We start from the raw sequence: 57671 nt of genomic DNA on the forward strand, positions 1-57671 counted from the left end.
GCCCACGCAGGCGGCAACGCAACGCCGGCAAGCTGGGCCATGCCGCCAAGCGACAACGTAGTCCCGACTACAAACGTCTGCACGCAACCAATCAGAAGCGATGCCACCAGCGCGCCGCCCACCGACCCCAGGCCACCTACGACCACGACAACAAACACGATGGGTCCGATGTTTTCGGCCATCGAAGGTTCGATGACAAACAACGGCGCCCCGATCACGCCCGCCAGCGCAGCGAGCGCAGTGCCTGTAGCAAAGACAAGCGTAAACACACGCGGCACATTGTGCCCAAGCGTCTCGACGGTTGCGGCATGCGTGAGCGCAGCTCTTACCACGAGCCCTATCCGCGAGACCCGCAGCACGGCATACAAAGCCAGCAACATGAGCAGCGACACGAACATCATGAACGCGCGATAACGCGGGAATGCGGCGCCGTAAAGCGTGAACAACGGGCCATCGAGAGCGGAGGGAACAACGGCGTTAATGGGCGCAAGACCCCAGAGCAGCTTCACGGCCTCTGCCATCAGATAAGCCGCACCGAACGTCAGCAGAAGCTCGGCAAGCGCACCGCGCGCTTCAATCCGGCGCAATAGAAAACGCTCGAACAGTCCGCCGAGCGCGCCAACGAGTAGCGGTGAAACAACCAGCGCGAACCAGAAGCCCCCATGCGCCGCGAGCGCATAACCCACATACGCGCCGAGCATATAAAAGCTCGCGTGAGCGAAGTTGAGCACGCCCATCATGCTGAAGATCAGCGTCAGTCCCGCCGACAGCATGAACAGCAGCAACCCGACACTCACTCCATTCAGAAGGTTGATCGCGAACCACTGAACGAACGAGGTCACGTTGGGCGCTAACCGTTCACGAGCGGCTTGAGCGCCGCGACCAGCGCTTCCGGCAACGGCACCGGACGGCGCGTATCGCGATCGACATAGACGTGCACAAAATGACCCTGCGCCGCGGGTTGCTCGGAACCCGCGCTGAAGATACCCACTTCGTAACGCACGCTCGTGGATCCGAGCCGCGTCACACGCAAACCAGCATCGATACGTTCTGGAAACGCCAGCGAAGCGAAGTAGCTGCAATGCGTTTCCACCACGAGCCCAATCGTCTTGCCTGCTTCCAGATCGAGCGCACCGTGCCGGATCAGATACTCATTCACCACGGTATCGAAGTAGCTGTAATACACCACGTTGTTCACGTGGCCGTAGAGATCGTTATCGGACCAGCGCGTATTGATCGAAAGGAAATGCGGATAATCCGCGCGCGTCGTTGGAACAGGGCGGCACATGAATCAGAACGACTCCTGCAGCATCCGCCGATAATCGTCCGCACTCGCTTCACGCGGATTGGTCTTGTGACAATGATCGGCGAGCGCGCCCTTGACCACCTTGTCGAACATGTCTTGCTCAACGCCCATTTGCGACAGGCGTGTTGGCAGGCCGAGGCGCTCGGTCATGTCATGAACAGCTTGAGCGATATCGGCATTAGCGGCGAGATTCATCACGCGGCGCATCCGTGCAAAACGCTTGTCGGCCACCACGCTCGGCGCGCTTTCGTTGAAGCGCAGCACGGCCGGCAAAACGACCGCATTCAGCGTGCCGTGATGCAGCCCGGTCCGTCCGTTGACGACCAGTCCGCCCAGCGGATGCGAGAGCGAATGCACGCAGCCCAGACCCTTCTGGAACGCCATGGCGCCCTGCATCGACGCGCTCATCATGTTCAGACGCGCATCGCGATCCTGGCCGTCGTGCGTCGCCCGTTCGATGCATGCCCACGCGCGCTCCAGCCCATCCAGCGCGATGCCATCCGCAGGCGGATTGAACGCCGGCGCAAGAAATGTTTCGATGCAATGCGCGATCGCGTCCATGCCCGTTGCAGCGGTGAGCATGGGCGGCAAACCCAGCGTCAGCGAGGGATCGCAAACCGCCGACTTGGGCAGCAGATGCCACGAGTGAAAGCCGAGTTTGCGGCCGTCGTCGAGAATGACGATCGCCCCGCGCGCCACTTCGCTGCCGGTGCCCGAGGTGGTCGGAACAGCAATCAGCGGGGCCGCCTCAGCGGTGATCTTGTTGCTGCCGCCTTCTATGGTCGCGTATTCCGTCAGCGTGCCCGGATGAGTCGCCATAATCGCGACGCCCTTCGCCAGATCGATGGATGAACCACCGCCCACTGCGATCAGGCCATCACAGCCTTCGCTTTTGTACAGCGCGGCGGCTTTCATCACCATCGCTTCGGTGGGATTCGACGGGGTTTCATCGAAGATGGGAACAGCGCCCGCATCCAGGTTCAGCGCCTGGACGGTTTGCGACACCAGCCCCGCAGCCAGGACGCCTTTGTCCGTGATGATCAGCGGCCGCTTGATGCCGACGCGCGTGCATTCGCTGTCGAGCATAGCGAGCGCGTCGTAACCGAGGTGGATGTGGGTGACGTAGAAAATGAAGGCCATGACGTGTGTCCGCGGTTGAGTGAGGCGTCTGGCATGTTAGGAGTCCGGCGGGAGTCCGTCAATCCGCGCGGACGCCATGTAGTCCGGGTGTTGCGCGTGCTACTGCCCCGGGCGGTCCACATACTCCACGGCCAGGCCGCGCCGACGCATCCATTCCGCCACGGCATGGCCGGTTCCCGCGCGCCAGGGCCTGAGCTTCGCGGGCTCGACCAGACGGTATTCAAGCAATTCCGGCGACAGGTTGATTGTCCCGTTCGCCTTCACGTGGTACGCGATAATCAGTTCGTTCTTGCGGATGAATTCGTAGACGCCGACCAGTTCCACCGACTGCGCGACCAGCGACGTTTCCTCCAGCACTTCCCGCGCGATGCCCTCTTCGGGCGTCTCGCCGTTCTCGAGAAAGCCAGTGATCAGCGCGAACATGCCCTCGACCCACGCCGCGTTGCGCGCGAGCAGGATCTTGCCCTCGTACTCCACGATCGCCGCGACCACCGGCAGCGGATTATTCCAGTGCACGAAGCCGCATTCCGGGTCCGGACACGCGAGTCGCACGCGTCCGCCTTCGTGGCTTGCATCGGTGCGTTCGACCAGCTTGTTGGCATCGCGTGGACAGAAATGGTATTCGATCATGGTCTGAGGTCAGAGGATCTAAAAAGGTCGGTGGGGTCAGCGTGGAGCGCACAGTGCGCGGATCTCGGCGGCGAACTGCTCCACCGTTTCCGGCAGCGTGTCCCACGCACACATCAGCCGGCAGCCACCCGAGCCGATGAACTGATAAAACTTCCAGCCCTTGTTGCGCAGCGCTTGCGCAACAGCCGGCGGCAGCTCGGCGAACACCGCGTTCCCCTGCGGCTTGAACATCACCTTCACGCCTTCTATGCCTTCCAGCCGCTCGGCCATCAATTGCGCCATTGCGTTCGCATGGCGCGCGTTGCGTAGCCAGACATCGTTATTGAGCAGACCGAGCCAAGGCGCCGAGATAAACCGCATCTTCGACGCCAACTGCCCCGCCTGTTTCAACCGATACGCAAAATCGACGGCCAGCGCCTTATCGAAGAAAATCACTGCCTCGCCGACCGGCAGGCCGTTCTTCGTGCCGCCGAAACACAGCACGTCGACGCCTGCGCGCCAAGTGATCTCCGACGGATGCACGTCCAGCGAAGCGACCGCGTTCGCAAACCGCGCGCCGTCCATGTGCACCTTCAGATGGCGGCGCTTCGCGATCGCCGCGATTGCGCGGATTTCTTCCACGCTGTAGACGGTGCCCACTTCCGTGGACTGCGTCAGCGTGACGACCTTGGGCTTGGGATAGTGAATGTCGGCGCGACGTGTGACGATGGCTTCAATAGCATCCGGCGTAAGCTTGCCGTCCACGCCTGACGCCGTCAGCAATTTGGAGCCGCCCGAGAAGAATTCAGGGCCGCCGCATTCATCGGTTTCGATGTGAGCGAGCTCGTGGCAGATCACCGAGTGATACGACTGACAAAGCGATGCGAGCGCCAGTGAATTGGCCGCTGTGCCGTTGAACACGAAGAAGACTTCGCAGTCGGTCTGGAACAGGTCGCGAATGCGGTCGCACACGCCTTGGGTCCAGGAATCGTCCCCGTAGGCCGGCTCGTGGCCGCTGTTGTTAGCTTCGATGAGCGCGGCGAGCGCTTCGGGGCAGATGCCGGCGTAGTTGTCGGAGGCAAAATGTTGCATGCGGTCAGGGAGCGAGGGCGGTGGTGAGCGTGGCAATCATTTTAGCGTTTCGTACGTGAATACGCGGAGACGCCGATAACTACCATGCCTTTACGTTTTTCATCCTGCCCGCTGACCGCTTGCGGTTTTACTTTCCGGCGGGTTGGTTAGATGCCGCTGCCTGCTGTGCCTTCTTATCTTTCTTGTTCGCTTCGTGATGGCCGATCGCGCAGCCGCCTGCTGCGCCCACTGCTCCATGCTTGCCTGCCATGTGGCCCGCCACGCCGCCTACTGCCGCACCTTCCAGGCATCCTTTGGCATAGACGGCACCCGTGGCGAAAAACATCGAGGAAGCGGCGACGAGTGTGACGAGTGTTCGATTCATGAGACGAGTTCCTTTTAAAGTCCAGACGCAGAGCTTCGTGCCTGCGCTAACCATACAAGGGCAAGCCGCGTACCTGTCAGTTTGCTTGCTATTTTGACGGGTGATGTCAGGTTGACATGAGCCGGTTCCTGCAGATCATGAGGACCTTACCGACAAGGCAACCGCGCCGGAACGGCCACGGCCTTTGTGATGACATTTTTCCTCTTCAGCGCGAAGATAAGACATCCTTCGCAGACGCAAAAAAGCCCGTTCTGTCGTAACTTCAGAACGGGCTTTTTCAAACGGCTGAAGCGGCTGAAAGCCGAACGCTTAGATTTTTCCCTTCACCCAGTCATTCACGCCGGCCAGTGCTGCAGCCAGGTTTTCCGGCTCGGTGCCGCCCGCTTGCGCCATATCCGGCCGTCCGCCGCCCTTGCCGCCAACTTGCTGCGCGACGAAGTTCACCAGATCACCCGCTTTGACCTTCTTCGATGCTTCCGTCGTCACGCCCGCAATCAGGCTGACCTTGTCGCCATCGACGGCAGCCAGAACGATAGCTGCGTTCTTCAGCTTGTCCTTCAATTTATCGACGGTTTCGCGCAGTGTCTTGCTATCAGCGCCCGGCAATTGCGCCGCCAGCACAAACACGCCGCCGATCTCAACCGCCTGCGATACGAGTTCGTCTCCCTGACTGGAAGCCAACTTCGACTTCAGCGCGCCGAGTTCCTTTTCCAGCGCCTTCACGTGCTCCTGAACCTGCGTGATGCGCTGCGTGAGCTCGGACGGCTGCGCCTTCAGCGCGGCTGACGCCGCATTGATCCGTGCATCGAGTTCCTGAACGAAGCGCACGGCGTTATCGCCGGTGATTGCTTCCACGCGACGAATCCCGGCAGCCACGCCGCCTTCCATCACGATCTTGAACAAGCCGATGTCGCCCGTGCGATGCACGTGCGTGCCGCCGCAAAGTTCGCGCGAGAAACCGAGGTCGAGCACGCGCACTTCGTCGCCGTATTTTTCGCCGAACAGCGCCATTGCGCCGCCCTTCACGGCTTCGTCGTACGGCATGACGCGCACGATGCCCGGCGCGTTTGCCAGCACTTCCGCATTGACGATTTCTTCCACGCGACGAATCTGCTCGTCGGTCATGGGTGTGTTGTGCGCGAAGTCGAAGCGGGTCTTGTCAGGGTCGACGAGCGAACCCTTTTGCTGCACGTGGCTGCCGAGCACTTCGCGCAGCGCCTTGTGCATCAAGTGCGTGGCCGAGTGATTGCGGGCGGTGCGAACACGGCGAACGGTATCAATTTCCGCCTTCACCACGTCGCCTACCTTCAGCGTGCCCTGCTCGACCGTGCCGTGATGACCAACAACGTCGGACTGGACCTTGAGGGTATCGGCGACCGCGAAGCGCACCGCGGCGTTCGCGAGCACACCCTGATCGCCCGCCTGACCACCCGATTCTGCATAGAACGGCGTGTGATCGAGCACGACGACCGCCTGCTGGCCGACCTGCGCCTCTTTCGCCGATGCACCATCAACGTACACGGCGATGATTTTGGCGTCGTCGAAAATTTCGTTTTCGTAGCCGTGGAACGTGGTTTTGGCGCCAGCGTAGTCAAGCCCTTGCGCCGACTTGAACTTGCCGGCCGAGCGAGCCTGTTCGCGTTGACGTGCCATGGCTTCGTCGAACGCGGCTTCGTCGACCGTGATGCCGCGCTCGCGGCAAACGTCGGCGGTCAGGTCCAGCGGGAAGCCGAATGTGTCGTGGAGTTTGAACGCGAGTTCGCCGTCCAGTTGCTTCGAGCCCTTGGCGTCGAGCGCGGCGAGTTCGGTTTCAAGCATCGACATGCCGTGTTCGATTGTCTCGAAGAAACGTTCTTCTTCCTGCCGCAGGACGTCCGTTACGCGGGTTTGCGCGTCCTTGAGTTCCGGGTAGGCCGAGCCCATTTCCTCGACCAGATCGGCCACGAGCTTATGGAAAAACGCGCCCTTGCGGCCAAGTTTGTAGCCGTGACGGATGGCGCGGCGCACGATCCGGCGCAGCACATAACCGCGGCCTTCGTTGCCGGGAATCACACCGTCGACGATCAGGAACGAGCATGCGCGAATATGGTCCGCGATCACCTTCAGCGAATTATTGGTGAGGTCCGCCGTGTTCGTTTCACGGGCGGCAGCCTTGATCAGCGTCTGGAACAGGTCGATTTCGTAGTTGCTGTGCACATGCTGGAGCACGGCGGCGAGGCGCTCGAGGCCCATGCCAGTGTCCACGCTCTGCTTGGGCAGCTTCGTCATGTTGCCCTGGACGTCGCGATTGAACTGCATGAACACGAGATTCCAGATCTCGATGAAGCGGTCGCCGTCCTCTTCCGGGGATCCCGGCGGGCCGCCCCACACGTCCGGGCCGTGATCGTAGAACACTTCCGAGCACGGGCCGCACGGGCCGGTGTCGCCCATGGTCCAGAAGTTATCCGATGCGTAGCGTGCGCCCTTGTTGTCGCCGATGCGGATGATCCGTTCCTTCGGCACGCCGATTTCGTTTTCCCAGATGGCGAACGCTTCGTCGTCTTCCTGGTAGACCGTAACCGTGAGTTTGTCGGCGGGCAGGCCGTAGACCTTGGTGAGCAGTTCCCAGCAGTAGTGGATTGCGTCGCGCTTGAAATAGTCGCCGAACGAGAAGTTGCCCAGCATTTCGAAGAACGTGTGATGGCGGGCCGTGTAGCCGACGTTTTCTAGGTCGTTGTGCTTGCCGCCTGCGCGCACGCTGCGCTGCGAGGTCGTGGCGCGCGAATACGGGCGGCTCTCGGTTCCAAGGAAGACGTCCTTGAACTGGACCATGCCGGAGTTCACGAAGAGCAGCGTGGGATCGTTGCCCGGCACGAGGCTGGACGAGCGCACGATCGTGTGGCCCTTCGATTCAAAGAACTTGAGGAATTTCTCGCGGATGTCGGCGGCTTTCATGGCGTGCGGGTCTGCTGTTTTGTACGGCGGGGGCGCGAATTGATACGCTGCGCGCGCCGCCGGGAGCCAGATTGAGGATCAACGATTATACGGGAACGTATAACGTCCGGCGCCCAGCCACGAAGAAGGCCAGCGACGCTAGAGCTCTCTCTACCAAAGTCCTTTTCTCAAATTAAAAAAATCGAGCAACCGAATCACAATTTGTTGGGGGGTCTGGATCCGTTTTCCACGAAAGTTAGAGATGAAGAAATTACAGCGCAAGTTGAGAGTCTTGAGAATTGTTTGGCTCGGAGGAAACGTTGCCGTACAAAAAGGCTGGAGCGACCGACCAGCAGCTACGTGAGACCATTCAGCTTATCTCGGCTAATACGAGGAAATCAGAGGTTGTGTCGGAATACGCGTCATACTTTCGCGAGCAACTGCAAAAGCTGGCGACGATCCCCTGGCCTTCGTATTCCCGCTCCGATTGACAAGGTCTGCACATATTTGGGCGCTCTATCGCACCCCCGCGCCGATCAGCCCGCCCGCCGCCGCACCCGCCACCGTCCCGAGCGGACCGCCGGTCAGCACATAACCCAAGGCCCCGCCGGCAGCCGCCCCAATACCCGCGTGCGCCTGCGTACGGTTCATCGCGCAGGCCGAAAGCGACGCGATAAACACACCCATTGCCGCGAACCGTGCAACTTGATAAGAAACCTGTGTGATCTTGTTCATGATGAGATTGTCCTTTTTGTCCTCAATACCGCTCACACCCCGAACCTTTCAATTTCATTATTTCGGAACGCGAGGCTATCTTAAAATCCTCCCATCAATGCCGACAATTCGATTTACGTCCCGTTACGCTCGATACATCCAGTATTGAAAACGCCATGGCCTGGTAACAAGCAAGCGCGCAACAACCGCGCGCGGCTCGCGGTGTCGCAGCCACGCTGCACATCGCGGCAAAATCCTGGCCTGCGCTGTCCTGACCCTCTCGCTAAGGTAGAATCGAAAGACCAGATACGTCTTACCGAACGCAAGCCGCAGGTCTTCAACGCTAGCGCCCTCGTCCGCTCTCTCTTTCTCGCATGAACACCGATCGCAACGACGCCCCGGCGGTAAACAATTTCATCCGCAATATCATTGACGAAGACAATCGCAACGACAAATGGTCGCAGCGGGTCGAAACACGTTTTCCGCCCGAGCCGAACGGCTATCTGCACATTGGCCATGCGAAGAGCATTTGCGTCAATTTCGGCATCGCGCGTGATTACGGCGGCGTCTGCCACCTTCGTTTCGACGATACGAACCCGGAAAAGGAAAGCGTCGAATACGTCGACTCCATCATTGACGCGGTCAAGTGGCTCGGCTTCGACTGGAATAAAGACGGCACCGAACACCTGTACTTCGCCAGCGACTACTACGACAAGCTCTACGAATTCGCCGAGTTGCTGATCGAACGCGGCCAGGCTTATGTCGACAGCCAATCGGCCGAAGAGATGCGCGCGACGCGTGGCTCAGCCCAGGAGCCAGGCAAGAATTCACCGTTCCGCGACCGCAAGCCGGAAGAGAACCTGGACCTGTTCCGCCGCATGAAAGCGGGCGAGTTCAAGGAAGGCGAGCACGTGTTGCGCGCGAAGATAGACATGGCGTCGCCGAATTTCAACATGCGCGACCCGGTCATCTACCGGATTCGCTTTGCGCATCATTACCGTACCGGCGACACATGGTGCATCTACCCCATGTACGACTACACGCACTGTGTATCGGACGCGCTCGAAAACATCACGCATTCGCTGTGTACCCTCGAGTTTGAAGATCACCGTCCGCTGTATGACTGGTTCCTGAATCAACTCGCCGATGACGGCAAGTTCACCCGTCCGCTGCCGCAGCAAATCGAGTTCTCCCGCCTGAACCTCACGTACGCGATCACCAGCAAACGCAAGCTGCTTCAACTCGTGACGGAAAATCACGTCGACGGCTGGGACGACCCGCGCATGCCGACTATTGTTGGCGTGCGGCGTCGGGGCTTCACGCCGGAAAGCATCCGGCTCATGTGCGACCGCGTGGCGGTGACGAAGGTGGATTCGTGGATCGACATGAGCGTGCTGGAAGGCGCATTGCGCGACGATCTCGACGAAAAGGCGCCCCGTGCAATCGCGGTGCTCGACCCGCTGAAACTGATCATCGACAACTATCCGGAAGGCACGAGCGAAGCTTGCAGCGCGCCCGTTCATCCGCATCATCCTGAGCGCGGCACGCGCGAATTTCCGTTTTCCAGGGAATTGTGGATCGAGCGCGAGGACTTCCAGGAAGTACCGAAGAAAGGCTATTTCCGTTTGTTCCCGGGCAACAAGGTGCGGCTGAAGTACGGCTTCGTCGTGGAATGCACCGGGGCAGATAAGGATGAGCACGGCAACATCACAGCCGTGCATTGCACGTATTTCCCCGACAGCAAGTCCGGCACGGAAGGCGCAAACGGCTACAAGGTCAAGGGCACCATTCACTGGGTCAGCGCAGAAGGCGCGTACGAAGCCGAAGTACGGATCTACGACCGCCTCTTCAAAGAGCCGCAACCAGGAGCCGGCGGCGCGGAATTTCTTGACGCGCTGAACCCGGACTCGAAGCGCATCGTGCGCGCTTATCTCGAACCGGGCGCACGTCAGGCAGACGCCGAAGATCGCTATCAGTTCGAACGCCACGGCTATTTCGTCGCCGACCGTAATGATTCGAAACCCGGCATGCCGGTGTTCAATCGCATCGTCAGCCTGCGCGATAGCTGGACCAAGCCGGCTTAAAGTCATAGGCGCGTCCCGCCGGACGCTCGCACATTGTTGTGGGGGATGCTTTGCAACGCACCTTGCCAACGTCGTTCGTCCGCGCGTTGCACCTGTCACGCACGTCACCTGTGTCGTGCGCGTTTGCGCTGCTGATTGCGGCGCAAACTGCTTTCGCGGGCACAGTTGACCTGTCCTCGCCAACGTTACGCAAGATCGCCGAAAACAACACCATAGTCCTCGGCGTGCGTGAGTCGTCGGTCCCGTTCTCCTATCTCGACGCGAATGGGCATCCGATGGGCTATTCACAAGCCATTGCGCTCAAGATCGTCGACGAAGTCCGGCTCCGCTTACAAACACCCCGGCTCGCCGTGAGCACGGTCGTCGTCACGTCGGCGAGCCGATTGTCGTATGTGGTGAATCACCAGATCGACCTGGAGTGCGGGTCGACCGCGCATATTCGCGATCGCGACCAATTCGTCACGTTCTCGAACAGCTTCTTCAGCTACGGCATCCGGATGGTGGTGAAGCGCAAATCCGGCATCCGTAACTACGCCGATCTCGCCGGCAAAACGGTATCGACCACGGCGGGTACGTCCGATGAACAGCTGCTGCGGGAGCTGTCGCTAAACCGGAAACTTGATCTGCGAATCGTCAGCGCGAAAGACCATGCGGAAGGTTTCGATGCTTTGAAAACCGGCCGCGCCGTGGCGTTCGTGATGGATGATCCGTTGCTGTACGGAAAGATAGCGCAGGAAGGTCCGGCCCAAAACGAGTACATGGTCACCGGCGACCCACTTGCGCACGAATCCTACGCGTGCATGATGCGCAAGGGCGATCCGGTCTTCAAGAAACTGGTCGATGACGTGATTGCCGGCATGGAGCGCTCAGGCGAAGCCGAAAGACTCTACGACCAGTGGTTCATGCAGGCCATTCCCCCCGACAACATCAACTTGCGGTTCCCCCTGTCGCCAGAAATGAGAGCGCTGTTCGCCAATCCGAACGACCACGCCTCCGAAAACTAGCAGCGACCAGCGCAGATCACCGGTGCCCCACGGCGCAGGCCAAAGCCTTTCGGCTCAGGCGAGCGTGTGATGCAGTTCAGTCAGCGACAGCGTGGTCTGGAACAGGCGGGCGAGGCTACGGCTTGCGTACTGATCGACCTCAGCCGGCGTGACCCATCTGTACGCGTCCATTTCGGGGATCATCGTGCCGTCCCGGCGACGCGGGAAATACGATTCGCAGACGCACTCTTCAAGCTTCACTTCGTCGTCGCTCACTCGCACAGCGAACAGATGCAGGTCCTTGTCGCGGCGATAAACAAAGCGCCCCAGATCCTTCAACCGCTCCGCCTTCAGCACGATCCCCGTCTCTTCCACGAGTTCCCGCAACGCCGCTTCCACGGGTCGTTCGTCCGCCTCGCCCTGGCCTTTCGGGATATCCCAGTGCGACGTCTCGGTCGCGTGACACAACAACACGTCCCCTTGCGTGTTAAAAATCACGACGCCACACGAAACCGTCCGGTCGACCATTTAAGCGGCCGTCCGGATTCGCGATACCGCGTGACGGGAACCTTCGGGCTGGTTAAAGCAGGTCACTGTTTCAACAACGCCCATTTACCGCCGTCCGCCTTGCAGACGGTGGGAGCCCAGGTCTGCGTCTGGCCCTTGGCGTGAGCCACCATGGTGAGCTTGCGACACGTACGGTCACCGTCCTTCTTCGTATCCGACGGCGTGATCGTGCCGTTGATGGCAACCGAATTACCCGCACCTTCGTTGTTCCAGTCGAGCGACTCGCCGTCTTGCTTGGTGTCGAGCGCCGAATGCGCCGCGTTGTTCAGCGCCTGCAAGTCGCGCTGCTTCATGTAGGTAATCGGCGTGTTGTTGAGAAATCCGAGATTGGCCGCGTGCGCCGCGCCGCTGCCAAGCACAACACAGCTTGCGATCAATTGCACGCCGAGTCGCACGGAGACGCGCTTGAGCGCGCGAGATGGGTATGACATGAAACACACTCCCTCGTTGGTATTGATATTGAATTGATACCGAATCTCGGTGATACAAGAAAGATCGCAGCAAGATCGGCATGACTGCATTATTCACGACCATTGCCGTAATCGCGTTTCAAAAAAGTCAGAAATGTTCTGGATCGACTGATAAATCACGATCATCTGACGTCGAGGATAGCATGAGGGCATAAGGACTTTGCAAGCGTCCAACGTCAGCCGAACGGTCATGTGCTTTGCTTTTCGGAGCAAACCAGGACTATCTCAGAAGCGTCTGATAGAAGCATAGGAGGCGGAAAACTAAGATCGAAAGCTTGTGGACTACGCTTCAACTCCGATCATGGACACCCTTCTCGCGACCGCCCAAACGCCCACGCTCTACGAGTGGCTGTGCATCGCCATTGTCGCGTGCGCGATAGCGATGCCCAAAGGCTTGATAGCAATGGACCGGATGCTGGCCAGACGGCCAGAACGGTCCGAGTGGTCAGGCTGCTCCCATGTTCCCGACCCGCGTGGCGCTACGCCGCCGTCAATCTGGCCGCGTGTCATGACCGCCATAGGCGGTGCGTTCTGGATCGCAGCGTTACTCACACTGGTGTTTTTATGCCGGCAGCTCGCTCCATAGTACCACTGTGTTACAAAATAAGGCATGATTCGCTTATCTTCAAGCACATTGTGAGGAGAGCGATGGAAACTACTTCGAAGAGATTCGAGGAGTATGTGTCCCTGATGGCTCAGTCGCTTGGGCACGCTGATCGTGTCGAGCCTTTTCGTGGCTACTGTACGGGCTTGATGTTGCCGGTCAAACGCAAAAGCGTTGAGCCCATGGCTGCGCATCTGTCACCGGACCGGGTGCGCTCGGAACATCAGCGTCTGCATCACTTTGTAGCCGATGCACCGTGGTCGGATCAGGCGGTGCTTGATACGGTGCGTAGTTACGTACTTGAGCGAGTAAGCCGGCGCGCGGGTTCGCCTGAGGCGCTGATTATTGACGATACCGGCGTTCCGAAGAAGGGTAAGCACTCGGTCGGGGTCGCTCGGCAATATTGTGGCCAGCTCGGGAAACAGGACAACTGCCAGGTCGCAGTCAGCGTGTCGCTCGCAAATGAACGCTTCAGTCTTCCGGTGCGCTATCAACTGTATTTGCCGCAAAGCTGGGCCGATGACGCAGACCGTCGTAAGGCTGCCAAAGTGCCCGAGGCGCTTGAGTTCGTCACCAAGCCGATGCTCGCGCTGCAACTGCTCGAAAATCTCGCAGAGGTGGAATCGCTGCCCGAACTGGTTATCGCCGACGCCGGGTACGGGGCAGGCACCGAGTTCCGCGAGCAGCTCACAGCGATGGGCTTCACGTATGTGGTCGGGGTTACAGGCGCGGTCAGTCTGCAGATGCAAGCTCAGGCGCCATTACAGGCGAAAGAGCTGGCCATGCAATTGCCGTCGCGGCGCTTTCGCACGCTCACATGGCGTGAAGGCACCAACGCCGCCCTGTCGTCGCGCTTTGCGGCAATACGGGTGCACTGCGCCTCCCGCGCAGCCCAGCCAGCTGACACCCACGAGGAGCAATGGCTGCTCGTCGAGTGGCCCAGGGAAGAAGCCGAGCCGACCAGGTACTTCCTCAGTACGTTGCCGGCTGATACACCAATCAAGGAGCTTTTGCGACTCGCAAAACTGCGCTGGCGTATTGAGCGTGATTACCAGGAGCTCAAGCAGGAGCTTGGCCTGGGGCATTTCGAGGGACGCAGCTGGCGCGGCTTTCATCATCACGCGACGCTGTGCATAGCGGCATACAGCTTTCTCGTCACCGAGCGCCTGGTGGCACAAAAAAAAACTCCAACTCATCGGTTACCCGGCGAAGTGTCTTCCTTACCCGAAGGCTTCCGGCCCCGAGGCTCCCCTGCGTAAGCAGCGCCATGTGCCGGACTCCATTACAACGCTGCGAATAGAGCTTGCTGCCGCACTGCTTGCCCGCCTCCAACGGTGCCCGTGCTGCGGCCGGAAAATCGAGTAATTTGTTAACACAGTGGTAATAGTGGAGTTGCAACCCGACATGAATCAAGGGCAGCTTCGGCTGCCCTTTTTTATCGTCGAACGCTTTGGCGTTTCCGTTTTTCGTATTCCGTCATTAGCTTCGAAGCATCGCTTATTCGACGCGCAAACCCATCGCCGCTATGGTCGGCACTATCTCTTCTCTCACGGAAATCTCCATGAAAAAACTGGGCTTGTCGTTGTCGTTATCAGGGTTGTTGTTTGCTGCTTTCGCGTTGTTGCCGCTGTCTGCGTCGGCACAAGATCCGGCGAGTGCGCCGGCGAAGCAGTTGCGGATCGGTTTTCAGAAGGCCGGCCTGCTTGCCGTGCTCAAGGCACAGGGTTCGCTCGAACAAAAGCTCAAGCCGCTTGGCTACACCGTCAGTTGGTATGAGTTTCCCGCCGGGCCGCAATTGCTTGAGGCGCTCAATACGAACAACATCGATTTCGGCTATACGGGCGCACCGCCCCCTATTTTTGCGCAGGCTGCGGGCGTGAATTTCGTTTATGTCGGCGCTGAGCCGGGTGGAGAAACCAATGAAGCGCTGTTTGTCAAAGCCGATTCCCCTATTCATTCGCCGGCCGAGCTAAAAGGCCGGCGTATCGCATTGCAAAAGGGATCAAGTTCTAACTTCCTGCTGCTTGCGGTCTTGCAGAAGGCAGGCTTGAAACTCGACGATATCCATCCGGTTTATCTCGCGCCCGCGGACGCCCGCGCGGCCTTCGAAAACGGCGATGTCGATGCATGGATTGTCTGGGACCCATATTACGCGGCCGCGCAGAAATCGTTGAGCGTGCGCACGCTCGCGAACTACGCCGGGTTGCCGAAGCCGTTCAATTTCTACGAGGCCACGCGCAGTTTCGCCACCCAAAATCCACAGGCGGTGCGTGCAGTGATCGATCAGCTGCGGGCAACCGGCGCATGGGTCACGCAGCATCCCGCAGACACGGCGGCGTTGCTCGCGCCGAAAGTCGGGCTTGATGCGGGGCTTGTGGAAACATGGGTACGACGGGTGCCGTATGGCGCTACACCGATCGACGGAAAAATTGTCGCGACCCAGCAAAGCGTTGCCGATACGTTCTATCGCGCGAAGCTGATTCCGAAGGCGGTGACGGTGAAGGATAATGTGTGGCGGGACCAGGACGCGCTGACAGCGCGGTAGGCGAATGTCTGTTGAAGAGATGTCGGGTTCAGTAGATGAACCCGAGGTCCTGGTACGGCAGGAGGGACTCGAACCCCCGCCCCTCGGCTTAGAAGGCCGATGCTCTATCCAGCTGAGCTACTGCCGCGTTGCAGATGATCCGGGATTTTACCTCATCGAAAGGATGCGAGGCCTCATTCCGAGTCCTCGCCCGATTCAATGCGCTTAAAACCCCTTTGAATCCTTTTAAACCGGTTGCGGATGCAACATGAACCAGCCGAGACAGAACGCTCCCGCGACCACGCAATACACGCCGAAATTCGCCAACCGGCCGCGGCCTTCGAAATAACGCATCAGGAAACGCACGCTCAGGTACGCCGCGATTCCCGTCAGCACGCCACCAAGGACCGCATCGAAAAGTTGATCCGGTGCATGGAACAGCTTCGGCAATTCAAGCACCCCAGCAGCGAAGATGATCGGCGTGCCCAGCAGGAACGAGAACTCCGCCGCTTTCTCGGAACTCATTCCGGCGCCGACGCCCGCGATAATCGTCAGCCCGCTGCGCGAAAAGCCCGGAATCAGCGCGCCAATCTGCGCGAGACCAACCAGGAACGCCTGCCTGAACGTGAGGTCTTCAGGCGCACGCTCGGCGCGCGCACGCGTCAGCCGGTCGCCGACCCACAACAGCACACCATTCACCATCAACGCCGCCGCGACGATCCGCAGATCGTGGAACAGCGCCTCAAGCCGCTTTTCAAGCACCAGCCCGACGATACCCGTCGGAATCGTGCCAATGATCAGCGCCCACATCATGTGGCCATCAGGATTCTTGCGGCCGCTCAGCGATCCTATAAACCCCTTGATCAGCGCAATCCAGCGCTTGCGGAAGTACCACAGCAGCGCGAGCGCCGTACCCAGATGCAACGCGACCAGGAACGGCAACAGCTGCGGTGCGTGTTTATCGATGTGCATCCCGATCAGGCCGGGCACCAGAAGCGTATGTCCAAGACTGCTGACCGGGAACAATTCAGTCACACCCTGGAGTACGCTCAGAAAAATCAGAAACCACAAAGTCACGCGTCGATCCTCTTTCGTTATTGGCGACAGGCACATACCCGCGGCGGCGCAGCATGCGGCCCAAGCAAACCGGGCCGATTATGCCGTTCACTAAAAGGAGCGCCAAGCCTTTGCGTAATACCTTTCGTTATCGAAAGCAAATCGTTTGGTTAATTGAATATTTTTGTAATAAATAAAAAAGCCCGTTGTAAGAACGGGCTTTTAAATTGATTGCGTCACACCTGCGTCACGGTCGCAGCTTGTATAAAAACAGCAGCGTGCCAGCGCCGAACGTGCCAAAAATGAACACTCCAAACATCATCGCCAGATCCATATCATCCTCGTCGTTCGGCAGGACCAGTTGATCTGTGTGAGATCTTCAAGGTCGAAAGATGTTTCATCCGCGTTACATCGTGCTTGCATTATCGAGGCAACGAAAGCGGCTGTGTCAGTCGCAATTTCCCCAAAAGGGTTTCCCCGTAGAATTGAGCCGCCCGCTGCGTCACACCGTCTGCTCGTTGCACGTTCGAACACGCCGTTTCGTCCACTTACTCAAGGAGACCACCGACATGTCATCCCAGCCTGACCATATCCTGGAAATCACGTTCGATGACGCCGCTCTCGAACTCGCGCCGCGCGCTGGCGGGCGGCTAATGACGTGGCGCGTCGGCGGTGAGCCCGTTATTTTCTGGCCGGCTGCGCCGGATTGGTCCAATTTCGTGAAGATTCGCGGCGGCAATCCGTTGTTGTTTCCGTTTCTCGGCCGCCATTTCGTTGACGGCGAAATCGGCAAATGGCGCGATCAGGAAGGCGTCGTGCACGAACTCCCCATGCACGGCTTCGCGCGCGATCTGCCGTTCGAACACCGCAAAGACGCGGATGGCCACGGCGTGCGAATGACGCTCGTGGACAATGATTTCACGCGCCGGGGTTATCCGTTCGCGTTTCGTTTCGAGGCGGCATACAGGCTGGTCGATGCCGTGACGCTCGATGTGGAACTCACCACGTCGAACCCCGGCGAAGTGCCGCTGCCCTACTACGCGGGCCATCACTTCTACTTCGTCCTGCCGCACGACCAGCGCGGCATCAGCAGCCTGGAATTGCCTCGCACGGAAAGCCGCCGGCAACTCAGCAATGGCGCCATCAGTGACCCGCAAGCGGGAGCCGCGCGCTACACACTGGACGACGCGAATATTCTGGACCGTTTTCATTGTTTTACCGGTCCTTCCGACAATCCGGTGCGCCTGGTCACGCCGGGTTTGAAACGCGCGGTGAATTTCGATCTGCAACGCCCCGACTCGGTACCCTGGTACTCCGTGACAACCTGGACCGAAGCGCCCACATCGGATTTCTACTGCGTCGAGCCATGGGTCGGACTTCCCGATGCCATTCACAACGGCCACGGACTACGCTGGCTCGCCCCGGGAAAGACCGAAACGGCAGCGCTGCGGCTGACCGTTTCGCCGGCGGCTTGAAAGAGACGAGATGCGGGACAAAAGCGGGACGAAAAACGGGGCAAGGAGCGGCTACTAGCGGACCATCCGGGCCGCTTCTGAGGACAGTGTCGCCGGGACGGTAAAATCAGACATTTCGCCGATGCGCGTTCTGGTTTGTATGCCGCAGCGTTTTCGGTTGTGCGGCGCTTTGCGAGGTTTGGGTTTGGTAAAAATAATTCGACGGCTGACCTGCTTGTCGTTGGTCGCAGTGCTTGCCGCGTGTGGCTCCGCGCCGGTCGGGCCAGGGTTTTATCGCGTTGAACGGGGCGACACGGTGTCGAAGGTAGCGCGGGCGAACCGGACATCGGTCCAGAACATCACGCGCTGGAACAATCTCACCGACCCGAATGCTATCGAGGTCGGCCAGGTGCTGCGCGTGGCGCCGCCAGCGGGCAGCGTGACACCGGCCGGGCCATCAGCACCACCGGCCCGCACAAGCAGCGCGGATACCTCGGACTCGGCGCCATCGGCGGCCGCATTGACCAAGCCGGCGACCAGCATTTCGCTTATCTGGCCGGCGCAAGGCAGCGTGATTCGCGGTTTCGACGGCAAGAGTTCGAAGGGCATCGACATTGCGGGCGCGTCCGGCACGCAGATCGTGTCGGCTGCCGCCGGCACGGTAGTCTATGCGGGGAACGGGCTGCGTGGTTACGGCAACCTGCTGATCGTGAAGCACAGCGCCGACTACCTGACCGCGTACGCGCATAACCGCGCGCTGCTCGTGAAGGAGGGCCAGAGCATCGCGCAGGGTCAACCCATCGCGGAAATGGGCGATACCGACACAAATCGCGTGATGCTGCATTTCGAATTGCGCTACAAAGGTAGTTCGATCGATCCATCGCGCTATCTGCCGGCACGGTGATGCGGGACACGCTCAATCAAACACAGGGAAGAATCGATGAAATTGCAAGTTTGCGTCAAGACGCTTGGAAAGGTAGCCGCGACGGCTGCGGTAATGGCGGCTGCGCTGACGCTCGCTGGCTGCGCCGACACGTCGAAGATGACCTATTTGCCGTCCGGTGACACCGGTTTTGCGATCAATTGCAGCGGTGGCGACGCAAGTACCAGCTGGGCGGAATGCTACAAGAAGGCGGGCGAGATGTGCGGCTCGTACGGCTACGACGTGGTGTCGAAGGATGTGGACAACGGAGCGACGTCGGGCGGAACTGTGGCCGGGATTTTCGGCGCGAACGTCAAGAACCGATCGATGGTGATTCGCTGCAAGCAATAGCGCTCGGATCTTTCTTGATCGAGCGTCCCAGACGTGCAACGTGTTGACCCACCGTCAGGTTGATTCGCGGACCCAGTGAACCCAGCAATTGCTCGCCGCGCCAGCGACCGGACAACGGGTCGATATGCGAGGCAAACACGAGCAGCGAACCCAGTGCGAGCGGACAAATAGCGAGGAAAATCCACAACGAGGTCATGATCGGGAATCGATTTCAGGAAATGCGATCATACCTTTGCGGCAAGAAATTCGCCTAACACGCCGGTAAAACGGCCTCTCGATCGTAGTAATTACGTGTCACGGCCTTCGTTGACCCGGCAGGATTAACCTCTGGAAACGCCCGTGCAGATTGGATTACGCGTTGATACAAGTGATCACAATCATCCGGATTGATGCGCTCTAGAATAATTTCAGCCCGCGTTTTCTCTGCGCGAACAGTCCTCGCGGGTCAGAAGCCCCGATGTGCCCGCATCGGGGCTTCGCTTCATTTAAGCCGTTAGTTTGGGCGTCAGCGCCCTGCCCCGGTTTTCTGCTCATGTCATCACGTTCTGAACCAGCCGAACTCGCAGAAACGGCGTGTTTTGGCAACATCGGCTTCGGAGCCGTCCTGTCCAGGGAATACAAAAAGCCGTTTCCGACTGACGTCGGAAACGGCTTTTTGCGTGCGCTGCACTTTATGTGATGCGTGGAGATCAATGCGACGCGTGGTCGTGATCGTGGTCGTGCTGATGTGCACTGGGGTCTTCGGCGGCCTGACATGCCGGACAAATGCCCTTTAATTCGATGTCGTCGCCGGCCAGCCGATACCCGCTCGCCTCGACCTGCGACATCAGGCTCTGGCGCAACTGTTTTTGCTGCTGCAACTCGGTCACGCGGCCACATTGCTGGCACACGATCAGCACGCCATGCTGGCAATGCGTGAGATCGTGGCAAACGGTGAACGCGTTGATCGACTCGATCCGATGAATCAGCCCCGCCGACAGCAGGAAATCCAGCGCCCGATATACCGTGGGAGGCGACGCGTTCGGATGCATCGCGCGCATTTCGTCGAGCAGCGTATAGGCTTTTGTCGCGCGGCCAGAGGCCAGCAGCAACTCGAGCACGGTGCGGCGAATAGGCGTGAGTTTCTGACCACGCTCGCGACAATAGTCGTCGGCCATCGTGACCGCCGCCTGGAGCGCGTCGGCGGACGAGTGGGCGTGAGACTGGGCGTCGTTGGCGGGCGTGTTCATAGGCGGATTATACGCTGCGGCATGAGGGCAAACTTCGGGCGCACGCCGTCATGGTTGTCATTGCGGCTGCTCGGCCTTGGCCGGCGCAATGATCATTGTCGGCGGCGTGGTATCAGTGGGCACGCCCTTGTAGTCAGGCGGATCTTGCGGCGGCGTGTGATGAGGCACAGTGGTGTCGGCACAGGCGGACAGGAACAGGGAGCAGATAAACAAGGCAGCGAAACGCGGCATGGACGGCCCGGGAATGAAGTTCAGGAAGTTCAGATACGAATACGAAGGGTGAACGCAGAAGATTAAACGATATCGGGGATTTGCGAGAGAACGGAAACGCTGGGCGGGCTGTGGTCGCGGGGCCCTAACGCGGGGCCCTAACGATCAACCGCGCCAGAAATAGCGAAGGGGTCACGAGTTAAACTCGTGACCCCTTCATTTAAAACGTGGTCGGAGCGAAAGGATTCGAACCTTCGACCCTCTGATCCCAAATCAGATGCGCTACCAGGCTGCGCTACGCTCCGACAAGAACGAGATGATAGCGTCTTACTGATACCCGCGCAATCGAAACTATCCGGATCGTGGAATCGAGCCCGAAATCGCAGCACGTTCGCGGCCTTGATCGGTCCAAATTCACAAGCGCGGTCCAAATTCACAAGCGCGGTCCAAATTCACAAGCGCGGTCCAAATTCACAAGCGCGGTCCAAACTGATAACCGGGGACAAACCTCAAGCCCCCAAAGGAGACATTCGATGAACCTCATTCTCTGGCGCCACGCCGAAGCGGAAGACCAGGCTGCGAGCGATCTCGTGCGCCAACTGACGCCGCGCGGCGTAAAACAGGCGCAAGCGGCGGCGAAGTGGCTGAAGAGCCGGTTAGACGACGACGCGGTGTTTCTCGTCAGTCCGGCCACCCGCACGATCCAGACGATGGAAGCGTTGGGCGACCAGTATCGCGTGGTGAAGGAACTGGCGCCGGGCGCCAGCGCCCAAGCCGTGCTGGATGCCGCGGAGTGGCCGCGCGGTGTCGCGGAGACGGTCGTTGTAGTCGGACATCAGCCGACACTCGGACGCGTCGCGGCCTCGCTGATGACTGGACACGAAGCCGAGTGGACCCTGAAGAAAAGCGGCATATGGTGGTTCCAGCAACGCTCCCGCGCAGGCGACGATCAAGTCGTGCTGCGCGCGGTGACAAGTCCTGATTTACTGTAGCCAAAAACTGTAGCAATAGCCAAAACAGCCCCCCAAGGCGGCAAAACCGTGGCTTAGCGGTGACGCTTCATTGAATCGTCATAGTCACGCCATGCGAGCGTCATTCGGAATACTTACATTGGCTAACGTTAATACGTCAGCCAAATCCACTTGGGGGTTGCCAATGCAGAAACCGACGACGCTCGCTTTATTGAGCACATCGAATGGACTGAGCGGGTCTGGTGGCTCGAATGTTACCGAACTCCGCCGGCGTTTGCCGAGCGCAGCGGAGACCGTGACGGGGCAACATCGGCTGCGGGTATCGTGGGCGCATTCCGAAGCTGAATTGCGTGAAGCGCAGCGCCTGCGGTATCGCGTGTTCGCCGACGAGATGGGCGCGCAATTGAAGGGTCCGGCGGGCCTGGACGTAGACGCATTCGATGCCTTTTGCGACCACTTGCTGGTCCGCGACCTGAACACGTTGAAGGTGGTGGGAACGTATCGCGTGCTGCCCCCGCATCAGGCAGCACGTGCCGGACGCCTGTATGCCGAGAGTGAATTCGATGTTTCCCGCCTCGCGCATCTACGCCCGAAGCTGGTGGAACTCGGCCGCTCGTGCGTGCATGCGGATTACCGCAGCGGCGGAGTAATCATGTCGTTGTGGGGCGGTCTGGCCGCCTACATGAAGCAGAACGGCTATGAGACCATGCTGGGCTGCGCAAGCGTCGCAATGGTGGACGGTGGCCACTACGCCGCCGACCTGTACGAGGGCTTGGAGAAGGAAGCGCTGACATCGCCGGAATACAGGGCGTTTGCGCATACGCCGTTGCCGGTGCAGGAACTCCGGACCGGCGCCAAGGTAGCGCCGCCGCCTTTGCTGAAGGGTTATTTGCGCCTGGGTGCGAAAATCTGCGGCGCGCCGGCGTGGGATCCCGATTTCAATACGGCGGACTTTTTGACCTTGCTGCGTATATCGGAGATAGGGGACCGCTACGCCCGTCACTTCATGGCCGACTGACAGCGCCAACGAGCCACCAGAAAAGCGGAAGAGACAAAGCGCCAGCGAAAACAATCAAACCAACACCGCTGGCGCGGCATACTACGATGCGCCGCGATTCCGCACTAACCGTGCGCGGCGGCCATTCTATTTAAGCATCATAATAAGTTCGAAGTCCATACTACTTTTTGGCCAAGAGATATTCGAGGAGGCACCGAGGCCCGCAAGCAGCCCCCGCCCGCCTCCTCAAACACCCGTGTAAACCACCCGATACGGCTTGCCAATCTTCTCCCACTCAGCCGCTTCCTGAACGAGGCTGTAGTCGGTAAGCGGATTGAGCGCGACCCAATCGTTGGGCAAACGCACATCGAACCCGCCGTTGACTAACGAGACCTGAATGGCCGGAAACCCGACATCCGCCCGCCGCCGGCAAAGCAGCGCCGCAAGCCGCAGACAAAACAGCAAGGTCCAGTCGACATCCCGAGCCTGCGAAAGCTTGCCCAACTTCCCGACATGCCCAAGCACCAGGCCGGCCAACCGCGCCTGATCGGTTCTCGAGAAGCCGGGCATATCCGCGTGACTCGCGATATACGCAGAATGCTTGTGATAAGCGCTATGCGAGATAGAAAGTCCGATCTCGTGCAATGCCGCCGCCCATCCCAGGAACATCTGATTTTCGAGCCGCCGTTCGGCATCAACATCACGAGGCTCGAGCTGCTCATAGAAACTGATTGCCAGTTCGGCAATACGGTCCGATTGGTCGCTATCCGCCGCATAGCGCCGCTTGAACCCCTCCACCGTCACCGTTCGCATGTCCTGGTGCTGCGTGCGTCCCAACAGGTCGTACAGCACGCCGAGTCGCAACGCGCCGTCGGTGGTATCGACGTATTCAATCCCCAGCTCCTCGAACACGCCTAGCATGATCGACAAACCGCCGGCGAGCACCGGAATCCGGTCAGCCTTCAGCGCGATCAACTTCAGCCGGTTCACATTCTCAGCCTTGATCAGCGCCTTCTTTAGCCGCTCCAGCCCGCCGCGTGAAATGCCGTGGGTGATGCCGGGATCGTTGAAACCGTTCGCTTCGATCAACTCGGCCAGCGCCCGCGCCGTGCCCGACGATCCAATTGCCTGATCCCAGCCCGTCTGTTTGTATTCGCTTGAGATAATCTCGATTTCGCGCTTGGCGGCGAGTTCGGCTTGCCGCATTGAGTATTCATCGACATTACCGGCCGCGAAAAACTGCCGGCTATGACTCACGCAGCCTATATACAGGCTTTCCATATGAATGGGCGTATAGTGCGAGCCGATAATAAATTCTGTCGATCCACCGCCGATATCCACTACCAGCCGTTTTCCCGCGCTGGCCGGCACCGAATGCGCCGCGCCCGCATAAATGAGGCGCGCTTCTTCGCGCCCGGCAATCACTTCAATGGGAAAGCCGAGTGCGTTCTGCGCTTCCGCAAGGAATTCGTCGGCGTTCTTGGCGACACGCAGCGTATTTGTCGCGACCGCGCGCACATGGTCAGGATGGAAGTCCCGCAGCCGTTCGCCGAACCGCTTCAGCGCATCCCAGCCGCGCAGTTGCGAGGCGCGGTCGAGGAATTTGTCCCGCGACAGCCCCGCCGCGAGCCGCACGGGTTCACGTAACGCGTCGACCTGATAGATCGGACTGCCGGAAGGCGTCTCCTCGACGCGACCGACAATCAGCCTGAAGCTGTTCGATCCAAGATCTACGGCTGCCAAAAGATGAGGGGGGTTGACCATCGATTTTCCAGGTTCCGTAGGGTTGTGCCCGCGAGCGTCTTGACGCGCCAACGGTGCGGGCAGCATTTGAACACGCCGAGCTGCCGCAGCGCGGCAATTTTAAGTCCAAGCGGACGACTGTGCTGGTCTGGCGAATAATCCAATGCAGCAAAATGCGCCAGTGAATCGATTTCCATTGTTAGCAGAAACAGGGCGAATCTTGCCAGAATCAACCTTACCGGAGGCCTGCGTTAGATTTATGACACTATGATTTCACAAAAACGTCATCATACTGTGGTGCATTCCGAGCGATCCTTGCACATTCCGATTTTTCGACTGCCAAATACTATCGATGTCCTTACGCTATCCCCTTCTTAATCGCGAACTGGGCATTCTGGGTTTTAACGAACGTGTATTGTCGCAAGCCGCCGATACTGCCGTTCCGCTGCTCGAACGACTCCGCTTTATTTGTATTACCAGCAGCAACCTGGACGAATTTTTTGAAGTCCGCATGGCCGGCATGCAGGAGCAGATGCGTGACAACCCCGGCTCGCTCTCACCCGACGGCATGTCGCTGCAGCATGTGTACGACCTAGTGGTCGAACGCGCGCATCGCCTGGTCCACCAGCAATACGTGATGCTTCAGAGCACCGTGTTTCCCGCGCTGGAAAGCGAGGGAATCTACTTTCACGGCGTGGAATCGTGGAGCGAGACGCAGACCGACTGGGCCCGCGATTATTTTCAGAACGAGTTGCTGCCGGTGCTGACACCGATCGGACTGGACCCCGCGCATCCGTTCCCGCGCGTGCTGAACAAAAGCCTGAACTTCGTCGTCGAGCTTGAGGGCAAGGACGCGTTCGGCCGCCAGGCAATGATGGGAATCGTGCAGGCGCCGCGCGCACTGCCGCGCCTCGTGCGCATGCCCGAGGCGCTGTCCGGTTATCCGCACGGCTTTGTGCTGCTGAGCTCGCTGATGCAGCGGTTTGTCGAGGCGCTGTTTCCGCATCTGATGGTGCGCAGTTGCAACCAGTTCCGCATCACGCGCAACAGTGAATTGTTCGTCGATGAAGACGAAATCACCAACCTGCGCGTGGCGCTGCAGGGCGAACTTCCGGCGCGGCATCTGGGCAATGCGGTACGTCTGGAAGTGTCGGCAGAGACGCCGCCGCACATGATCCGGCGCCTGCTCGACGAGAGCGAACTGAACGACCGCGATTGTTATCGCGTGAACGGGCCCGTCAATCTCGTGCGCCTGATGCAGTTGCCCGAGATGGTCGACCGGCCCGACCTGAAGTTCGTGCCGCATATTCCGTCCGTGCCGAAGGCCATTGCGGCGGCATCGAATATGTTCGATGCCATCGATCAGGGCGATATCCTCCTGCACCATCCCTACGAGAGTTTTCAGCCCGTGCTCGAGTTGCTGCTGCAGGCGGCGAAGGACCCGCAGGTGGTCGCGATCAAGCAAACAATTTATCGGACCGGCACGGACTCGCCGCTGATGGACGCGCTGATGCAAGCCGCGCGCAACGGCAAGGAAGTCACCGTGGTGGTGGAGCTGCTCGCGCGCTTCGACGAAGAGACGAATATCAACTGGGCGTCGCAACTCGAAGCCGTGGGCGCGCACGTGGTGTACGGAGTGGTCGGTCACAAATGCCACGCGAAAATGATGCTGATCGTGCGGCGCGTATCGAAGAACGGCAAGATGGTGCTCAGGCGATATGTGCATCTGGGTACGGGTAACTATCACCCGCGTACCGCGCGGCTTTATACCGACTTCGCTGTGATGACTTCGGATCAGCAAGTCTGCGAAGACGTCCATCATGTCTTCCAGCAACTCACCGGCATTGGCGGCGAACTACGCTTGCATCAGCTCTGGCAAGCGCCTTTTACGCTGTGCCCGAATCTCATCGAAGCCATTCGCGCTGAAGCCGACAACGCGCGCGCAGGAAAGAAAGCGCGGATCGTCGCGAAGATGAATGCGCTGCTCGAACCGACTGTGATCGTCGCGTTGTATGAGGCGTCTCAGGCAGGCGTGAAAATCGACCTGATCGTGCGGGGTGTCTGCGCGTTGAAACCCGGCGTGGAGGACCTGTCCGAGAATATTACGGTGCGCTCCATCGTTGGACGTTTTCTCGAACATCACCGCATCTTTTATTTTTACGCGGGAGGAGAAGAGAAGGTGTATTTGTCGAGCGCAGACTGGATGGACCGCAACCTCTTCCGGCGCGTGGAAGTGGCATTTCCCGTAAACGACCGGCGCCTGAAACGGCGCGTGATTGCCGAAGGCCTGTCAGTGTTTCTCGGCGATAACCAGTCAGCATGGCTCATGCAAAGTGACGGGCACTATAAGCGGCGGCGTCCGGGCAAGTCCATGCGCAGTGCGCAACTCGGCCTGCTCGCGAAATTCTGCCCTTGATTTACTGACTGGCGGCTTGAAAGCGGCCTGAAGGCGCGCTGCTTCAAGCCGCTTTACACCCTTTCCTCACCTCCTTTCAAGCGGCGATCGATTTTCTCAACGCCGTGCGCGCGGCCGAAAACTTCACCGAGAAGGTGCTTCCCCGCCCTTCCTCGCTCTTGATTTCGAGGTCGGCCAGATGGCGTTGCAACACATGCTTTACGATCGCCAGCCCAAGGCCCGTGCCGCCGGTATCGCGCGAGCGGCTTCTATCCACACGATAAAACCGCTCGGTCAAACGCGGAATATGTTCAGCCGGAATACCGAGCCCGCTATCGCGCACTGTAAACACCGCGCGATCACGAATGCGCTGCCACGAAACGTCAATTGTTCCGCCATCCGGCGTATAGCGAATCGCATTCGTCACCAGATTCGCGAGCGCGCTGACAATCTCCGTTTCCGAGCCGGACACCGTCAACGCTTCATCAACATCGAATGTAATTCTATGTCGGCCATTCGAAAGATTATCGGCGTCTTCTTCAAGGTGGCGCAGGACCGCGCGCATATCGAGAACATCGTCGCCGGGCGGTTTGACATCGCCCTCCAGATTCGCGAGCACGAGCAGATCGCGCACAATATTTTGCATCCGCGAAGACTGCTGCTCCATCATCTCCAGATAACGCGCCCGGTCTGCTTCATTCAGCGGCAACTCGCGCATGGTTTCAAGAAAGCCGGACAGCACGGTCAACGGTGTCTTCAACTCGTGCGATACGTTCGCGACAAAATCGCGGCGCATGGAATCCGTTCTTTCCAGTTCCGTTATGTCCTGAGTCAAAATCAGTTTCCGGTTTTCACCGTAGGGGAATATTTGCACCGACAACACATGTTGCCGGTTCAGCCCCATCCCGCGCATTACCAGCACCGTCTCAAAGTGCTGCGAGGCGAGATAACGGACGAAGTCCGGTTGACGCACGAGATGCGTGATGTGCTGGCGCAGATCGCGTTTGGCGTCCAGTCCGAAATGGGTTTCAGCGATAGCGTTGCACCACTCTATCTGATCGCTGTCGTCGAGCATGGCCACGCCATTGGGCGACGCCTGGATACCCTGGATAAACCGTGAATGCTGCTGCTCAACCTGGCGCACCTGCGCGTGCCAGCGCTTCGCAAGCTTATGCAGCCGATAATAAATCTCGCCCCACACGCCCGGCGCGCTCGGCACTTCGCCATACACGGGCGCGTCGAGCAAACGCCACAAGCGCTGCGTATGAAAGGTGGTAAAGAGGGTTTGCAGAACCAGCATGACGATCGCGAAACAGAGCGCGACGCGCACTCCGAACAGCACGCCAACAATCCCGCCCAATACCGCGAGCAACGCGAGGGACACGAGGGAACGCGTCCAGATGATATTCATGAATTAGCGGATCGAGATTATTGCCACGCGACCACGATTGGCCGCGGGCTCCATTCACTCTTCTCATTTACCCCATCAAGCACTCTTGGCTAGTCTGTAACCACTGCCACGAACCGTTTCAATCATAGCATCGCAACCAGCGGGCTTTAAGGCTGCACGCAGTCGCTTGATATGCACGTCCACCGTCCGCTCTTCCACGAATACGTGATCGCCCCACACCTGATCCAGCAATTGCGTGCGGCTATGCACGCGCTCAGGGTGCGTCATGAAGAAATGCAGCAAGCGGAACTCGGTCGGTCCGAGATCGAGCTTGATATCGTCGGCATGATCGTTCGTCGCCGCCGCCACCCTGTGGGTAGCCGGATCGAGACGCAAGCCGTTGATTGCGACCACGTCTTCCGTCAATTGCGGCGCGCGCCGGCGCAATACCGCCTTGATCCGCGCCATCAATTCTTTCGGCGAAAATGGCTTCGTCACATAATCGTCCGCACCAATTTCAAGTCCGAGCACCTTGTCCTGCTCATCGCCACGGGCGGTGAGCATGATGATCGGAATATGTTTCGTGCGTTCATTGCCACGCAATTCCCGCGCAAAGGCGATGCCGGATTTACCCGGCAGCATCCAGTCGAGAAGCACCAGGTCGGGCAAGACGTCGCTGATCAGGTTTTGCGCCTGTTCCGCGTTATAAGCACGAATGGGGCAATGGCCCGCGTGTTGCAGATTCACCGAAATCAATTCGGAAATCGCGGGTTCGTCTTCTATAACGAGAATGCTGCTGGGCATCGGCACCTCTGTAACCTTCTTCGCGTAAATTAAACAGCCAACATTGGGATCAGAAAGGAATCAGCTCAGTGCTTCGCGCTCGAGTTGATCGCGCGACACATGGCGGACATCCGTCCCCTTCACAATGTAAATAATGAATTCCGCAATGTTTTTCGCGTGATCGCCAATCCGTTCGACCGCTTTAGCGATGAACAGATAATCGAGGCCCGCCGAAATCATGCGCGGATCTTCCATCATGTACGTCACCAGCTTGCGCACGAACGCGCGAAATTCTTCGTCGATGGCTTTGTCGTCCCGGACGATTTGAGCGGCGGCGACCGTATCCAGACGCGCGAATGCATCTAGCGCACGGCGCAGGATGGAGACCGCCATTTCGCCGGACAACTTGATCTCCGCGATATTGACGTTACGCCCCATGCCGTCTTCGTTGATGCGCCTTACGCGTTTGGCGATCTTTTCAGCTTCGTCGCCGGCGCGCTCAAGATTCGTAATCGTTTTCGAAATGGCCATCAACAAACGCAAGTCACGCGCGGCCGGTTGCCGACGCGCGATGATGTTGCTGCATTCCTCGTCGATCTCGACTTCCATGGTGTTCAGACGCGTCTCGGCGAGCACCACCGCTTCGACAATATCCATGTCGAACGTATTGAGCGCCTGCATGGCGTTGATGATCTGAGACTCGACCAGACCGCCCATTTCCAGCACCTTCGATGACACCGCATTCAGATCGGCGTCGAACTGGCTCGACAAATGTTTATCGGACATATGTGCTCCTGAAGTCCTTTTTTAGCCCGTATGACTTAGCGACAACTTGGCGACAAACTCAGCCGTGCCACTCAACCAAACCGGCCGGTAATGTAGTCTTCCGTTTCCTTGCGGGACGGCTTGATGAAGATCTTTTCTGTATCGCCGAATTCAATCAATTCGCCCAGATACATATAAGCAGTGTAGTCCGAACAACGCGCCGCCTGCTGCATGTTGTGCGTGACGATCACCACCGTGTAATCATCCTTGAGTTCGGCGATCAATTCTTCAATGCGGCCCGTCGAAATCGGGTCGAGCGCGGAACACGGTTCGTCGAGTAACAGCACTTCCGGGCGGATTGCAATGCCGCGTGCAATGCACAGGCGCTGCTGTTGTCCACCCGACAGGCCATAGCCGCTTTGTTGCAGCTTGTCCTTCACTTCGTTCCAGAGCGCCGCTTTCGTGAGCGCCCATTCCACGCGGTCGTCCATCTCCGAGCGTGACAGTTGCTCGAACATCTTTACGCCGAACGCAATATTGTCGTAGATCGACATGGGAAACGGAGTCGGCTTCTGGAACACCATGCCCACTCGCGCACGCAGCAGCGAGATGTCGCGGCTGGTATCGAGCAGGTTGTTGCCGTCCATCAGGATCTCGCCTTCCGCCCGCTGCTCCGGATAAAGCGCGTACATCTTGTTGAACGTACGCAGCAGCGTGGACTTGCCGCACCCCGACGGGCCGATGAACGCCGTCACCTTATGCTCAGGAATCCGCAGGTTAATGTTCTTCAGTGCATGAAACTTGTTGTAGAAGAAATTGAGGTTGTTCACCTCGATCTTCGGTTTCATCGATCCGGCCGGTGACGCATGATGGGCCGGCTTGAAGCTGCCGGGCACGGCGCCGCGCTCAACCGTGCTGGAGTTGTCACCGCTGCCGGCCGGATTAGCGCCCCGGGCGCTCACATCGCTTGCGACTGTGTTCATGGAATGATTTCCGCCTTATTTTTTCGAGAAGATCGTGCGTGCCAGGATGTTCAGACCGAGCACGCCTAGCGTGATCAGGAACACGCCGGCCCACGCGAGCGCTTGCCATTGGGGGAACGGGCTCATCGCGAACTTGTAGATCGTGACGGGCAGGTTGGCCACTGGTTGATTCATGTCCCACGAGAAGAACTGGTTGGACAGCGCCGTGAAGAGCAGCGGTGCGGTTTCGCCAGTGATACGTGCAACGGCAAGCAAGACGCCCGTCACGATGCCGCTCACCGACGCCTTCAGCGTGATCGAACAAATCATCTTCCACTTCGGCGTGCCGAGTGCGAAGGCCGCTTCACGCAGCGCGTTTGGCACGAGTCTCAGCATGTTTTCCGTCGTGCGGATCACGATAGGGATCTGCAGCAAAGCGAGCGCGATCACGCCGGCCCAGCCGCTGAAGCGCCCCATTTGCGCGACCACCAGCGCATACACGAACAAGCCGATCACAATCGACGGTGCCGACAGCAGGATGTCGTTGATGAAACGCGTCACGCTTGCGAGCCAGCGCTTGTCGCCATATTCGGCGAGATACACGCCCGCGAGAATCCCAAGCGGCGTGCCGACGAACGTGGCGAGCAGCACAAGCATCAAGCTGCCGACAATCGCGTTCAGCAAGCCACCGCCATCGGTATTAGGCGGAGGCGTGTTCTGCGTGAACAGATCGATCGACAAACCGCCGATGCCAAGCTTGACCGTGGTGAACAAAATCCACACGAGCCACAACAAGCCGAACGCCATGGCGGCCAGCGACAACACCAACGCGACCACATTCTTGCCGCGGCGGCGCCGCTGCAACTTCATGCGCGTGGCTTCTTCCCGTTCCGGATTGCCGGAGCCGGGGAATTGAGTAGTGGTCCGGTTCACTTGCCACCCTCCCCTTTTTCGAGGCGAAGCAGCATGATTTTGGACAGCGAGAGCACGATGAATGTAATCAGGAACAGGATCAAGCCGAGCTCCATCAATGCCGACGTGTGCAGGCCCGGACTCGCTTCCGCGAATTCGTTGGCGAGCGCCGAGGTAATGCTGTTGCCCGGAGAAAACAGCGAGACGTTGTCGAGCAGATTGGTATTGCCGATCACGAACGTCACCGCCATCGTTTCACCGAGCGCGCGGCCGAGGCCGAGCATCACGCCGCCAATCACACCGGTTCTCGTGAACGGCAGCACGATCTTCCACATCACTTCCCACGTGGTGCAGCCAATGCCGTACGCCGATTCCTTCAGCAGCACCGGCGTGACCTCGAACACGTCGCGCATCACGGCCGCGATGTACGGAATGATCATGATCGCCAGGATGACACCGGCACACAGGATACCGATACCGATAGGCGGCCCCTGGAAAAAGCGGCCGATAAACCAGACATCGCCGAGCAGCTTGCCCAGTGGTTTTTCGAAATACGTCGCAAAAATGGGCGAGAACACCAGCAGGCCCCACATGCCGTAGACAATCGACGGGATCGCTGCGAGCAGTTCAATTGCCACGCCGAGCGGCCGGCGCAGCCACGCGGGCGCGAGCTCGGTCAGGAACAGCGCAATGCCGAAGCTCACCGGCACGGCGATGATCAGCGCGATGATCGACGTGGCGATGGTGCCGTAGATAGGCACGAGCGCGCCGAAACTATCGGTCTGTGGATCCCAATCGGAACGCCAGAGAAAACTGAGACCAAATTTTTGAAGCGTAGGCAGCGAGGCCACCACCAGCGACACAATTATGCCGCCTAGCAGCAGCAGCGTGACGACGGCGGAAAGCCGCGCCAGCCCACCGAAAACGATATCACCGAGTCGGCTCGGAGCGCGTTGAGCGCGGCTGGCGGGCGGAGTCGATGCGAGGTTGATGTCCGACATGGGAACCTTCGGAAGGGCCGCGCGGCGGATGCCGCGCGGCAATACGGACCAAGAAGCCAGATGCTTGTTGCTAAACCTGCTGCTTACTGCGCGACGGCCTTGCCCGATGCGTCCTTAACCTTCGCTTTCCACTGCGTTTCGATTTCGGCGACTACCGAATCAGGCAACGGAATGTAGTCGAGGTCGTTGGCTGCTTGCGTACCGTTCTTGAACGCCCAGCCAAAGAACTTCAGCGTTTCCTCGCCTTGCGGTGCCTTGTCCTGCGTCGTGTGGAGCAGCACGAACGTCGCGCCTACGATCGGCCAAGCGTCCTTACCCGGCTCGTTCGTCAGGATCTGGTAGAACGACTTCGACCAGTCCGCGCCTGCTGCCGCAGCCTTGAACGTTTCCGTCTTCGGCTCGACCACTGCGCCCGACGAATTCTTCATGTCGACGTAGGTCATCTTGTTTTGCTTGGCGTACGCCCATTCCACGTAGCCGATAGCACCCGGCAAACGCTGAACGAACGCGGCGACGCCGTCGTTGCCCTTGCCGCCCGTGCCCGTCGGCCAGTTGACCGTCGAACCTTCACCCACCTTGCTCTTCCATTCGGCGTTCACCTTGGACAGATAGTTCGTCCAGATGAAGCTCGTGCCCGATCCGTCAGCGCGGCGTACGACAGCAATGTCGTCATCCGGCAGCTTCAGCTTCGGATTCAGCGCGACGATAGCCGGGTCATTCCACTTCTTGATCTTGCCAAGGTAGATGTCGCCGAGAACTTCACCCGACAGCACCATCTCGCCCGCCTTGACACCCGGCACGTTGATCGCCGGAACTACGCCGCCAACCACTGTCGGAAACTGGAAAAGCCCCTGCTTTGCCAGTTCGTCGTCCTTCAGCGGTGCGTCCGAGCCAGCGAAATCCACCGTCTTTGCGATGATTTGCTTGATGCCGCCCGAGGAACCGATACCTTGGTAGTTAACCTTGCCGCCGCCCGACTTCTGGTACGTATCGGCCCATTTCGTGTAAATCGGTGCAGCGAAGGTGCTGCCCGCGCCGGTGATGTCCGCAGCTTGAGCCGACATCGCAAACATTGCGCCGACGATGCCTGCGAGCGCGGTGTGCATCAATTTCATGTGATCTCCAGGGTTGTGAGCAAGTGGCTCGACACCGCGAAGGATAGGGGCTCAATGTGACAGTCCGATGACTAATGATGAAGCCAGCGTGACAACAGGCTTACGATCGCGAAAGTTTATAGTGCGGCGGTTTGCCGGCCGAGGCTTGAGGGGCGGCTGTTGAGGCGGTCCGGAGAGGTTTCTTTCAATTACTTTTTGGCCGAACAATGCCGTGTAATGTCGTAAGCCGAGGGATTCAATTTTTTGAGAGCGATCGTTCTTTTTAAATGCTCCGATACTTGGAATTGACAGCGGCAGTGGCGCACAAGCAAAAACGCCACGGCGCAAACCGTGGCGTTTTCAGTATCGAAGCTTTCGCTACGCTCAGGTTGTTGCGTCCCTTACGACCTTCGCAATGCTTTCGGCGTGCGCGACCGCATCCGCTTCCGACGCGGCTTCCACCATCACTCGCAGCACTGGCTCCGTTCCCGACGCGCGGATCAGCACCCGGCCATGCGATTCCAGCGCGCGCTCGGCGCCCGCAATCGCCTGCTTGATGGCGCTGCTGCTCTTCCAGTCGGCGTCCGGACCCATGCGCACGTTGATCAGCTTCTGCGGGAACAACGTCACGCCGTCGAGCAGGTCGGCTAACGGCTTGCCGCCGCGTTTTATTGCCGCAAGCACGAGCAGCGCCGAAACAATGCCGTCGCCCGTGGAGTGCCGGTCAAGTGACAGGATATGTCCCGACCCTTCCGCGCCCAGCATCCAGTTGTTCTCTCGCAGCTTTTCGAGCACGTAGCGGTCGCCTACGGCCGCGCGTACGAACTGCACGCCGGCCTGCTTCAGCGCAACCTCTACCGCCATGTTCGTCATCAGCGTGCCGACAGCGCCATCCACGTGCCCATCCGTCGCAATGCGATCCTTGACCAGCACATACAGCAACTCGTCGCCGTTGTAGAGCCGTCCCGAGGCATCAACGACCTGCAGGCGATCCGCATCGCCATCAAGCGCAATGCCGATATCCGCACGATGCTCCTTCACCGCGCGCACCAAAGCGTCGGGCGCTGTGGCACCCACGCCGTCGTTGATATTGAAGCCATTCGGCGACACGCCGATCGTCACCACTTCCGCGCCCAGCTCGTGGAAAACCTGCGGCGCGACGTCGTACGCGGCGCCGTGTGCGCAGTCGACCACCAGCTTGAGACCGTGCAAATCGAAGCTGGCCGGGAACGTACTCTTGCAGAATTCGATGTAGCGGCCACGAGCGTCGTCCAGCCGGCGCGCCTTGCCCAATAGTTCGGACGGTGCACAGGACATGGGTTCGTCAAGTTGCGCTTCAATCTGCAACTCGACTTCGTCCGGGAGCTTATTGCCATCGGCGGAGAAAAACTTGATGCCGTTATCGTAGTACGGGTTATGCGATGCGCTGATCACCACGCCCGCCGCCAGGCGCAAGGCCCGCGTCAGGTAGGCGACGCCCGGCGTGGGCATCGGGCCGGCCAGCATGACATCGACGCCCGCCGCCGAAAAACCCGACTCCAGCGCCGCTTCCAGCATGTACCCCGACACCCGCGTGTCCTTGCCGATCAGCACCGTCGGACGGCTGCCCCGCTGAGCCCATTGATCGGCTCCCGCCAGCACTTTTCCGGCCGCATAACCGAGCCGCAACACGAAATCAGGCGTGATCGGAGCGTCACCGACCTTGCCGCGAATACCATCTGTTCCAAAATATCGACGTGCCATCGTTTCGTTCTTATCCTTGCGCAAAAATTAAACGCGAACTGTGAATTCCAATATTTTCAAGGTAGCGCAATGCGTGTGCCGTCAAAATGCCGCTCATTGAGTCGGGTTGTGCGCGGCACGCACCGCGTGCCATACCTTCAATGCATCGGCAGTCGCCGCGACGTCGTGCACGCGCACAATAGCCGCGCCTCGCTCGGCCGCGCACACCGCCGCCGCCACGCTCGCCGCTATGCGCTCGACCGGTTGCGTTCGTCCGGTCACCGCGCCAAGCATCGACTTGCGCGACATTCCAGCCAGTAACGGGGCTCGCGAATTCGCAGGCCGGGTTTCGGTGAAATGCGCCAGCAAAGCGTAATTATGATCGATTACGGACTTGCCGAACCCAAACCCGGGATCGAGGCAGATCCGCTCCGCGCTGACTCCCTCCGCCGTCAAGGTACGCAGCCGTTCCTCGAAAAATTCCCGTACCTCCTCCACGACATCGCGGTACACAGGCTCATGCATCTGCATGGTTTGCGGCTCGCCAAGCATGTGCATGACGCAGATCCCGCACGTGCTATCCCTGACCGCATCGAGCGCGCCTTCACGACGCAAACCCCAGATGTCGTTGACCATATCCGCGCCGGCGGTCAGTGCAGCTCGCATGACCGCAGGTTTGTAGGTGTCGATGGAGAGCGGCACACCCGCTGACCGCAACGCTTCGATTACCGGGATCACTCGTTCAAGTTCTTCGTCCAGCGGGACGGGCGGCGCGCCTGGGCGGGTCGACTCACCGCCAATATCGATCATGTCGGCACCGTCGCGAATCATGTCGGCGGCCTGTGCCAGCGCCGCGTCGCGCGCAACGAAACGACCGCCATCTGAAAACGAATCCGGTGTGACATTGAGAATGCCCATGATCAACGGGCGCTCGAAGCTCAGCGTGAACCGGCCGCATTGAAGCGGTTGAGCAGCGGTATGAAACCTGTTCGGAAGAGGTGAAGACAGCATGGTGGCCCAGCCAGACGATGATGAAGCTACGTTTGTAGATTTGTAGACGCCGATCGATCCGCTATTTCAAAGCCCGTACGGCCGGAGGCTCAAACAATCGCGAGTCCAAACCGATGAACCTGCGCCAGGCGGTCCTAAAAGCGAGCCTCAACGGAAAAGGGCTGGTGTGACAAACACACCAGCCCCTTCTAAATTGCCTCAGGATCGCGTCAGGCTGAAGCAGGAGCCGTGGCGTTACCCGGTTTGACTTCCGCGCCAGTGTTTCCACCACCCGACGACGGATCACCCGACGGCGGCGGCAGATTCTTCGGCGGACGCGGCGGACGACCGCCCATGATGTCGCTGATCTGGTCTGCGTCAATGGTTTCCCATTCCAGCAGCGCCTTCGTCATGGCTTCGACCTTGTCGCGGTTATCTTCCAGCAGCTTGCGGGCAAGACCGTATTGTTCGTCGAGAATCCGGCGAATTTCGGCATCGACCTTTTGCTGCGTGGCTTCGGACACCGTCTTCGACGCCATCTTGCCAAACATGCCGTCCTGTTCCGTGTCGACATACACCATTGTGCCGAGCACATCCGACATGCCGTAACGCGTCACCATGTCACGAGCCATTTTCGTTGCGCGCTCGAAGTCGTTCGATGCACCCGTGGACATGGAGTTCAGAAACACTTCTTCCGATGCCCGGCCACCAAACAGAATGGCAATTTCCTCAAGCATCTTGTCGCGATACAAGTTCACGCGATCATGTTCCGGCAACTGCCACGTGACGCCCAATGCCCAGCCACGCGGCATGATGGTGACCTTGTGAACCGGATCAGCGTGAGGCAACAGTTTTGCCACCACCGCGTGACCCGACTCGTGATAAGCCGTGTTACGACGCTCTTCTTCACGCATCACGGCAGACTTGCGTTCCGGACCCATGAAGATCTTGTCTTTCGCGTCTTCGAAGTCCGCCATTTCGACGATCCGCTTGCCGCGACGGGCTGCGAACAGCGCAGCTTCGTTCACAAGGTTCGCCAGATCAGCACCCGAGAAGCCCGGCGTACCACGTGCGATCACCGAAGCGTCAACGTCGTTCGAAATAGGCACCTTGCGCAGGTGGACCTTCATGATGTGTTCGCGACCGCGGATATCCGGCAAGCCCACGTACACCTGACGGTCGAAACGGCCCGGACGCAGCAGCGCTTTGTCCAGCACGTCGGAACGGTTGGTCGCGGCGATCACGATCACGCCGGAGTTCGCCTCGAAGCCGTCCATTTCCACGAGCATCTGATTCAGCGTCTGCTCGCGTTCGTCGTTACCGCCACCCATGCCGGCGCCGCGATGACGGCCCACAGCATCGATTTCATCGATAAACACGATACACGGCGCGTGCTTCTTGGCCTGCTCGAACATGTCGCGCACCCGAGCCGCACCCACACCTACGAACATTTCAACGAAGTCCGAACCCGAGATGCTGAAGAACGGTACTTTCGCTTCGCCAGCAATGGCGCGCGCCAGCAACGTCTTACCCGTACCCGGAGGCCCGACCAGCAAGACGCCGCGAGGAATACGCCCACCCAGCTTCTGGAATTTTTGCGGATCACGCAGGAAGTCAACTAGCTCGGAGACCTCCTCCTTCGCTTCGTCACACCCTGCGACATCGGTAAAATTGATCGCGTTGTTGTTCTCGTCGATCAGCCGCGCTCGCGACTTGCCGAACGAAAATGCTCCGCCTTTCCCGCCGCCCTGCATTTGCCGCATCATGAAGAACCAGAAACCGATGATCAGGATCGTCGGTCCGAGGTAATACAGCGCGGAAACAAGCGCGTTCGGTTCGTCGTCGGCCTTGCCGCTGACCTGGACGCCGTACTTCATCAAGTCGCCGACCATCCAGATATCGCCAGGCGACACGATTTGATATTTCTGACCGTCTGCGGGAGTAACGGTGAGATTACGACCCTGAACGGTAACTGTCTTGACCTTACCGGACTTCGCGTCGTCCATGAATTGCGAATACGAAACACCTTCCTGGACGCGGGGCTTGTCGAACTGCTTGAACACCGTGAACAGCACCAGTGCGATAACCAGCCACACCGCTGCCTTAGAGAACATATTGTTGTTCAAAGCACCACTCCTTCACTCATAGACGGGCGCCTACATTCGCCTTGCGGCACCACCAAAGCATTCTAATCCAGACTGCAAACCCCTGCTATAGCCTTTAACTAGCACGAAGATAGCGGTCGAGACCCGATTGTTTGGACATATTCGGCAAAACGGCTGCCAGGACACCCGGACCCCGGCGGCGTTTCCACCCGCAACTCTCAATCCCGACGCTTCAGTTGCCTGCCCAAAATAAACGTTTCGGACGATTTATCGCGCGACGCCTTCGGCTTGCGCGGCGCGACGATTTTGAATTGATGCTTGAACTTCTCCACTATCTGACTATAGCCGCTGCCGTGAAAACATTTGACCAATAAGGCGCCTTCCGGCTTCAGATGGTTCTGCGAGAAGTCGAGCGCCAGATCGCACAGATGTTCCATTCGCGCTGCATCCGCGCTGGCAACCCCTGAGAGGTTGGGGGCCATGTCGGAAATTACAAGGTCAACTTGATGGTCCCCGACAATTTCCTTCAGTTGGTCCAGTACCGAGTCTTCACGGAAGTCGCCCTGGATGAAGATCACGTCGGCGATCGGCTCCATGGGCAGCAGGTCGAGCGCGATGATCTTGCCGTCAATGCCGCCTTCGCGCGTTTCACCGCGCTTGGACCCCTTAGCCAATTGGTTGCGCGCGTACTGGCTCCAGCTCCCCGGGGTCGAGCCTAAGTCGACAATGATCTGGCCCGGTTTGATCAACTTGTCCTGCTCGTCGATCTCCTTCAGCTTGTATGCCGCGCGCGCCCGATAGCCCTCGCGCTGCGCGAGCTTTACGTACGGGTCATTGATGTGGTCGTGCAGCCACGAGTAATTGAAGCGGTTTTTTGCCATTAAGAATGAACTCTTGCTGCGTGAAGCTGTGCTTTTAGCGGATAATACGCGTCTAATTCGGGCTGCTGCTCATTTATGAGGCAGCCTTCGTCGATTTGGACAGCCGATACCGGCGCCGTTGCGCCCTGTGTTTGCCAGCGATGTTAGCCGGACGCCCGAGGCTGATTATGTGCTTCGGGCTTATCTGGCAAGGGGCGGCGTCCGAGCTCCGGCGATTAAAGATTCGTTAAAATCAAGTCCGTTTGCTCGCCGCACCGCCTCGCGCCGTCCGTCGTTTTCTTGAGCAAGGCGTCCCGCCCTGCCCGTCTTTGTTTTGCAATCGCGACCGTTTAGCCGCTTTTACGCTACGGCGCCTCTCATTTTAGTCGAGTCCGTTACTTCTCATGCCAGCTCTCAAACTTTCTCCCGCCGAACGCGCCGACCTGCGCTCCCAGGCTCACGCGCTCAAGCCCGTCGTACTCGTTGGCGGCGAAGGGCTGACCGAGGCCGTACTGGCCGAGATCGAGGTGCACCTTGCGGCACACCAGCTCATCAAGATCCGCGTGTTCGGTGACGACCGCGAAGCCCGCGTCGCAGCCTACGCCGAAATCTGCGACCGGCTGAACGCCGCGCCGATCCAGCAAATAGGCAAGTTGCTCGTTGTATGGCGGCCGGAAAGCGACGAAGCTGCCAAGCCTTCACGTGCTGCCGGTGTTCGTGGCGCCAATCGCATCGCCCCTCCGAGCGCGGGCGAAGCCGCTGCGGAAACCTCGTCGAAGGGACGTGCGCCGCGTGTGGTCAAGGTCGTCAAGATCACGCGTGACGCGCCTGTGGTCCGTAAGCCGAAGAAGCAAAAGCTGTTGGTTCGCGGCAACGAACGCGTAACGGCTGGCGGTAACGTCAAACGCGCAAAGAAACGTCTGCCGAGCGCCAAACGTCACCATCAATCGTCGAAATAAACTCGTCGAAGTCAGTTCGTCGGAATAAATTCCGCGCTCGCCCGGAAAGCAGAAAGCCGGCCATGCCCGATACCCTCGGGCATGGCCGGCTTTTTTAACCCCGCGCGCGGCGTGCCGCGACGCTGGCCGTCTTTCCCTTCGGAATGACCGATTGCGTGGGAAACCGTTCCGGCGGCAAGCGCCAGAACAGCACCAATCCCAGAACGCTCTCCACCAGGTAGAACGCGCTGGATACGCCGTGCAGCATGCCAAAGCGGCTTGCATACGGCGATTGCGCGAGTTCCATCCCGCCTTCCTGAGCCGCCACCCGCAGCGCGTTCATGAACGGTTGCAGCGCGAAATAGCCAATCAGCACGCACAGCAGCATGCCCGCGATGACCCAGCGCGTCCGCTTGTATTCGGCGAAACCCGTTCGAACGAGGCGGTTGGCCAATACCAGCAGCAGCAGCGCGCAGATCACGCCGAGGAATCCCTCAATGCGAAACAGTTGCGCCGCCACCGATCCCGCCGACGTCCGGTCAAGCATGCTGAACAATACCGGCGCCGCCACGTATCCGAGCGCCAGCACGCTGCCGACCCAGATCATGGCGATGATTCGAAAGAATCGATGGGCCATCAGACGTACTTGACCGCGATGATTTCGTACTCGCGCGCGCCGCTCGGAGCCTGCACGGACGCTACGTCGCCCTCGGTCTTGCCAATCAGCGCACGGGCGATGGGCGAGCTGATGGAGATCAGTCCGTGATCAATGTCAGCTTCGTCGTCGCCGACGATCTGGTACGTGACCATGTCGCCCGTGGCCGTCTCTTCCAGCTCGACCGTCGCACCGAAGATCACGCGCCCGTCGGCTTCCACGGCGGTGGGGTCGATAACTTGCGCGCCGGCCAGCTTCGACTCGATCTCGGCAATACGGCCCTCGATAAAGCCCTGCTTCTCCTTGGCCGCGTCGTATTCGGCGTTTTCCGACAGATCGCCCTGCGCGCGGGCTTCGGCGATCGAATTCACGACAGCCGGACGCTCCACGGATTTGAGGCGTTGCAATTCGTCGCGCAGCAACGCTGCGCCGCGTTTAGTCAAAGGAACTGTGCTCATAAACAACTCATTACGCAAAAATGCAGACGTAAAAAAATTACCGCGGTTAAGTGCATCTCCCGGTAAAAAAGGAAGACGCCGCTTAACCGCGGCCCTTGAAACTTAGACTTCGTTTGGAGACTGCTGATACTGCTGAGACTCGAATCAGAAGCCTTAGTTTAGGCGAGCATGGAGTCCTTGTAAATCATAGACTTCCAGGTCCTTCAGATATCGCAGCCCTTCGACCGCTGCGCGCGCCCCGGACATGGTCGTGTAGTACGTGACCTTGTTGGCTTGTGCGCTCATGCGGATCGAGCGGGAATCGGCAATCGCGGCACGGGTTTCGTCGACGGTGGTGAAGACCAGCGCAATCTCGCCGTTCTTGATCATGTCCACAATGTGCGGCCGGCCGTCCTTCACCTTGTTGACCACCTTCACCGGCACGCCCGCTGCCTGGATGGCCGATGCCGTGCCTTTCGTCGCCACGATCGGATAGCCAAGTTCATGCAGCATGGTCGCGACTTCCACGGCCTTCTGCTTGTCCGCGTCCATCACGGTGAGGAGAACCGTGCCGCTTTCCGGCAAGCGCGAACCAGCCGCGAGCTGCGACTTGAACAGCGCTTCGCCGAACGTACGGCCCACGCCCATCACTTCGCCCGTCGAGCGCATTTCCGGTCCAAGCACCGGATCGACAGCCGGGAATTTCACGAATGGAAACACAGCTTCCTTGACGCTGAAATACGGCGGGATCACTTCCTTCGTGACACCCTGGTCGGCGAGCTTCTGGCCGACCATCGCGCGGGCTGCGATCTTGGCGAGCGGCAAGCCGGTCGCCTTCGATACATACGGCACCGTTCGCGAAGCGCGCGGATTCACTTCGAGCACGTAGATCACGTCCTGCTTCGTGCCATCTTCACGCGGTACTTGCTGGATCGCGAACTGCACGTTCATCAGGCCGATCACGTTCAGTGCGCGCGCCATTGCGCCGGTCTGGCGCTTGAGTTCATCGACAGTTTCCTGCGACAGCGAATACGGCGGCAGCGAGCATGCCGAATCGCCCGAATGGACGCCAGCCTGTTCGATGTGCTCCATCACGCCACCGATAAACACCGCCTCGCCGTCTGAAATACAGTCCACGTCGCATTCAATTGCGTCGTTCAGGAAGCGATCGAGCAGCACGGGTGAATCGTGCGACACCTTCACGGCTTCGCGCATGTAGCGTTCGAGATCGCGCGGCTCGTGGACAATTTCCATGGCGCGGCCACCCAACACGTACGACGGACGCACGACCAGCGGGTAACCGATTTCTTCGGCCAGGCGCAGCGCTTCGTCTTCCGCACGTGCCGTGCGGTTCGGCGGCTGACGCAGGTTCAGGTTCTGCAGCAGCTTCTGGAAACGCTCGCGGTCTTCGGCGGCATCGATCATGTCCGGCGACGTTCCGACGATCGGCACGCCGTTCGCCTCGAGGTCCAGCGCAAGCTTCAATGGTGTCTGGCCGCCGTATTGCACGATCACGCCAACCGGCTTTTCCAGTTCGACGATCTCGAGCACGTCTTCCAGCGTCAGCGATTCGAAGTACAGACGGTCAGACGTGTCGTAGTCGGTGGAAACAGTCTCGGGGTTGCAGTTGACCATGATGGTTTCATAGCCGTCTTCACGCATCGCCAAAGCCGCGTGCACGCAGCAATAGTCGAACTCGATGCCCTGCCCGATCCGGTTCGGGCCACCGCCCAGCACCATGATCTTCTTTTTATCGGTCGGATTCGCTTCGCACTCTTCCTCGTAGGTCGAGTACATGTAGGCGGTTTTCGTCGCGAACTCAGCAGCGCACGTGTCCACCCGCTTGTAGACCGGACGCACTTTCAGCGCATGGCGATGCTTGCGCACAGCCGTTTGATCCGAGCCAAGCAACTTCGCCAGACGACGATCAGAGAAACCGCTCTGCTTCAGGTACAGCATTTCATCTTTGGTCAGGCTTTCGATCGTACGGCCGCTCAGCGCCTTTTCCTTCAAGATGATCTGTTCGATCTGCGCGAGGAACCACGGATCGATAGCCGTTTCTTCAAAGATTTCTTCGGCTGTCAGGCCAAGACGGAACGCGTCGCCCAGGAACCAGATACGGTCCGGACCCGGTTCGCCAATTTCGCGAATCACTTCGTCGCGGCTGGTGGTCTTTTCATCGAGTCCATCGACGCCCACTTCCAGTCCGCGCAGCGCCTTCTGGAACGACTCCTGGAACGTGCGGCCAATGGCCATCACTTCGCCAACCGACTTCATTTGCGTCGTCAGGCGTGCATCGGCTTCGCGGAATTTTTCGAACGCGAAACGCGGAATCTTCGTGACCACATAGTCTATGGTCGGTTCGAACGACGCCGGCGTCTGACCGCCCGTGATCTCGTTCTTCAGCTCGTCGAGCGTGTAGCCCACAGCCAGCTTCGCCGCGACCTTGGCGATCGGGAAACCCGTCGCCTTCGACGCCAGCGCCGACGAGCGCGACACACGCGGATTCATCTCGATCACGACCATGCGGCCGTCTTTCGGGTTGATCGCGAACTGCACGTTGGAGCCGCCCGTGTCAACACCGATCTCGCGCAGCACGGCGAGCGATGCGTTACGCAGGATCTGGTATTCCTTGTCGGTGAGCGTTTGGGCCGGCGCGACGGTGATGGAGTCGCCGGTATGCACGCCCATCGGGTCCAGGTTTTCGATCGAGCATACGATGATGCAGTTGTCCTTAGTGTCCCGGACGACTTCCATCTCGAACTCTTTCCAGCCCAGCAGCGACTCTTCGATCAGCAACTCGCGCGTCGGCGACAAATCCATTCCGCGACGGCAAATTTCTTCGAATTCTTCCTTGTTGTACGCAATCCCGCCGCCCGATCCGCCCAGCGTGAACGAAGGACGGATGACCGTGGGATACCCGCCGCTGCCCGTCAGCGCGGCGATATCCGCCTGCACCTGCAGCGCTTCTTCCATGGAATGCGCGATGCCCGACTTGGCCGAACCCAGGCCGATCTTCGTCATCGCTTCCTTGAACTTCTGGCGGTCTTCGGCTTTATCGATGGCTTCCGGCGACGCGCCGATCAACTCGACCTTGTACTTTTCCAGCACGCCGTGATGGAACAAATCCAGCGCGCAGTTCAGCGCGGTTTGTCCGCCCATGGTCGGCAGGATGGCGTCGGGGCGTTCTTTATCGATGATGCGCTCGACGACTTCCCACGTGATCGGCTCGATGTACGTGACGTCGGCCGTGTTCGGGTCGGTCATGATCGTCGCGGGATTGCTGTTGACGAGAATGACCTTGTAGCCTTCCTCGCGCAGCGCCTTGCAAGCCTGCGCGCCCGAATAATCGAACTCGCACGCCTGACCGATGATGATCGGTCCCGCGCCGATGATGAGGATGCTCTTGATGTCTGTCCGCTTCGGCATAACTGCTCTCAATGATTGTGTTGCTGTGTTCTGTCTTTGCGTGTCTACGTGTCTGCGCGCGTCTATTCAAGCCGCTTCTTTCTGCGCTTCCATCAGGCCGACGAACCGATCGAACAAGTACGCAATATCGTTCGGTCCCGGCGACGCTTCCGGGTGACCCTGGAAGCAGAACGCGGGTTTGTCGGTGAGCGCGAAGCCTTGCAGCGTGCCGTCGAACAACGACGTGTGCGTGACCTTTGCGTTGGCGGGCAGCGTGGCGGCATCGACAGCGAAACCGTGATTCTGCGACGTGATCACCACGCGGCCGTTCTCAAGGTCCTTCACCGGATGATTCGCGCCGTGATGGCCCGTTTTCATCTTCATGGTCTTCGCGCCCACAGCGAGACCCATGATCTGGTGGCCGAGGCAAATACCAAACGTAGGAATGCCACGTTTGATGAATTCGCGCGTGGCTGCAATTGCGTAGTCACACGGTTCCGGATCGCCGGGGCCGTTCGAGAGGAAGATGCCGTCGGGGTTCAGCGCGAGGGCGTCGGCAGCGGTAGACTGAGCCGGCAACACGGTGACGTGGCAGCCGCGCTCGGCCAGCATGCGCAAGATGTTGTACTTCACGCCGTAGTCGAATGCGACCACGCGATACTGCGGCGCCTTCTGCTCGCCGTAGCCGCTTTCCAGACGCCATTCAGACTGCGTCCATTCGTACTTTTCTTTCGTCGATACGACCTTCGCGAGATCCATCCCCGACAAACCCGGGAACGAGCGCGCGAGTTCCAAAGCTTTCGCTTCGTCGTCACCGGCGAGAATGCAGCCGTTTTGTGCACCCTTGTCGCGCAGGATTCGCGTGAGTTTGCGTGTATCGATGTTCGAAATGGCGACGACGTTTTCCGCTTTCAGATAGTCGGCGAGGGATTGTTCGGAGCGGAAATTCGAGGCGAGCACCGGCAGATCTCGAATGATCAGGCCGGCGGCATGGACTTTGGTGGATTCGACGTCTTCAGCGTTCACACCGACATTGCCGATGTGCGGATACGTCAAGGTGACGATTTGCTGCGCGTAGCTCGGGTCCGTCAGGATTTCCTGATAACCGGTGATAGCGGTGTTGAACACCACTTCGCCGATCGTGTGACCGGACGCGCCGATCGAGTGACCACGAAAGACCGTGCCGTCGGCGAGTGCGAGGATTGCGGGAGAGAATGACGGCAACACGGGAGGCTCCTTTGGAACACCCTGTTTGCCGACCTGTCATCCGACCGTGGAGTCGCGCGCGGCCCTGGATTGGCGCGCGCAGACCCGCATCGCGTTCGATTGCGTCGGGCGCAAGACTCGCCAGTTTGGCCGATCGGGCTCCAATGACTGGACGCGCGGATCAGGCGTTTGGCGGGATGCGCGTGGGTTGCAAGGCGCGGCGGATGAACGGTGAGTGGGAGGTAGGCGCTAGGGTGTAGGTTGATTTGCTCAAACCTTTGAATTATAGCCCGAAAACGCTCTTCTCTCCAAATTTGAGACGCGTCACCTGCAAGACGCGTTCCAGGTTAAGGGCTGCGAGCCTTATCCAGCGGGCATGCGACGATCATGACGCCACGCCGCCACGCTTTTCGAGAACGCTGCTTGGCAGGACGTACCAGATGGCGCTGGCGATCTGCAGCGCGATCAACACGCCCCACGCGCTCAGATGCGCCGTGGCGGGATAGTGGCCACCTTGGGCCGGCCAGCGGGACAGCATGGCCCCTATGCCCACTTGCAAGCCGAAGATCAGGATGAACAGGACAAGCGTGAGCGTGCTGTGCGCGCGGCCAATCATGTGGGTCGGGAAATATTCGGCCATCACCGCGTAGCTCAGAATGCCGGTTCCGCCGAACACGCCGTAACAAGCGATCAGCAAGGCCGGAGATATCGGCGCACGCACGAGCATCAGCACCTGGACCAGTACGAACAGCGCCATGCCGAAGCCGCAAAACGCGTAGACCGTGACGCCGCGTTTCTGCAGACCGCGCGCCGCCACGCCAAAACCAACACAGCCGATCATCATCGCGATGCCGAGCACCGATACCAGCACCGCGGCGTATTGCGCGCTCAGGCCCATGACATCGAGAAGGTAGGGCCTGATCCATAGCGACTGCATGGCGTAGAAAACGCCTTGTGTAGCGACCGAAAACGACGCGATCTTCCAGAACGCACCGCTGCGCAGAATGCGCAACGTGCCCTGGAACTGAGTGAGCATGTCGGCTTTTCGATGCACGCCGTCTCGATGTTCCGGTGCAAAAAGAAAGATGGCTGCCGCGACCGCGAGGGTCATCGCGACGAGACCGTAGCAGACGTTGCGCCAGTCGGTCACCCCGAGCAGCAGGGCGAGCGGCGAGCCGACCACCACACCACCGAGGCCACCGACCGCCATCACGAGACCGTTGACCATCGGAAGTTGTGCCACGGGCAGGATTTGCGCGAGCGCCTTGAAAGCCGCGCTCATGCAGACGGACACGCCCACGCCAATCAGCAACCGCCCCAGCATCATGGCGCCGATGCCGTGCGCCGCGCCGAACACACCGATCCCTAGCGCCGCGAACAACAGCATTCCCGCAGTGGCCCGGCGCGGGCCAAAGCGATCGAGCAAGATGCCCACGGGAATTTGCGCCGCCGCAAAACCAAGAAAGTACAACGACGTGAGCAAGCCGAGATCTGCCCCCGACAAACCCAGATCGTGCGTAATGTAGGGAGCGAAGCCGAGATTCACCCCACGGAAGACGTACGAGACGAAATATCCGGCGGAAAACAGAAAAAAGACGCGAAGCCGAACGGAAGACGTCATGTGCAGCGCAGGGGTTTAGGTATGAAGCGGCAGTTTAACGCGCACGCCCAAATGAAAACGCCGTCACCTTGGTGACGGCGGGGATTCTTGACCGCGCAGACAGGTTATTACTTCTTCTTTTTATCTGTCGACTTGGTTGATTTCGTGGTTTTCGATACTGCTGCGGGCTTTACCGCCACCGATTTGACCGTTTTGGACGGCGCGCTGAATTTTTCAGTTACGCGAGTCACCTTGGCCGGGGCACTGGCCTTACCGCCACGCGCCGTGTGCGCCGTGCTCCTCGATTCCGGCACGTGCGTGCCGATCTTGGTCACGCCACCCCTGTTCCGGCTGGTCGCAGCCACCGTTTCCACGCGCACCGGACCGGGTTCTGCCGGGACAGCGCGCCCGACCGGCACGTGCAGCACGATCAACTGACCGGGCAATACGGAATCGCGGTGAGTCCGGTTCCAGCTTTTAACCTGCGAGATCGACACGTTGTACCGATCGGCGAAAGTCGACATGGGTTGCGCGCGGCGAACGCGGATCAGCATCTTGCGGGTATCGGGAACGTCCGGCTCAACCGCCAGCATGGCGCTTTCGGCGACGTCGGCGCTGATGTCCTCGTCGTCGTCATCGCTGCGCGGCACCACGATGGTCGAGCCCGCTTTCAACCGCATGCCGGCTGGAATGCGGTTCACCGACATCAGCGTATCCGCGTCCACGCCAATTTTCTGCGCGATGACAGCGGGCGTTGCCCGTTCGCTCACCGTATAGGTCGTCCACGACGACAACTGGCCCGAATACGACTTCAGGTTCTTCTGGAAGGCGCTGGCGTTATCGAAGGGCAGCAAAATCTGCGGACTCGTTGCGCCGAGAATCACCGGCTTCGCAAACGATGGATTAAGCGAGCGGAACTCCTCCACCGTCATGCCCGCGAGCTTGGCCGCCATGGTCACGTCCATGTCGCGCGACGTGGTAACCGTCACGAAATACGGGTGATTCGGGATGTCAGGAAGCGTCAGCCCGTACATTTGCGGATTGGAGACAATGTTCTTCACCGCCTGCAGCTTCGGGACGTAGTTGCGCGTCTCGTTCGGCATCCGCAGGCTTTGATAGTCCGTCGGCAGGCCCATCGCCTCGTTCTTGGCGATCGCCTTCTGCACGTTGCCCTCGCCCCAGTTATACGCGGCGAGCGCCAGATCCCAGTCGCCGAACATGTCGTGGAGGCGCGAAAGATAGTCGAGCGCCGCGCTGGTAGACGCGAGCACGTCGCGCCGCTCATCCTGAAACATGTTCTGCTTCAGGTTGTAGTCGCGGCCCGTACCCGGCACGAACTGCCACATGCCCGCGGCCTTCGCGACCGATAGCGCCTGCGGGTTGTAGGCCGATTCGATAAACGGCAGCAACGCGAGTTCGGTCGGCATGTGCCGCTGCTCGAGTTCCTCGACGATGTGATACAGGTATTTTTGCGAGCGCCCAGTCATGCGCTCGACGTAATCCGGTCGTTGCGCGTACCAGTTGACCTGCATGTCGACCAGGTCGCTTTGCAAATCGGGAATCTGAAAACCACGGCGGATACGGCCCCACAAATCGCCGTCGGGTCCGCTAAGTGAATCGAGCGACGTCTTGTCGACGTTGATCGTTTCCTTGGCGGCGGCAGTCTTGCGGATCGTGTCTGCTACGGCTTGCTGATTCTGAGCGGAAGGAAGTGAAGAAAGGGAGTTGGTCGCTGTCGGTCCCTGGCTGGCACAAGCAGCCAATGTCAGGACGAGGAGCGCGCTTAAAATCAATCGCATGAACGTCTCGGATTCCAAAAAATGTGCTTGGAAATTTGGACCCGATAGTACGGAAGCGCACTCATCACGTCAATATAAATGCAAAAAACTCAGCAAAATCCGGGGCCTGCAATGGTTTTCAACGTTTCAGATGAAGATAACCGCAAGTGTTGCTGGGTTAGTGAGGGTTAGCGAAATTTATCTTTCCAGCCGCGCATCAGCGTGAACGCGTCGAGCCGGTCCCGCACCGGGCGCTCGAACTGAGCGGCAAGCGTGGCCTGCACGCTTTTTTCGCCTACGCGCAGGAACGGATTTGCGTTTCGTTCGTGCAGGAGCGTAGTCGGAATGGTCGGCTGGTTACGGGCGCGCAAGCCCTCCGCGTCCTTCTGCCATTGCGCCAACGCGGCGTTGTCCGGCTCGGCCGCCCGGGCAAAGCGGATATTCGACAGGGTATATTCGTGGGCACAATGAACCAGCGTGGCGTCAGGGAGTGCGGCGAGCGCATCGAGCGAACTCAGCATTTGTTGCGCCGTGCCTTCGAACAGCCGGCCGCAACCGCTCGCGAACAAGGTGTCGCCGCAAAAGAGATGCGGCGTCCCTTGTGGATCGCCCGGCTGGAAGTACGCTATGTGCCCGGCGGTGTGCCCCGGTACGTCGATAACCGAGCATTCCAGCGCCGGACTCGCGATACTGACGTGATCGCCCTGCTTCACGCGTCGCGTCAGATGCTCGATAGCCTCGCCAGCCGGGCCGATCACCGGGATTTCTCCATCGGCTGATCGGCTAACGAGCAGTTTTGCGACGCCGCCGACGTGGTCGTGATGGTGGTGCGTGAGTAAAATGGCGGTTAGCCGCCAACCGCGTTTCGTCAAATAGGCTTCGACGGGCGCGGCGTCGCCAGGATCGACCACGACGGCATTTTGCCCGTCCGACACCAGCCAGATGTAGTTGTCTTCGAACGCCGGAACCGGCACGTACTCAAGCGTTTTCATAAGGCGACTCACCCGAACATGTCAGAGCGAACAATTATAGACTGGCCCGCCTGGACACTTTCCGCGCCTGGCCGCTATGTGCTCGAGTGGGAGCAGGCACAGCTTGATCGCGTGGTGTCGGATATTTTCGGCTATCACGCGCTGCAACTCGGCCTGCCGGGGCTCGACGCATTGCGCGAGAACCGCATGCCGTATCGCGGCCTCGTGCTTGATACCGCCAGCGCCGCCAGCGCGCCTTTCACGCTGCCCCCGCCAGTCTTGGCCGACGCGCGGCCGGGCGTGACGTCGCTGCCGTCCGCGAGCCGAGGCTTGCACGCGCCGGAAGGACGCAGCGCCGTGTGGTGCGATCTGCTCGACTTGCCGTTCGAAGCGCAAAGCGTCGACCTGCTGGTCATGCCGCATACGCTGGAATTCACGAGCGACCCGCACCGGTTGCTCAGAGAAGCCGAACGTGTGCTGATGCCTGAAGGACAGTTGATCATCCTCGGCTTCAATTCCCTGAGCCTGTGGGGAGCACGGCAATCGCTCGGCAAGGTTGCGGGCAAGCCGTTTGTCCCGTCCGCGCACGAAATGATCGCGTTCACGCGGATCAAGGACTGGATCAAGCTGCTCGGGTTCGACCTTGAACGCGGGCGCTTCGGCTGCTATCGTCCGCCTCTCCTGACCGAACAGTGGCTGGCGCGCTATCAGTTCATGGAAGCCGCTGGCGACCGCTGGTGGCCCATTTTCGGCGCCGCCTACATGATCACGGCCATCAAGCGCGTGCGCGGCATGCGCCTGATCGGGCCGCGCAAGCTGAAAAAACCTGCCCTCGCACCGGGCCTCGCCCCGGTCGCCACGCCGCATACACGCAACGAGCATTGATGACCTTAGACACCACAGACAAAGTAATCGACATTTATACCGACGGCGCCTGCAAAGGCAATCCTGGCCCCGGTGGCTGGGGCGCACTCCTGCGTTTCGGCGATCAGGAAAAGGAATTGTTCGGTGGCGAAACGCCGACGACCAACAACCGGATGGAACTCATGGGCGTGATTTCGGCGCTCGAAGCGCTCAAGCGGCCGTGTCGCGTGGTCATTCACACCGACTCGCAATATGTCCAGAAGGGCATCAGCGAATGGATCCACGGCTGGAAAAAGAAGAACTGGATGACAGCCGCGAAAACGCCCGTCAAGAATGCGGATTTGTGGAAACGGCTCGATGCGCTGGTTGTTCAGCATCAGATTGAATGGCGCTGGGTGAAAGGCCATTCGGGCCATCCCGAAAATGAACGCGCCGACGCGCTCGCGAATCGCGGCGTCACTTCACTCGCCGAAGGTTAATTCTTATCTCTATGCGCCAACTCGTACTCGATACCGAAACTACCGGCCTCAACGCCCGCACGGGCGACCGTATTATTGAAATTGGCTGCGTCGAGCTTGTGAATCGACGGCTCACCGGCAATAACCTGCACTTCTACGTGAATCCGGGACGCGACAGCGATCCGGGCGCGCTTGCGGTTCACGGACTGACCACGGAATTCCTCAGCGATAAACCCAAGTTCGCCGATATCGCTGCCGAGTTGCGCGATTTCGTGGCGGGCGCGGAGCTGATCATTCACAACGCGCCATTCGACGTCGGTTTCATGGACGTGGAGTTCGGTCTGGTCGGCATGCCTGGCGTGAAGGAAGTGTGCGGCGGTGTGATCGACACACTGGTGCAGGCGAAGCAGATGTTCCCCGGCAAGCGCAATTCACTCGATGCGTTGTGCGACCGGTTTGGTATTAGCAACGCGCATCGGACGCTGCATGGCGCCCTGCTCGACTCGGAATTGCTGGCAGAAGTCTATCTGGCGATGACGCGCGGCCAGGAAAGCCTGGTGATCGATATGCTCGGGGAAACGCAGTCAACAGGCGTTGGTCACGCACCCCGTATTGCGCTCGATGATTTGCAGTTGCCGGTGCTGGTGGCATCGGAGGAAGAATTGAGCGCGCATCTCGCTGTCCTCGATGATCTCGACAAAGCGGTCAAGGGGACGAGCGTGTGGCGGATCGAGACGGTGATCGCGGTTGAGGTAGCGGCGGGTTCGTGATTCAGGTTGATCCGGACGACACGATTATTGAAGTGCTCAAAGATTCGCTTTACGAAATCGGGAAGCTCTGACATAATCCAAAGCTCTTCGGGTGGTTAGCTCAGCGGTAGAGCACTGCCTTCACACGGCAGGGGTCACAGGTTCAATCCCTGTACCACCCACCAGGATTTCGCGGTTGAGTTTGCATCGCGTTGAAAAAGGCTCTCAGGCATTTGCTTGAGAGCCTTTTTCTTTTTGTGCATGCGACTCACTTCGTATGACAGGGATACTAGACGATTCCCAGCCAAGCTTTGACGCGCGCCCACCACCCCAATCGCCCCTCCCGCGACGAAGACACGAGCCCATCAGAAAACGTAGCGCCCAGAGCTTGGACGGAAAAAAATTGCGATGGACACAGCTACGCCGCCCTCCGGATCCGATAACCGCGACTTGTTCAACGACTCCGGCGGCGGTTGTCGGCTTGGTGGCGTAACCGTAGATTTCAAAAAGTTACCACCTGCATTGTGTTATTGAGTGCTCGCAGGTCATAACGGCTCGAATGCGATAGATTTACCCAATCTTTCTCAAACTGCTTCGTGTAAATCGCTTTCTCGGAACAGCTTTACCTGTTTCCGCTTTGAGTTTGCTAAATAGATCCGGTGGGGAGTCGAAGCGCGCTTTTCCCTTCATCGCCCGTGACTCGCGAAGCGCGTGCAAAGTGGGTCGTTCGAGATGCGGACGTCAAATGGCAGGCCTCCGTAAACGACGACTTGGCGAAGAGACAGTCGGATGGCGTCGAATAGGGTTAGCCCGTTTTCGGCCAACATCGCTTCGGCGCGCTTTTTCAACTCAGGCTCGATACGCGTGCGCACATCAGCAGATTTGAGGGTGACAAATGCCGCGGCTTGAACCTTGTAGCGTTAGTTGTGGACGCGTAACGCGACAAGGTCCATTACGCATGAAGAGCAGAGGATTCTCATTGGATTCCACCGCAGTAGCGCCATCGTAGCTACGACGGCACTACGCAGCAACATGCCGCCGGTCGAGTTGGCCGAATCAAGCGCCCCGGGGACGTGCATTGCTACCCCGAAGTCAGTCAACTCGGTTCAACATCTCTCTGCAAACGCAGGACGAGCGCCCTCCCACCGAGCATGCGCAAGAACCTTAGCGACAAGACTCCGCGATCAACCTTTGAACCCAGGCCACTCACTCATATCGGCTGGGCCTTTTATGCGCGTAAGCGGAAAGGTTTCGTTTTCGCGCAAGGTCTCCACGCGCCCATCGCCGAGAAAATGCACCGTATGACGCTCGCCGAGCACAGTGCCATACGTACCGTCCGAATACAAAGCCGACCCTTCAGGCAACGCCAGCACCTGCTCCGGTGCGTTGATCGCGAGAAACTCCGCAAGGCGCTCTTCACGGCTTTCACCGTTATGCCCTAAAGGCTTACCGCTGATGAAGTGAGGATTGACCTGAAACGGTACAAGTCCGAGCGCGCGAAGCGTAGGCGGTTGAACGACGGGCATGTCATTAGTGGTACGGATCGTCGGACACGCTATATTACTTCCCGCGCTCCACCCAACATACGGTGTACCCGCCATCACCTTCGCACGGACAGCATCGACAATGCCGGCATCGTAGAGTCGCTTGAGCAGCGCGAACGTGTTGCCGCCTCCGATCGCTATGGCCTCCGCCTGCTCTATCGCTGCAAGCGGGTCGTCGTTGCGATGAATCGATTCCAGCGAATAGCCAAGACGGTGGAACGCCGGCTTGACCAGATCTTCGTAGCTATCGAAGCTGAACGTAACGGCCGCGAACGGTACAAACAACACCTTGCGAGGCTCATGCTTCAACAGAACGTGTATCTGCTCGCCGGCATGCTCCAGATAACCGAGCTGGTCCTTGCGCGAACTGCTCATCAAAAGAATGCGTTGTGTCATGCCATACACCTCTTAGTCGTCGGGCAACGCTAGGGCCAAGCATCAAACGCCTCCCGACCGATTATTGCTCGAAGCAGGCATGATCACCCGATGCCAGCCCAGACCGCGACAGGCTTAGCGCCCGTCCGGGGGTTCAAATCCCGACGCTTGAGCTCTGACGCAACGACGCGTCGAGCGCGCGTGCCGTCTTCCGGTCGCCCTCGCTTGCCAGCGCGGCGCGGAAGACAGTTTTGCGGTTGTGTCCGGCGGCAGCGGGCGAATCCCACAGCAGCTCCATCTTGGGACGCGCGTCCCGGCCGAACAAACCGCGCTTCTTCGGCACGACGGCGGCGGCAGCAACGGCACCACTTTCCACGCCGACGGGACCATCGAAACCAACGGCTTCAATCATCCCCTCAGGCCATTTCACCGATAACTCCCGCGCATCGTACTGCCCGAGTTTCCGGCTTTCAGCCCAGACAACGGCCGTGCGCGTGGCGGTATCGATGGAAATGGCATAGCGGCCGATAGCAAACCGACGTGCCGCGATATTCGTGCGCCACAGCGCGCGCGGCCGGCAGATCCACAGCACCACGCCATAAAGCGCAGGGGCAACGAGCAGCCAGCCGTTGGTTTCAGCCAGTGCGTGCATGGCGTTTTTCCAGCCGGCGGTCCACGTGAAGAACCCGACCGACCACACCGCGAACAGAAAACTCAGCAACGCGAGCAGCCGCAAGGCTTGCCGTAACCATTGCGGCAGCGGATGGAGCGGGCGTTCCGCGCGAGCCCGGGCGCCGGGAAGGAACAGCAGCAGAAACAAGAGTACTAGCGTGACGCAGGCCCACGGCGATGAAGCCATCGCGCGCAATGAAGAGAGATAGCCCATTTGCGACATCGAGAACAACCAGCGCGCGGCCAGCACGAGTCCGATCGCCCGCAGCGCGAACACGGTGCCAGCACCGGGTGCCGGGCTCGCGCTACTCTGCTTCGTTCTCGCCAAAACTTCGCTCCTGTTCACGACTGTCCTTGTTCGTGCGATAAGTTCCCCGTCGCGCAATGCGATTTTGAAGAGACTTCCACACCGATCCGCCTATTCGATCCAATGCTGCACTGCATTTCACGAGGCCCGCACATTATAGGGAGAATGTCGAAAACGGCATCGGCCCCGCATGCTCAACCCGACGATAACGCGTGAAGCTTGACCCCGCAGTGTGTCAAAACAACAACGCCCCGCGCGCCTGACGGCGCACGGGGCGTTGTTTTCGCTCAATCAGCAAGCTAGCGATCAGGCGACGTCCGCAAGATCACTATTGAACGGAAAAATCAGCTCGCGTTGACTTCGCGCAGAACGGTGCGGCGCTTCGCGCGCAGCAGCTCTTCATACGTATGAACATAGCGCGCGGCCATGACCTTCGACGAAAAACGCGTTTCGAACGCCTGACGAACCTTGGCGCGCGGCAACGTGTCGAGGCGCTTCACGGCGGCAATCGCGCTCAGTTCGTCTTCCACGACAAAACCCGACACACCGTTTTCGATCACTTCCGGCACCGATCCACGATTGAACGCGATCACCGGCGTGCCGCAAGCCATCGCTTCGATCATCACCAGGCCAAACGGCTCCGGCCAGTCGATCGGGAACAGCAACGCGTGCGCGTTGCCGAGGAATTCGGTCTTCTGCTGCTCGTTGATCTCGCCAATGTATTCCACGTGCGGCAGCGCGAACAACGGCTTGATCTGCTCTTCGTAATACGCGCGATCGGCATTGTCGATTTTTGCCGCGATCTTGATCTTCATGCCCGCTGCGCCTGCGATCCGGATTGCCCGGTCAACACGCTTTTCCGGCGAGATTCGGCCGAGGAACGCGAGGTAGCCCGGTTGCACATTCGGGATCGGCTTGAGCAGGTTTTCCGGCAGGCCGTGATAAACGGTCGAAAGCCAGTTGGCTTGCGGCAACGGCTGACGCTGGTTGTCGGAGATCGACACGACCGGCGCTTCGTTGAACGTGCTGAAGATTGGCTGCAGTTCTGGCAGATCGAGACGGCCGTGCATGGTCGTCAGGAACGGCACCGGCTGGCGCGAGAACAGCGAGAACGGGTAATAGTCGATGTGAAAATGCAACACATCGAATTCGTCAGCGCGGCGGCGGACTTCTTCCAGCAGCAGCATGTGGGGCGCCATCGTGTCGCGGATGGTCGGGTCGAGGCGCAGCGCCTGCGGCCAGAAGGCTTCGAGCTTCGCCGACGTTTGCGAATCACCGCTCGCGAACAACGTGACGTCGTGACCGGCCTCAACCAGCGCCTCGGTCAGATAGGACACCACGCGCTCCGTACCGCCGTAGAACTTCGGGGGGACGGCTTCATGAAGAGGCGCGATTTGAGCGATTCGCATGTCTGAAACTCCTAAATATGTCAGGCAAAATTGATGCGCTTGGCATCGGTCGTTAAATCAAGCGAATCGCCCTACCCGGATTCGGCACGGTGCTGGTGTCTCCAGCAGAATGGCCGATAGCACGAGAAAAAATCGCGATGCTTCGCTGTTTGCTTGGGTGTTGCTGTTGCTATGGGTGTCGGGCGTCTGTTTCAGAGCGTGATCAGGCAAAGCAAGATCAATTCCATCTCGTAAATGCAACGCACCCAGCCATAAACGCACGACCTGCGGAGTCGTTGACCGGAACCTACAACAACCTGTCAAAACGCCTAAGGGGAAACCCGGGGTGAAGTATCGCGGTTTTTGCAAGGTTTCCAATCTTACATTTCAACTTATTTAGGTTGTTACACCGTCGATACACTTTGCAAGCCCTTGTTTATCAAGGCTGTTCTACGCTGATCGACATGGACCGAACTAGTCGGAGCCAAGCTGGCAGCCGAGCTGCAAATGCCAAAGCGCTCCGACACTCTCCAAATCCAGCCACGCCATGACGTATCGGCTGGCGTCGGGTTTGCCATTAGCGCCGCTATGCAAGCAGCGGGACCGCGACGTGCTTTCACCCTGCCAAGGGCGTAGTTACCGTTCAAGCCGCTTCACGTCGAGGTACCGCGAAACAGCACCGGGCAGACCGTGGAAGGTGCAAGAAGGTGCAAGACACGTCTCCAGCGGGCATTGATGCCCGCTTCGGACAATGCACTTTTGCCGAAAATCAGCTCTGGCTGATGGATATGCACCACGGAAAGCATTATGCGAGACGATTTGGCTCGCTACACTCGCTACAATTCAGCAATCGGTGCTGCACGCTTTTCGCCTCGCTGGCCAGACGCGCCGCGCATGCGGCCACGGCGAAGCATCGCGCTCAACCGCTCTACTCGACCGAAAAAAGACCATTGGACCAACTCACCGTCTCTCAGCGTAACGTGCACAACGCGAAGCTAGCGAGCTATGCAAGTCGCCCGCTGGCCTTCCTGTTCCGTTA

At 59.3% G+C, this 57671-nt stretch carries 52 protein-coding genes, 3 tRNA genes and 1 pseudogene (2 of these 56 only partly in view); 17 read left to right on the plus strand and 39 right to left on the minus strand.

Annotated elements, in window-relative coordinates; all coding sequences use genetic code 11:
- The 8 genes from SBC1_RS11600 to SBC1_RS11635 form a co-directional block, all read right to left on the minus strand.
- On the minus strand, positions 1-773 hold the 5' portion of the coding sequence (locus tag SBC1_RS11600) for a branched-chain amino acid ABC transporter permease (RefSeq protein WP_165988828.1). Its footprint begins 112 nt before the window's first position; 773 of the gene's 885 nt are visible here — the first part of the coding sequence; the start codon lies at positions 771-773; the stop codon falls past the left edge of the window.
- 77 nt (positions 774-850) lie between these two features.
- Positions 851-1288 carry a thioesterase family protein gene (locus SBC1_RS11605; protein WP_165987671.1) on the minus strand — a complete coding sequence of 146 codons (438 nt, stop codon included), beginning with the start codon at positions 1286-1288 and terminating at the stop codon, positions 851-853.
- Positions 1289-1291: 3 nt separating this feature from the next.
- Complete coding sequence (locus SBC1_RS11610; protein WP_165092108.1) at positions 1292-2446, minus strand: iron-containing alcohol dehydrogenase; 1155 nt, start codon at positions 2444-2446, stop codon at positions 1292-1294.
- A gap of 99 nt (positions 2447-2545) precedes the next feature.
- On the minus strand, positions 2546-3076 hold the full coding sequence (locus tag SBC1_RS11615; RefSeq protein ID WP_165092109.1) for an NUDIX domain-containing protein: 531 nt from the start codon (positions 3074-3076) through the stop codon (positions 2546-2548).
- A 36-nt stretch (positions 3077-3112) separates the two neighbouring features.
- Positions 3113-4147 carry a low specificity L-threonine aldolase gene (locus SBC1_RS11620; RefSeq protein ID WP_165987673.1) on the minus strand — a complete coding sequence of 345 codons (1035 nt, stop codon included), beginning with the start codon at positions 4145-4147 and terminating at the stop codon, positions 3113-3115.
- A 127-nt stretch (positions 4148-4274) separates the two neighbouring features.
- Positions 4275-4472 (minus strand): hypothetical protein, encoded by a 198-nt coding sequence (locus tag SBC1_RS11625; RefSeq protein ID WP_370469627.1) that lies wholly within the window; start codon positions 4470-4472, stop codon positions 4275-4277.
- A gap of 348 nt (positions 4473-4820) precedes the next feature.
- Positions 4821-7445, minus strand: coding sequence for an alanine--tRNA ligase (gene alaS, locus SBC1_RS11630; protein WP_165987675.1), 2625 nt, complete (start codon positions 7443-7445; stop codon positions 4821-4823).
- A 495-nt stretch (positions 7446-7940) separates the two neighbouring features.
- Entirely contained in the window at positions 7941-8111 is a 171-nt protein-coding gene (locus SBC1_RS11635) for an ornithine acetyltransferase (protein WP_370469628.1), read from the minus strand.
- 401 nt (positions 8112-8512) lie between these two features.
- On the opposite strand from SBC1_RS11635, the gene SBC1_RS11640 reads away from it, so the two are divergent.
- Together SBC1_RS11640 and SBC1_RS11645 are read left to right on the plus strand one after the other, a co-directional pair.
- On the plus strand, positions 8513-10222 hold the full coding sequence (locus tag SBC1_RS11640) for a glutamine--tRNA ligase/YqeY domain fusion protein (RefSeq protein WP_165987677.1): 1710 nt from the start codon (positions 8513-8515) through the stop codon (positions 10220-10222).
- Between the two features lie 62 nt (positions 10223-10284).
- On the plus strand, positions 10285-11226 hold the full coding sequence (locus SBC1_RS11645; protein WP_165987679.1) for a transporter substrate-binding domain-containing protein: 942 nt from the start codon (positions 10285-10287) through the stop codon (positions 11224-11226).
- A gap of 54 nt (positions 11227-11280) precedes the next feature.
- Here the strand turns inward: SBC1_RS11645 and SBC1_RS11650 are convergent, their stop codons facing one another.
- Both SBC1_RS11650 and SBC1_RS11655 read right to left on the minus strand, forming a co-directional pair.
- On the minus strand, positions 11281-11733 hold the full coding sequence (locus SBC1_RS11650; protein WP_165987681.1) for an NUDIX domain-containing protein: 453 nt from the start codon (positions 11731-11733) through the stop codon (positions 11281-11283).
- A 62-nt stretch (positions 11734-11795) separates the two neighbouring features.
- The gene (locus SBC1_RS11655) at positions 11796-12203 is read right to left on the minus strand and encodes an RT0821/Lpp0805 family surface protein (RefSeq protein WP_165092117.1); all 408 of its coding nucleotides are present in this window, start codon (positions 12201-12203) and stop codon (positions 11796-11798) included.
- 340 nt (positions 12204-12543) lie between these two features.
- Between SBC1_RS11655 and SBC1_RS11660 the strand changes: the two genes are divergently transcribed.
- The 3 genes and pseudogenes from SBC1_RS11660 to SBC1_RS11670 all read left to right on the plus strand — a co-directional run bounded on the left by SBC1_RS11660 (position 12544) and on the right by SBC1_RS11670 (position 15391).
- On the plus strand, positions 12544-12828 hold the full coding sequence (locus SBC1_RS11660) for a hypothetical protein (RefSeq protein ID WP_165987683.1): 285 nt from the start codon (positions 12544-12546) through the stop codon (positions 12826-12828).
- A gap of 62 nt (positions 12829-12890) precedes the next feature.
- A pseudogene (locus SBC1_RS11665) lies at positions 12891-14102 on the plus strand (IS701 family transposase); the annotation flags it as partial.
- A gap of 305 nt (positions 14103-14407) precedes the next feature.
- Positions 14408-15391 (plus strand): sulfonate ABC transporter substrate-binding protein, encoded by a 984-nt coding sequence (locus SBC1_RS11670; RefSeq protein WP_165987687.1) that lies wholly within the window; start codon positions 14408-14410, stop codon positions 15389-15391.
- A 50-nt stretch (positions 15392-15441) separates the two neighbouring features.
- Here SBC1_RS11670 and SBC1_RS11675 read toward each other — a convergent pair.
- A tRNA-Arg gene (locus SBC1_RS11675) sits at positions 15442-15518 on the minus strand.
- A 98-nt stretch (positions 15519-15616) separates the two neighbouring features.
- Positions 15617-16447, minus strand: a complete 831-nt coding sequence (locus SBC1_RS11680) for an undecaprenyl-diphosphate phosphatase (RefSeq protein WP_165092120.1) — start codon at positions 16445-16447, stop codon at positions 15617-15619.
- 548 nt (positions 16448-16995) lie between these two features.
- Here SBC1_RS11680 and SBC1_RS11685 point away from each other — a divergent pair.
- The 3 genes from SBC1_RS11685 to SBC1_RS11695 all read left to right on the plus strand — a co-directional run bounded on the left by SBC1_RS11685 (position 16996) and on the right by SBC1_RS11695 (position 19153).
- The gene (locus SBC1_RS11685) at positions 16996-17901 is read left to right on the plus strand and encodes an aldose epimerase (RefSeq protein WP_165987689.1); all 906 of its coding nucleotides are present in this window, start codon (positions 16996-16998) and stop codon (positions 17899-17901) included.
- 139 nt (positions 17902-18040) lie between these two features.
- Positions 18041-18784: a peptidoglycan DD-metalloendopeptidase family protein gene (locus SBC1_RS11690; protein ID WP_165987690.1), complete on the plus strand. Its 744-nt coding sequence runs from the start codon at positions 18041-18043 to the stop codon at positions 18782-18784.
- Positions 18785-18820: 36 nt separating this feature from the next.
- Entirely contained in the window at positions 18821-19153 is a 333-nt protein-coding gene (locus SBC1_RS11695) for a hypothetical protein (protein WP_165092123.1), read from the plus strand.
- Here the strand turns inward: SBC1_RS11695 and SBC1_RS11700 are convergent.
- The 4 genes from SBC1_RS11700 to SBC1_RS11715 form a co-directional block, all read right to left on the minus strand.
- Positions 19116-19349 (minus strand): hypothetical protein, encoded by a 234-nt coding sequence (locus SBC1_RS11700; RefSeq protein WP_165085171.1) that lies wholly within the window; start codon positions 19347-19349, stop codon positions 19116-19118. The two genes, SBC1_RS11695 and SBC1_RS11700, sit on opposite strands and share 38 nt — an antisense overlap.
- Before the next feature lie 493 nt (positions 19350-19842).
- Positions 19843-20382, minus strand: coding sequence for a Fur family transcriptional regulator (locus tag SBC1_RS11705; protein ID WP_165987692.1), 540 nt, complete (start codon positions 20380-20382; stop codon positions 19843-19845).
- A gap of 57 nt (positions 20383-20439) precedes the next feature.
- Entirely contained in the window at positions 20440-20613 is a 174-nt protein-coding gene (locus tag SBC1_RS11710; RefSeq protein ID WP_165092125.1) for a hypothetical protein, read from the minus strand.
- A 207-nt stretch (positions 20614-20820) separates the two neighbouring features.
- Positions 20821-20897: transfer RNA gene (locus SBC1_RS11715), tRNA-Pro, on the minus strand.
- Positions 20898-21125: 228 nt separating this feature from the next.
- Between SBC1_RS11715 and sixA the strand changes: the two genes are divergently transcribed.
- Complete coding sequence (gene sixA / locus SBC1_RS11720; protein ID WP_165987695.1) at positions 21126-21584, plus strand: phosphohistidine phosphatase SixA; 459 nt, start codon at positions 21126-21128, stop codon at positions 21582-21584.
- Positions 21585-21747: 163 nt separating this feature from the next.
- On the plus strand, positions 21748-22581 hold the full coding sequence (locus SBC1_RS11725; RefSeq protein ID WP_165987697.1) for a GNAT family N-acetyltransferase: 834 nt from the start codon (positions 21748-21750) through the stop codon (positions 22579-22581).
- 225 nt (positions 22582-22806) lie between these two features.
- On the opposite strand, the gene ppx is transcribed toward SBC1_RS11725, so the two are convergent.
- Positions 22807-24324 carry an exopolyphosphatase gene (ppx, locus tag SBC1_RS11730; protein ID WP_165092128.1) on the minus strand — a complete coding sequence of 506 codons (1518 nt, stop codon included), beginning with the start codon at positions 24322-24324 and terminating at the stop codon, positions 22807-22809.
- Positions 24325-24655: 331 nt separating this feature from the next.
- Between ppx and ppk1 the strand changes: the two genes are divergently transcribed.
- A complete protein-coding gene (gene ppk1 / locus SBC1_RS11735; protein ID WP_165092129.1) occupies positions 24656-26719 on the plus strand; it encodes a polyphosphate kinase 1 in 2064 nt (687 codons plus the stop codon).
- Positions 26720-26795: 76 nt separating this feature from the next.
- On the opposite strand, the gene phoR is transcribed toward ppk1, so the two are convergent.
- From phoR to SBC1_RS11790, 11 genes are all read right to left on the minus strand, one after another.
- Complete coding sequence (phoR, locus tag SBC1_RS11740) at positions 26796-28109, minus strand: phosphate regulon sensor histidine kinase PhoR (RefSeq protein WP_165092130.1); 1314 nt, start codon at positions 28107-28109, stop codon at positions 26796-26798.
- Positions 28110-28184: 75 nt separating this feature from the next.
- Entirely contained in the window at positions 28185-28892 is a 708-nt protein-coding gene (phoB, locus tag SBC1_RS11745) for a phosphate regulon transcriptional regulator PhoB (RefSeq protein ID WP_165092131.1), read from the minus strand.
- A gap of 60 nt (positions 28893-28952) precedes the next feature.
- Positions 28953-29657, minus strand: a complete 705-nt coding sequence (gene phoU / locus SBC1_RS11750; protein WP_165092132.1) for a phosphate signaling complex protein PhoU — start codon at positions 29655-29657, stop codon at positions 28953-28955.
- A gap of 71 nt (positions 29658-29728) precedes the next feature.
- The gene (pstB, locus tag SBC1_RS11755; protein WP_031363387.1) at positions 29729-30484 is read right to left on the minus strand and encodes a phosphate ABC transporter ATP-binding protein PstB; all 756 of its coding nucleotides are present in this window, start codon (positions 30482-30484) and stop codon (positions 29729-29731) included.
- Between the two features lie 150 nt (positions 30485-30634).
- On the minus strand, positions 30635-31468 hold the full coding sequence (gene pstA, locus SBC1_RS11760; protein ID WP_241202108.1) for a phosphate ABC transporter permease PstA: 834 nt from the start codon (positions 31466-31468) through the stop codon (positions 30635-30637).
- Positions 31469-31527: 59 nt separating this feature from the next.
- Positions 31528-32511, minus strand: coding sequence for a phosphate ABC transporter permease PstC (gene pstC, locus SBC1_RS11765; RefSeq protein ID WP_165092134.1), 984 nt, complete (start codon positions 32509-32511; stop codon positions 31528-31530).
- 83 nt (positions 32512-32594) lie between these two features.
- Positions 32595-33626: a phosphate ABC transporter substrate-binding protein PstS gene (pstS, locus tag SBC1_RS11770; RefSeq protein WP_165092135.1), complete on the minus strand. Its 1032-nt coding sequence runs from the start codon at positions 33624-33626 to the stop codon at positions 32595-32597.
- A 363-nt stretch (positions 33627-33989) separates the two neighbouring features.
- Complete coding sequence (gene glmM, locus SBC1_RS11775) at positions 33990-35348, minus strand: phosphoglucosamine mutase (protein WP_165092136.1); 1359 nt, start codon at positions 35346-35348, stop codon at positions 33990-33992.
- Positions 35349-35441: 93 nt separating this feature from the next.
- The gene (gene folP, locus SBC1_RS11780) at positions 35442-36338 is read right to left on the minus strand and encodes a dihydropteroate synthase (protein WP_165987699.1); all 897 of its coding nucleotides are present in this window, start codon (positions 36336-36338) and stop codon (positions 35442-35444) included.
- Positions 36339-36547: 209 nt separating this feature from the next.
- Positions 36548-38443, minus strand: coding sequence for an ATP-dependent zinc metalloprotease FtsH (gene ftsH, locus SBC1_RS11785; RefSeq protein ID WP_062084650.1), 1896 nt, complete (start codon positions 38441-38443; stop codon positions 36548-36550).
- 197 nt (positions 38444-38640) lie between these two features.
- Positions 38641-39303: an RlmE family RNA methyltransferase gene (locus tag SBC1_RS11790; protein WP_089159164.1), complete on the minus strand. Its 663-nt coding sequence runs from the start codon at positions 39301-39303 to the stop codon at positions 38641-38643.
- A gap of 383 nt (positions 39304-39686) precedes the next feature.
- Here SBC1_RS11790 and SBC1_RS11795 point away from each other — a divergent pair, with 383 nt between their 5' ends.
- A complete protein-coding gene (locus SBC1_RS11795) occupies positions 39687-40241 on the plus strand; it encodes a YhbY family RNA-binding protein (RefSeq protein ID WP_165092138.1) in 555 nt (184 codons plus the stop codon).
- Positions 40242-40335: 94 nt separating this feature from the next.
- Here the strand turns inward: SBC1_RS11795 and SBC1_RS11800 are convergent, their stop codons facing one another.
- The 7 genes from SBC1_RS11800 to gloB form a co-directional block, all read right to left on the minus strand.
- On the minus strand, positions 40336-40857 hold the full coding sequence (locus tag SBC1_RS11800) for a DUF4149 domain-containing protein (RefSeq protein WP_165092139.1): 522 nt from the start codon (positions 40855-40857) through the stop codon (positions 40336-40338).
- Positions 40857-41333: a transcription elongation factor GreA gene (greA, locus tag SBC1_RS11805; protein ID WP_165092140.1), complete on the minus strand. Its 477-nt coding sequence runs from the start codon at positions 41331-41333 to the stop codon at positions 40857-40859. Before greA ends, SBC1_RS11800 begins: the two co-directional genes overlap by 1 nt.
- 153 nt (positions 41334-41486) lie before the next feature.
- On the minus strand, positions 41487-44741 hold the full coding sequence (carB, locus tag SBC1_RS11810; protein ID WP_165987701.1) for a carbamoyl-phosphate synthase large subunit: 3255 nt from the start codon (positions 44739-44741) through the stop codon (positions 41487-41489).
- A 66-nt stretch (positions 44742-44807) separates the two neighbouring features.
- Positions 44808-45947: a glutamine-hydrolyzing carbamoyl-phosphate synthase small subunit gene (gene carA, locus SBC1_RS11815; RefSeq protein ID WP_165987703.1), complete on the minus strand. Its 1140-nt coding sequence runs from the start codon at positions 45945-45947 to the stop codon at positions 44808-44810.
- Between the two features lie 364 nt (positions 45948-46311).
- Positions 46312-47547, minus strand: coding sequence for a nitrate/nitrite transporter (locus SBC1_RS11820; protein ID WP_165987705.1), 1236 nt, complete (start codon positions 47545-47547; stop codon positions 46312-46314).
- A 107-nt stretch (positions 47548-47654) separates the two neighbouring features.
- Positions 47655-49325 carry a transglycosylase SLT domain-containing protein gene (locus SBC1_RS11825; RefSeq protein ID WP_165987707.1) on the minus strand — a complete coding sequence of 557 codons (1671 nt, stop codon included), beginning with the start codon at positions 49323-49325 and terminating at the stop codon, positions 47655-47657.
- A 167-nt stretch (positions 49326-49492) separates the two neighbouring features.
- The gene (gene gloB, locus SBC1_RS11830; protein WP_165092145.1) at positions 49493-50296 is read right to left on the minus strand and encodes a hydroxyacylglutathione hydrolase; all 804 of its coding nucleotides are present in this window, start codon (positions 50294-50296) and stop codon (positions 49493-49495) included.
- Positions 50297-50314: 18 nt separating this feature from the next.
- On the opposite strand from gloB, the gene SBC1_RS11835 reads away from it, so the two are divergent.
- The 4 genes from SBC1_RS11835 (at position 50315) to SBC1_RS11850 (ending at position 52531) form a co-directional block, all read left to right on the plus strand.
- Complete coding sequence (locus SBC1_RS11835) at positions 50315-51160, plus strand: class I SAM-dependent methyltransferase (protein ID WP_165092146.1); 846 nt, start codon at positions 50315-50317, stop codon at positions 51158-51160.
- Entirely contained in the window at positions 51160-51618 is a 459-nt protein-coding gene (rnhA, locus tag SBC1_RS11840; protein WP_089159174.1) for a ribonuclease HI, read from the plus strand. The genes SBC1_RS11835 and rnhA overlap by 1 nt, the downstream gene beginning before the upstream one ends.
- An 11-nt stretch (positions 51619-51629) precedes the next feature.
- Positions 51630-52367: a DNA polymerase III subunit epsilon gene (dnaQ, locus tag SBC1_RS11845; RefSeq protein WP_165092147.1), complete on the plus strand. Its 738-nt coding sequence runs from the start codon at positions 51630-51632 to the stop codon at positions 52365-52367.
- 89 nt (positions 52368-52456) lie between these two features.
- Positions 52457-52531: transfer RNA gene (locus SBC1_RS11850), tRNA-Val, on the plus strand.
- Between the two features lie 501 nt (positions 52532-53032).
- On the opposite strand, the gene SBC1_RS39805 is transcribed toward SBC1_RS11850, so the two are convergent.
- The 4 genes from SBC1_RS39805 to SBC1_RS11870 all read right to left on the minus strand — a co-directional run bounded on the left by SBC1_RS39805 (position 53033) and on the right by SBC1_RS11870 (position 56653).
- Positions 53033-53173 (minus strand): type II toxin-antitoxin system RelB/DinJ family antitoxin, encoded by a 141-nt coding sequence (locus SBC1_RS39805; protein ID WP_241202110.1) that lies wholly within the window; start codon positions 53171-53173, stop codon positions 53033-53035.
- 357 nt (positions 53174-53530) lie between these two features.
- Positions 53531-54286 (minus strand): dipeptidase PepE, encoded by a 756-nt coding sequence (gene pepE, locus SBC1_RS11860; protein WP_165092148.1) that lies wholly within the window; start codon positions 54284-54286, stop codon positions 53531-53533.
- 133 nt (positions 54287-54419) lie between these two features.
- The gene (locus SBC1_RS11865) at positions 54420-55265 is read right to left on the minus strand and encodes a hypothetical protein (protein ID WP_165987709.1); all 846 of its coding nucleotides are present in this window, start codon (positions 55263-55265) and stop codon (positions 54420-54422) included.
- Positions 55266-55588: 323 nt separating this feature from the next.
- Positions 55589-56653: a glycosyltransferase family 4 protein gene (locus tag SBC1_RS11870; protein WP_165987711.1), complete on the minus strand. Its 1065-nt coding sequence runs from the start codon at positions 56651-56653 to the stop codon at positions 55589-55591.
- A 929-nt stretch (positions 56654-57582) separates the two neighbouring features.
- Here SBC1_RS11870 and SBC1_RS11875 point away from each other — a divergent pair.
- Positions 57583-57671, plus strand: partial view of an ABC transporter ATP-binding protein gene (locus SBC1_RS11875; protein WP_165092151.1) — the beginning only. It continues 1750 nt past the right edge of the window; the window shows 89 of its 1839 coding nt (coding positions 1-89); its start codon is at positions 57583-57585; its stop codon lies beyond the right edge, outside the window.

Origin of the sequence: Caballeronia sp. SBC1, from assembly GCF_011493005.1 — a bacterium.
GTDB lineage: Bacteria > Pseudomonadota > Gammaproteobacteria > Burkholderiales > Burkholderiaceae > Caballeronia.

What these genes read in the sequence shown, in the direction of transcription:
- SBC1_RS11610 (WP_165092108.1), bottom strand. Translation starts at nt 2,446, where the DNA reads ATGGCCTTCATTTTCTACGTCACCCACATCCACCTCGGTTACGACGCG.
- pepE (WP_165092148.1), bottom strand. Translation starts at nt 54,286, where the DNA reads ATGACACAACGCATTCTTTTGATGAGCAGTTCGCGCAAGGACCAGCTC.
- dnaQ (WP_165092147.1), top strand. Translation starts at nt 51,630, where the DNA reads ATGCGCCAACTCGTACTCGATACCGAAACTACCGGCCTCAACGCCCGC.
- rnhA (WP_089159174.1), top strand. Translation starts at nt 51,160, where the DNA reads ATGACCTTAGACACCACAGACAAAGTAATCGACATTTATACCGACGGC.
- SBC1_RS11725 (WP_165987697.1), top strand. Translation starts at nt 21,748, where the DNA reads ATGCAGAAACCGACGACGCTCGCTTTATTGAGCACATCGAATGGACTG.
- SBC1_RS11615 (WP_165092109.1), bottom strand. Translation starts at nt 3,076, where the DNA reads ATGATCGAATACCATTTCTGTCCACGCGATGCCAACAAGCTGGTCGAA.
- SBC1_RS11835 (WP_165092146.1), top strand. Translation starts at nt 50,315, where the DNA reads ATGTCAGAGCGAACAATTATAGACTGGCCCGCCTGGACACTTTCCGCG.
- folP (WP_165987699.1), bottom strand. Translation starts at nt 36,338, where the DNA reads ATGCTGTCTTCACCTCTTCCGAACAGGTTTCATACCGCTGCTCAACCG.
- SBC1_RS11640 (WP_165987677.1), top strand. Translation starts at nt 8,513, where the DNA reads ATGAACACCGATCGCAACGACGCCCCGGCGGTAAACAATTTCATCCGC.
- SBC1_RS11635 (WP_370469628.1), bottom strand. Translation starts at nt 8,111, where the DNA reads ATGGGTGTGTTTATCGCGTCGCTTTCGGCCTGCGCGATGAACCGTACG.
- SBC1_RS11605 (WP_165987671.1), bottom strand. Translation starts at nt 1,288, where the DNA reads ATGTGCCGCCCTGTTCCAACGACGCGCGCGGATTATCCGCATTTCCTT.
- SBC1_RS11870 (WP_165987711.1), bottom strand. Translation starts at nt 56,653, where the DNA reads ATGCGAATCGCTCAAATCGCGCCTCTTCATGAAGCCGTCCCCCCGAAG.
- ppx (WP_165092128.1), bottom strand. Translation starts at nt 24,324, where the DNA reads ATGGTCAACCCCCCTCATCTTTTGGCAGCCGTAGATCTTGGATCGAAC.
- ppk1 (WP_165092129.1), top strand. Translation starts at nt 24,656, where the DNA reads ATGTCCTTACGCTATCCCCTTCTTAATCGCGAACTGGGCATTCTGGGT.
- SBC1_RS11620 (WP_165987673.1), bottom strand. Translation starts at nt 4,147, where the DNA reads ATGCAACATTTTGCCTCCGACAACTACGCCGGCATCTGCCCCGAAGCG.
- glmM (WP_165092136.1), bottom strand. Translation starts at nt 35,348, where the DNA reads ATGGCACGTCGATATTTTGGAACAGATGGTATTCGCGGCAAGGTCGGT.
- SBC1_RS11655 (WP_165092117.1), bottom strand. Translation starts at nt 12,203, where the DNA reads ATGTCATACCCATCTCGCGCGCTCAAGCGCGTCTCCGTGCGACTCGGC.
- phoB (WP_165092131.1), bottom strand. Translation starts at nt 28,892, where the DNA reads ATGCCCAGCAGCATTCTCGTTATAGAAGACGAACCCGCGATTTCCGAA.
- SBC1_RS11825 (WP_165987707.1), bottom strand. Translation starts at nt 49,325, where the DNA reads ATGCGATTGATTTTAAGCGCGCTCCTCGTCCTGACATTGGCTGCTTGT.
- carB (WP_165987701.1), bottom strand. Translation starts at nt 44,741, where the DNA reads ATGCCGAAGCGGACAGACATCAAGAGCATCCTCATCATCGGCGCGGGA.
- SBC1_RS11820 (WP_165987705.1), bottom strand. Translation starts at nt 47,547, where the DNA reads ATGACGTCTTCCGTTCGGCTTCGCGTCTTTTTTCTGTTTTCCGCCGGA.
- phoU (WP_165092132.1), bottom strand. Translation starts at nt 29,657, where the DNA reads ATGTCCGATAAACATTTGTCGAGCCAGTTCGACGCCGATCTGAATGCG.
- SBC1_RS11650 (WP_165987681.1), bottom strand. Translation starts at nt 11,733, where the DNA reads ATGGTCGACCGGACGGTTTCGTGTGGCGTCGTGATTTTTAACACGCAA.
- SBC1_RS11790 (WP_089159164.1), bottom strand. Translation starts at nt 39,303, where the DNA reads ATGGCAAAAAACCGCTTCAATTACTCGTGGCTGCACGACCACATCAAT.
- SBC1_RS11670 (WP_165987687.1), top strand. Translation starts at nt 14,408, where the DNA reads ATGAAAAAACTGGGCTTGTCGTTGTCGTTATCAGGGTTGTTGTTTGCT.
- pstC (WP_165092134.1), bottom strand. Translation starts at nt 32,511, where the DNA reads ATGTCGGACATCAACCTCGCATCGACTCCGCCCGCCAGCCGCGCTCAA.
- SBC1_RS11800 (WP_165092139.1), bottom strand. Translation starts at nt 40,857, where the DNA reads ATGGCCCATCGATTCTTTCGAATCATCGCCATGATCTGGGTCGGCAGC.
- SBC1_RS11705 (WP_165987692.1), bottom strand. Translation starts at nt 20,382, where the DNA reads ATGAACACGCCCGCCAACGACGCCCAGTCTCACGCCCACTCGTCCGCC.
- SBC1_RS11695 (WP_165092123.1), top strand. Translation starts at nt 18,821, where the DNA reads ATGAAATTGCAAGTTTGCGTCAAGACGCTTGGAAAGGTAGCCGCGACG.
- gloB (WP_165092145.1), bottom strand. Translation starts at nt 50,296, where the DNA reads ATGAAAACGCTTGAGTACGTGCCGGTTCCGGCGTTCGAAGACAACTAC.
- SBC1_RS11795 (WP_165092138.1), top strand. Translation starts at nt 39,687, where the DNA reads ATGCCAGCTCTCAAACTTTCTCCCGCCGAACGCGCCGACCTGCGCTCC.
- pstA (WP_241202108.1), bottom strand. Translation starts at nt 31,468, where the DNA reads ATGAAGTTGCAGCGGCGCCGCCGCGGCAAGAATGTGGTCGCGTTGGTG.
- SBC1_RS11690 (WP_165987690.1), top strand. Translation starts at nt 18,041, where the DNA reads ATGCCGCAGCGTTTTCGGTTGTGCGGCGCTTTGCGAGGTTTGGGTTTG.
- SBC1_RS11685 (WP_165987689.1), top strand. Translation starts at nt 16,996, where the DNA reads ATGTCATCCCAGCCTGACCATATCCTGGAAATCACGTTCGATGACGCC.
- phoR (WP_165092130.1), bottom strand. Translation starts at nt 28,109, where the DNA reads ATGAATATCATCTGGACGCGTTCCCTCGTGTCCCTCGCGTTGCTCGCG.
- alaS (WP_165987675.1), bottom strand. Translation starts at nt 7,445, where the DNA reads ATGAAAGCCGCCGACATCCGCGAGAAATTCCTCAAGTTCTTTGAATCG.
- pstB (WP_031363387.1), bottom strand. Translation starts at nt 30,484, where the DNA reads ATGAAACCGAAGATCGAGGTGAACAACCTCAATTTCTTCTACAACAAG.
- SBC1_RS11660 (WP_165987683.1), top strand. Translation starts at nt 12,544, where the DNA reads ATGGACACCCTTCTCGCGACCGCCCAAACGCCCACGCTCTACGAGTGG.
- SBC1_RS11625 (WP_370469627.1), bottom strand. Translation starts at nt 4,472, where the DNA reads ATGTTTTTCGCCACGGGTGCCGTCTATGCCAAAGGATGCCTGGAAGGT.
- SBC1_RS11700 (WP_165085171.1), bottom strand. Translation starts at nt 19,349, where the DNA reads ATGACCTCGTTGTGGATTTTCCTCGCTATTTGTCCGCTCGCACTGGGT.
- greA (WP_165092140.1), bottom strand. Translation starts at nt 41,333, where the DNA reads ATGAGCACAGTTCCTTTGACTAAACGCGGCGCAGCGTTGCTGCGCGAC.
- SBC1_RS11710 (WP_165092125.1), bottom strand. Translation starts at nt 20,613, where the DNA reads ATGCCGCGTTTCGCTGCCTTGTTTATCTGCTCCCTGTTCCTGTCCGCC.
- SBC1_RS39805 (WP_241202110.1), bottom strand. Translation starts at nt 53,173, where the DNA reads ATGTTGGCCGAAAACGGGCTAACCCTATTCGACGCCATCCGACTGTCT.
- sixA (WP_165987695.1), top strand. Translation starts at nt 21,126, where the DNA reads ATGAACCTCATTCTCTGGCGCCACGCCGAAGCGGAAGACCAGGCTGCG.
- pstS (WP_165092135.1), bottom strand. Translation starts at nt 33,626, where the DNA reads ATGAAATTGATGCACACCGCGCTCGCAGGCATCGTCGGCGCAATGTTT.